Genomic DNA, 55,710 nt, shown 5'->3' on the forward strand with positions numbered 1-55,710 from the left:
CCGCGGCCGCGGTCCCGCGGGGTTCTGCGTCCGCGCCGGGGGGGGGGGGGGGCCCCCCCCCCCCCCCCCCCCCCCCGGGGCTCGGTGGCGGGGCGAGGTCTGGCGGTGCCGCCGTTCCGTAGACTTCTGCCGTGAACCTTCGACGTCTGGACCTGCGCTCCGCCGACCCCTCGACCCCGGCCGAGTACCGCCACGCGGTGCCGCGCGCGGAGGTCGATGTCGAGCATGCGCTGGCCGCCGTCGCACCGATCTGCGCCGACGTGCGCGAGCGCGGATCGGTCGCCGTCCTGGAAGCGGGCGAACGATTCGATCGCGTCCGCCCCGAGCGGCTCCGTGTCCCGGCCGAGGCGATGGAACGGGCGCTCGCGGAGCTCGATCCGCAGATCCGCGCGGGGCTGGAGGAGTCGATCACCCGGCTCCGCACGACGTGTGAGGCCGAGCTGGAGGAGTCCGTCACCACCGAGGTGGCACCGGGTGCCCGAGTCGAGCGCCGGATCGTGCCGATGCAGCGCGTCGGACTGTACGTTCCGGGTGGATTGGCGCCGCTGGTCAGCACGGTGATCATGAACGCGGTGCCCGCCCAGGTCGCCGGCGTTCCGGGCATCGCCCTGGCCAGCCCGCCGCAGGCCGACTTCGGCGGCCTGCCGCACCCCACGATCCTCGCCGCCTGCGCCCTGCTGGGCATCGACGAGGTCTATGCCGCCGGGGGAGCGCAGGCGCTCGCCATGTTCGCCTACGGCACCGAGGACTGCCCGAGCGTCGACCTCGTCACCGGACCGGGCAATATCTTCGTCGCCGCGGCGAAGCGCTATCTGCAGGGAACGGTGGCGATCGACTCCGAGGCCGGTCCCACCGAGATCGCGATCATCGCCGACGACTCCGCCGATGCCGCCTACGTCGCGGCGGATCTGATCAGCCAGGCCGAGCACGATCCGCTCGCCGCGAGCGTGCTGATCACCGACAGCGAGGCCCTCGCGGAGGCCGTCGACGCTGAGCTGACCCGACAGGTGCCGGAGGCCAAGCACCAGGAGCGGATCTCCACCGCTCTGGGGGGCCGCCAGTCGGCGACGGTGCTGGTACGCGATGTCGACCAGGCGATCGACGTCGCCAATGCCTATGCCGCTGAACACCTGGAGATCCAGACCCGCGACACTTCTGCCGTCGCGGCCCGTATCGTCAACGCCGGCGCCGTCTTCGTCGGCGACTTCACGCCGGTCTCGCTCGGCGACTACGCCGCCGGCTCGAACCACGTGCTGCCGACGGCGGGCTGCGCCTGCCACTCCTCGGGGCTCTCCGTGCGGGCCTTCTGCAAGAACATGCACGTCGTCACCTACTCCGCCGAGGCGCTCCACGAGGTGGGGGACAAGGTCGTCACCCTCGCCGAGGCCGAAGACCTGCCCTCGCACGGCGCCGCGGTCTCGATCCGGACGGAGCGCTGACATGCCCCTGCCCTCCTGGGTGCCGATCCGCGACGATCTGCGCCCCTACGAGCCTTACGGAGCTCCGCAGCTCGCCGATGTCATCATGCTCAACGTCAACGAGAACCCGTACGCGCCGAGCGCGGCGATCGCGGACGACATCGCAGCCGCGGTGCGTGAGGCCGTTCTCGGTCTGAATCGCTACCCCGACCGCGAAGCGACGGCGCTGCGCGAGGCGCTCGCGGACTACCTCGGTCACGGTCTCAGCGCCGAGCGGGTCTGGGCAGCGAACGGCTCCAATGAGGTCATGTTGCAGATCCTGCAGGCCTTCGGCGGACCCGGCCGCACCGCGGTGTCGTTCGCGCCGACGTACTCGATGTATCCGGAGTATGCGCGCGACACGCACACGCGCTGGGTCACCGCCCCGCGCGAGCAGGACTTCACCGTCGACCCCGATCGGGCGGTGGCCTTCGTCGAGGCCGAGCGTCCCGATGTCGTGCTGCTCACCTCGCCGAACAACCCGACCGGGACGGCGCTGCCGTTGTCGACCGTCGAGGCGGTGTTGGCCGTCGCTCCCGGTGTCGTCGTCGTCGACGAGGCGTACGCGGAGTTCCGCCGCGCGGGCACGCCGACGGCACTGGAGCTGCTGGCGGCCCATCCGCGTCTGATCGTCAGCCGCACGATGAGCAAGGCCTTCGCGCTCGCGGGCGGCCGGCTCGGCTACGCGGCCGCCGACACGGCGATCATCGACGCGTTGCGCATCGTCCGGCTGCCCTACCACCTGTCCGCCGTGACCCAGGCGACGGCGCTCGCGGCCCTGCGCCACCGCGACGAGCTGCTGGCCCAGGTCGACGCCCTGCGCGCCGCTCGCGACGAGCTGTCCGCGTGGCTGAGTGGCAGGGGACACGAGGTCGCCGAGTCCGATGCCAACTTCGTGCTGTTCGGGCGTTTCGCCGACCGGCACGCCGTATGGCAGGGTCTCGTGGACCGCGGCGTGCTGATCCGGGAGACTGGTCCCGAGGGTTGGCTGCGCGTCTCGGTCGGCACGCCCGAGGAGATGAACGCTTTCTACACCGCACTTTCGGAGGTCGATCCCCGGTGAGCAATCGCACCGCCACTATCGAGCGTCAGACATCGGAGAGTCGCGTCTCCGTGCAACTCGACCTCGACGGCACCGGCCGCGCCGACATCAGCACGGGCGTGGGCTTCTACGACCACATGCTGACCGCGCTGTCGCGGCACTCGCTGATCGACCTCACGGTCCGCACCGAGGGCGACTTGCACATCGATGCGCACCACACGGTCGAGGACACGGCGATCGTCATCGGCGACGCGCTCCGCGAGGCGTTGGGCGACAAGTCCGGTATCCGTCGCTACGGCAATGCCACGATCCCACTCGACGAGGCGCTCGCCGCCTGCGTCGTGGATGTGTCGGGCCGCCCGTACTTCGTGCACAGCGGGGAACCCGAGCGTCAGATCACCGCGGTGATCGGCGACCGGTACATCGGCTCGCTGACCGCACACGTCTTCGAGTCGATCGCGCACCACGCCGGCATCACCCTGCACATGACGCTGCTGGGTGGGCGCGATCCGCACCACATCGCCGAGGCCCAGTTCAAGGCCCTCGCGCGTGCCCTGCGCGAGGCGATCGCCCTCGACCCGCGCGAGACCGGCGTCCCCAGCACGAAGGGCGCCCTGTGAATCTCGATACGCCGCGCCCGCGGAGCGGACGGGGCTACTCGATCACCCAGAGGAACGCCGGAGGCGTGCTGTGACATCGGGAGGGCCGACCGTCGCGGTGCTCGACTACGGGTCGGGCAATCTGCGGTCGGCGGTCCGCGCAGTCGAGCGGGCGGGAGCCCAGGTCGAGCTGACCTCGGACCCGACCGTCGCCGAACAGGCCGACGGGTTGCTCGTTCCAGGTGTGGGGGCGTTCGCCGCGTGCATGGAGGGTTTCCGAGCGGTCGGCGGCGAGCGCATCATCGAACGCCGGCTGATCGCGGGACGTCCGGTGCTGGGCATCTGCGTGGGCATGCAGATCCTCTTCGCCGAGGGGATCGAGCACGGGGTACGCACCCGCGGCTGTGGGGAGTGGCCGGGAACGGTCGAGCGCCTTCAGGCCGAGATCGTGCCGCACATGGGCTGGAACACGGTGGAGCCCCCCGAGGGCTCGCGGATGTTCGCCGGCATCGAGAGCGAGCGGTTCTACTTCGTGCACTCCTACGGCGTGCGGCGGTGGGAGGCGACCGCGGACGGGCCCCTCGCGCCGCCGAGCGCCACCTGGACGTCCTATCCGCCGGATCGATTCGTGGCCGCGGTCGAGCACGGCCCGCTGTGGGCGACCCAGTTCCACCCGGAGAAGTCCGGCGACGCGGGCCGCAAGCTGCTCGAGAACTGGATCGCGACCTTCTGACCGCGCGCCGTCACGCCCGATAGCGCCCGGGGCGGTGGTTGAAGGCCAGCACGATGTTCAGGACCACCGCGCCCACCGCCGAGAGCGCGACATTGCCGACGGGCACCACCGCCAGGGCGGCGATCACCACAGCGGTGTCGAGCCCCATCTGCACATAGCCCGCGCGCAGCCCGAGGCGCTCCTGGGCGATCAGCGCCAGCACGTTGAATCCGCCGAGGCTCGCCCCGTGCCGGAACAGGATCAGCAGTCCGACCCCGGCGAGCAGGTTGCCGGCGATGGCCGCATAGGCCAGTCCGATCTCGGGCAGCGGCAGCAGGCGCGCGTGCATCTCCGCGAATCCCGATACGAGGGCGACCGCCGCGATGGACTTGGCGGTGAAGATCCATCCCTTCTTCCACGCGGCGAGGGCGAAGAAGGGCACGTTGACGAGCGCGTACACGATCGCGAAGGGCAGCGGTGTCGCATAGGTGACCAGCAGCGCCAGACCCGCGGTGCCACCCGTCACCGCCTCGGCGGTGTGCAGCAGGTGCAGCCCGAAGGCGGCCAGAAAGGTCCCGGTCAGCACGCCGAGGAGGTCCTCGACGGGCGTATGCGGCAGCGTCACGGCGCTGGGCTCGATCTCGTCGTGGGCGTTCTCGTGGCGCGGTGCCTTCACCGTTCCTCCTCGGGGCGACCGGCCTACTCTATGTCGCCGTCTCGTATCGCGGACAGTTACCCCTCCGGGCCCGACTTTTGACCACTTGTGGCCCTTCCTAGGCCGTTTGAAGGGCCACAAGTGGCCAAAAGTTGGCGGAGGCGGGTCAGGCGATACGATCGAGCGCGTGACTCTCGAACTTCTCCCCGCGGTCGATGTCGCCGACGGTCAGGCCGTCCGGCTGGTGCAAGGCGAGCTCGGCAGCGAGACCGCCTATGGCGCCCCCCTCGATGCGGCGCTGCAATGGCAGAACGACGGCGCCGAGTGGATCCACCTGGTCGATCTCGATGCCGCCTTCGGCAAGGGAGACAACCGCGAGCTGCTCGCGGAGGTCGTGGGGCGCCTCGACATCAAGGTCGAGCTCTCCGGGGGCATCCGCGACGACGCCTCCCTCGAAGCGGCCCTCGCCACGGGCTGCCGCCGAGTCAACCTCGGCACGGCCGCCTTGGAGAACCCCGACTGGTGCCGGAGCGCGATCGCCGAATACGGCGACCGGATCGCCGTCGGCCTCGACGTGCGGGGCACGCAGCTCGCCGCCCGCGGGTGGACGCGCGAGGGCGGGGACCTCTTCGAGGTCCTCGATCGGCTGGAGCAGGACGGCTGTGCCCGCTACGTCGTCACCGATGTCACCAAGGACGGCACGCTCCGCGGCCCCAACCTCGAGCTGCTGCAGCTGGTGTGCGAACGCACCGACAAGCCCGTCGTCGCCTCCGGCGGCGTCTCCAGCGTCGAGGATCTGCGCCAGATCGCCTCGCTTACGAATATCGGCGTCGAGGGAGCGATCGTCGGCAAGGCGCTCTACGCCGGCTCCTTCACGCTGCCCGAGGCGCTCGCCGCCGTCGCCGAGGCCTGACCGACCGAAGCCCCTCCCCTCAGCGGTAGACCCTCAACGTCATCCTCGACCGATGACGTTGAAGGTCTACCGCTCACCCGGGGGAAGGGTTGATGGTCTACCGCCCTTGCCCGAGGTCAGCAGCCGTCGCGCTGCAGGCTCGGGCGGCTGTCGCTGCCGGTGACCTCCATGAACGTGACCTCGGTGGTCTCCTCGATGGTGTCCAGCGGCGCGTCGAAGAGGATGCCGAGCCAATTGTCGCCATCGCTCAGGAAGAGCCCGGTCTGCCCGTAGCCGGCCTCACGCATCTCCGCGGTCTCGTACACGCCCCGGAAGTCCAGGAGGGTGTTGCCGATCCCGAGATCCTCGGCATTCGTCGGGCCGGCCGCGCTGACACCCATCGAGGCGATGCGGCCGTCGGCGACGTAGACATCGAAGGTGTCGTTCAAGGGCGGCTTCCAGTCGAGGCCCTGATCGGGCGCGTCCTCGCATCGCTCGGGTCCCTCGTCGACGAAGAGTCCCGTCGCGAGCGCCTCATCGATCGTCATCCCGACCCGCGCGTCACCGATCGATCCCGGAGCGATGAGCAGTTCGCTGGCCTCGGGCACGTCCTCGCTGGGCTCGGGCGAGGGCTCCTCGCTCGGCTCCGAGGTGGTGGGGGCGGGGGTGGTCGGCGTGGGATCGTCGTCCCCGCCGCCGTCGCCGCACGCCGCCAGGACCAGTGCCGCGGCCGCGAGGGCCATGACCTTCCTCATCGTTCCTCCTGCTCGCACCGATAGTCTCGGACTGTGAGCCTAGCCGTCCGCGTGATCCCCTGCCTGGACGTCGACGCCGGCCGCGTCGTCAAGGGCGTCAACTTCGTCGATCTGCGCGATGCGGGCGACCCGGTCGAGATGGCCCGGGTCTACGACGCCGAGGGCGCCGACGAGCTGACCTTCCTCGACATCACGGCATCGAGCTCGGACCGTTCCACCACCTACGACATCGTCGGTCAGACCGCCGAGCAGGTCTTCATCCCGCTCACCGTGGGCGGCGGGGTCCGCACCGCCGAGGACGTCGATCGCCTCCTGCGCGCGGGCGCCGACAAGGTCGGCATCAACACCGCCGCGATCGCCCGCCCCGAGGTCATCGCGGAGATCGCCCACCGCTTCGGGAATCAGGTGCTCGTGCTGAGCGTTGACGCCAGGCGTAGCCCTGACCAGCCCAGCGGCTACGAGGTGACCACACACGGTGGCCGCCGCTCAGCCGGTATCGACGCGGTGGAGTGGGTGCGCCGCGCGACCGACCTGGGGGCAGGGGAGATCTTGTTGAACTCGATGGATGCCGATGGCACCAAGCAGGGCTTCGACCTGGCGATGATCAAGGCGGCTCGCGAGGCCACGCACGTTCCGCTCATCGCCTCCGGCGGTGCCGGACGTGCTGAGCACTTCGCGCCCGCGGTCGACGCCGGTGCCGACGCGGTCCTCGCGGCCAGCGTCTTCCACTTCGGGGAGCTCACCGTCGGTCAGGTCAAGGAGGCGCTGCGCTCAGCGGGTCACGATGTCCGCTGATGCCTCGCTGGACTCCCTCGGCAGCGGTGACACCCGTCAGCTGACCCGCCGGGGCTTCGGCGTCATGGGCGTCGGCATCCGGCGCGAGCCGTGGATGTTCACGCTCGCCGTGATCCTCTCGCTGCTCTTCGGCGTCATGACGGTCGCGGACGCCTGGGTGCTGGGATGGGCCACCGACCACGTCATCACCCCGTCCTTCGCCGACGGCGAGGTGGCACGGGGAGCGCTCAACACCGGCATCGTCCTGTTCATCGCCGCGGCGCTGCTGCGGATGATCGGCGTCATCGGGCGCCGGCTCGCGGGCGGGGTCGTGTTCTACCGTCTCGTGCGCGACGACCGGCTGCGGGTCACGCGTCAGTACCTCCAGCTCCCACTGCGCTGGCATCACCGACATCCGGCGGGGCAGCTGCTCAGCAATGCCAATGCCGATGTCGAGGCGACGTGGAGCGTGTTCATGCCGCTGCCGATGGCGCTCGGCGTCATCGCGATGCTCCTCGCCGCGATCGGCACGATGGCGGCCGCCGATCCGGTGCTCACGCTCATCGGCCTGGTCGTCTTTCCGCTGCTGTTCGCCGTGAACGCGGTCTACCAGCGCTGGCAGGGGCCGCGACTCGCCCTCGCGCAGAGCCTGCGCGGGGATGTCTCGTCCGTCGCCCATGAGTCCTTCGACGGCGCCCTCGTGGTGAAGTCGCTGGGCCGCGAGGGCGACGAGACGGCTCGTTTCGCACGGATCAGCGAGCGGCTCCGCGACGCCAATGTCGCGGTCGGCCGGGTGCGCGCTGTGTTCGACCCGGTGATCGAGGCCTTGCCCAATCTCGGGGTCCTGCTGGTCATCGGCGTCGGAGCCCAGCGGATCGCCAGCGGTGCGGCGGCGCCCGGTGACGTGGTCCAGGTGGCTTTCCTGTTCACCGTCGTCGCGATGCCGGTGCGGTCCTTCGGCTGGGTGCTCGGGGAACTGCCGCGCGCCGTCATCGGCTGGCAGCGGGTGCGTCGCGTGTTGGACGATGACGACCACATGGCCTACGGCGAGCACGCCCTGCCCGGCAGCGGCGCGGTGCGCCTCGACGTGACCGGACTCGACTACGCCCATCCCGACGAGCCGGACACCGTGGTGCTACGCGATGTCGACTTCAGCGTGCCCGCGGGGCGGGTGGTGGCCGTGGTCGGAGCGACCGGCAGCGGCAAGAGCACGCTCGCCTCATTGGTCACCCGGCTCGTCGACGCCGATGCCGGCGCGGTGCGCTACGACGGAGTCGGGGTCCAGGAGTTCTCGCAGGCGGCGCTCACCGGCACGGCGGCCCTGGTGGCCCAGTCGACCTTCCTCTTCGATGACAGCGTGCGGGCCAATATCGTCCTCGATCGCGAGGTGCCCGAGGACCGGATCTGGTCGGTGCTCCGCGATGTCCAGGCCGATCGCTTCGTCTCCGAGCTCCCGCAGGGTCTCGACACGCAGTTGGGCGAGCGCGGCACGAGCTTGTCCGGCGGTCAGCGACAGCGCATCGCCCTGGCTCGCGCACTCGTACGCGAGCCGCGCCTGCTGGTCATGGACGACGCGACGAGCGCCCTGGATCCCGATGTCGAGCAGCGCATCCTGCGTGCCCTCGCCGAGCGCAGCGAGTCCGGATCCGGGCCGTCCGTGCTCGTCGTCGCCTACCGTAAGGCGACGATCGGCCTCGCCGACGAGGTCATCTTCCTCGCGGACGGCAAGATCGCCGACCGCGGAACCCATGCCGAGCTCCGCGAGCGCTCGCGCGCCTATCGCAACATCGTCGACGCCTACGACCAGGCACGTGAGGAGGTCGACCATGAGTGAGTCGCGCGAGGGCGGGCTGAAGGTCATCCGCCGTGGCCTGTCCATGTCGCCCTCGATCACCGACGGTCTGGGACTGACGATGGTGCTGGCTCTGATCAGCACCGCCGGGGGAGCGATCATCCCGCTCGTGGTCCGCCGGGCGATCGACGACGGCCTCGCCGGAGGCGGCGGCGTCGACACCGACGCGATCATCAGGTCCGTGAGCATCGCCGCCGTGGTGATCGTCGCGATCATGGTCACCGGCTGGTGGTCGAAGGTGCGGATTTTCACCTCGACCGAGCGCGGCCTCGCCGAGCTGCGGATCTCGGCCTTCCGGCACGTGCACGATCTCTCCACGCTCACGCAGAACACTCAGCGCCGTGGCGCGCTGGTGTCCCGAGTGACCTCCGATGTCGACCAGATCTCCCAGTTCCTGCAGTTCGCCGGCATGATGATGATCACCAGCGTCGGTCAGATGCTGGTCGCCCTCGTCGTCATGGCGGCGCTGTCCTGGCAGCTGACCCTCGTCGTGATGGTCGCCTTCGTGCCGCTGGTGCTCGCTCTGCGCTTCTTCGCCTCGGCGATGTCGCGCGCCTACGATCGCGTGCGTGCCAGCATCGCGGACATGCTCGCGGTTATCGCCGAGCCCGTCGTCGGCGCGGCCGTGGTGCGGTCCTACGGGGTCGAGGACCGCACCCAGGAGCGCATCGATGACGCGGTGCGGACCAACTACCGCAACAACGTCCGCGCTCAGACGATCACGGCGGGCACCTTCGGCTCGGCCATCATCGTCGGCGGCATCGCCAATGCCGCGGTGCTCGGCGTCGGGCTGTGGCTGGGCATGCTCGACCAGCTGACGATGGGCACGGTGGTGGCGTTCATCTTCCTGGTCGGCCTGTTCACCGGTCCCGCCCAGCAGGCCACGCAGGTCATCGCCGATGCGCAGAACGCGATCGCCTCGTGGCGTCGGGTGATCGAGCTGCTGGAGACCCCGGCCGATGTCGTCGATCCCGGATCGTCCGGCATCCGGCTCCCCGATGGCGAACTCGATGCCCGCTTCGAGCAGGTCGAGTTCGCCTACCCGGGTGGGCCTCCAGTGCTCCGTGACATCGAGGTCGCCATCCCCGCGCGGCAACGTGTCGCGGTGGTGGGGGAGACCGGATCGGGCAAGACCACGTTCGCCAAGCTGCTGACCAGGCTGATGGACCCCACTCACGGACAGGTGCTGCTCAGCGGGGTCGACATCAGCAAGGTCGGGTTCGCCGACCTGCGCCGTCACGTGCTGATGGTGCCGCAGGAGGGGTTCCTGTTCGATGCCACGCTCGGTGAGAACCTGCGTTACGGCCGGTTCGAGGCCGGCGACGAGGAGTTGGAGCAGGCGATCGCGGCCCTCGGCCTGGCCGATTGGTACGCGGGCCTGCCGCGTGGCCTCGACACCCCGGTGGGACAGCGCGGCGAGTCGTTGTCGGCGGGCGAGCGGCAGCTGGTCGCGCTCGTGCGCTCGGCTCTCGCCGACCCCGACCTGCTGGTGCTCGACGAGGCGACCAGCGCGGTCGACCCGCAGACCGAGCTCCGCGCCACGCGCGCGCTGGACCGGTTGCTCGCCGGACGCACGAGTGTGACGATCGCCCACCGGCTCTCGACGGCCGAGAACGCCGACCGGGTGCTGGTCTTCGACGGGGGACGACTCGTCGAGGACGGAACGCATCGCGAGCTGGTGTCCGCCGGGGGCGTGTACGCGCGTCTGCACGCGAGCTGGGTCGCTCAGGCCTCCCTCGACAGGTGACCGCTCGGCATCCGTCCCCGTCCGCGGCAGGGCGGTGAGTGGTCAACCTCCGTCGCCGGGGATCCCTGGTGGTCCGCGAGCCGTGAGGTGACGCAGGATGTGCTTCCACGGTTGCTAGCGCGACCGCGGAAGCACCTCCTTCGTCGGCACCGGCACCGGCACCGCCCGGCCGTCCGGCCGTCCGCGCAACGGACCAGGGGCCGTCGTCGACCGAGGGCGGAGTGGGTCAGGAGGAGGGTGGACAATGGATGCCGTGTCCTCGACCTCCCTCGACCCCCAGGTCTCCGCCCGGCTGAAGCGCGACGACAACGGCCTGGTGCCGGCCGTCGTCCAGGACGCCACCAGCCGTGCGGTGCTCATGCTCGGCTGGATGGACGACGAAGCCCTGCATCGAACGCTCACCACCGGGCGCTCCACCTTCTGGAGCCGCAGCCGCAAGGAGTACTGGGTCAAAGGTGAGACCTCCGGCCACACACAGACGGTGCGCGAGGTCCGGCTGGACTGCGACGGCGACACCCTGCTGATCGTCGTCGACCAGGTCGGACCCGCCTGTCACACCGGTGCCACGACCTGCTTCGACGCCGACCGGCTGCGATGAACCCCCGCCGTCTCTACGCACCCGTGGTCCTTGGCCTCGTCCTGGCCGGGGCCGGCGTCTTCGCCAGCCTCACGCGCACGTGGGGTGAGACGGTCGTGCGTGCCGAAGGGCTCCCCGAGGACCAGATCGCCGTGACCGGGTCGGAGGCGATGCCCGTCGTCTCGGCGCTCGGCATCGTCCTCCTGGCCTCCGGACTCGCGGTGCTCGCTGGTTCCCGCCGGGTGCGGCAGGTGCTCGGGGTGCTCGTTGCGCTCGTCGCGGCGGGATGTCTCGTCTGGGTGGTGGCCGGCTCGGGCGATGCCGTGAGCAGTGCGGTCTTGTCGGCGGTACGCGAATCGGCGTCGTTCACCGGCGACAACGCACCCGGTGATGTCGCGGTCTCGCCGTGGCGGTGGGCCACCGCGGCGGCACTGGCGCTCGCCTTTGCTTGCGGTGTGGTGACCGCGCGTTTCGCCGGGTCCTGGCCGACCATGTCATCGCGTTACGAGTCTCCCGCCGCTCGGGCTACCACGGAGGACGAGACGGACATGTGGAAGGCATTCGACGATGGCAGGGACCCGACCGAGTAGGCTGTGCCCGACGTCAGACCCCCATCTCGAGGAGCCAGCACATGTCGCACGGATCGTCGCCCGCCGCCTGGACCGCCGTCATCACGAGCCTCGTCGGTTTCACCGTGGGCGCGGTGGCCCTGATCCCCGAGCCGAACTGGACGATCTTCACGATCGGCTGCGTGCTCGCCGTCGGTGCCGCCCCGCTGGGCAAGATCATGTCGATGGCCGGTCTCGGCATCGACCGCCAGAAGCAGCACTGATGTCCGGGGGCCCGTCCGCGGCGCCCCCGCTCGCGCTCGCCCCGCTGGCCACCCGGGTCGGAGCGTGGATCCTCGATCTCGCGGTGGCCGTGCTGGCCGGTGCGATCGCCTGGTTGCCCGGTCTGTGGATCGTGGGAACGCGCGGCACCTGGGCCGAGCAGACGGACGGTACCGTCGCCCTGGAGTCCGCGCCCGCGATCGGGCTGCTGTTGCTGGGCGTCGGCGTGATCGTCCAGCTGCTCGTGTCGCTGTGGAACCAGGGCCTGCGACAAGGTCGCACCGGACGTTCGATCGCGAAGTCCAAGCTGGGGCTGGCCACGGTCGATCCGCGTAGCGGAGAGCCCATCGGGGCCGCACGCGGGGTCCTGCGGTGGCTGGCGGCGGGGATCCTCGGTTCCCTGTGCCTCCTCACCTATCTCTGGGCGATCATCGATCCTCGTCGCCGCACGTGGCACGACCTGATCGCCGGGTCCCTCGTCGTCCGCGGCTGACGCCCTTATCCCGACCCCAGCACCCGCTGAGTGTGGGGGTCCCGCCCTTTCCCCCGCTCGCTGACGCTCGCGGGAGGTACCCCCCTCCGCTCCGCGGAGTGCTTGGGGGAGCGTTCGGACGGCGGGATCCACGAGCTCACCGTCCAAATGTCACACTCAGCGGGTACTGGGCCGGGTACTAGAGTGAACGGCATGGCCACCGTGACGACGACGCAGCGCAGCCGGTGGCAGTTGGTGCGCGGTCCACTCCTCACCGGCGCCGTCGGGGCGGCCGCCATCGCCGTGCTCCACCTGCGCGATCCCCATCAGCAGGGCTCCTACGGCACCTGCCCCTTCCTCTTCTTGACCGGGATCCCGTGTCCGGGGTGCGGTGGCCTGCGAGCGATCAACCTCGCCACGGATGGTGAGTGGACCGCCGCGGTGTCGAGCAATGTCTTCGCGCTGGGGCTGGTGGCCGCGGCGATCCTCGCGTGGGGTGTATGGCTCGTGCGACGGGCCCGCGGGCGCGATGTCGCGCTGCTGCCCTCGACGGCCACCTGGGCCTGGGTCGTGTTGGGGATCGCCGTGGCGTTCTGGATCTTCCGGCTCACCCCGGCGGGAGCCTGGTTCGCGCCCTGAACATGGCGAGGCCGGGAGGACCGCCGTTCGGTCCTCCCGGCCTCGTGCGGTTGTCGTCAGTAGGTAGTGCTGGAGTTGAAGTCGAACGTGAGCACGCCGGTCGCGTAGAGCACCAGCGAGATCGCCGAGAGCACGATGCTGATGAGGCCGAGCCACCAGCCGGCGGTCGCCATGCCGCTACCGCCCTGGCCGGTCTGAGCGATCTCCTTGCGCGCCATCTGGGCGAGGATGAACGCGGGGATGCCCGCGAAGAGGCCGCAGCAGACGATCGAGACGATGCCCAGGATCATCGACCACAATGCCTTGGTGTTGTTGCCCTGGGGCGCTGCGTAGCCACCGGGAGCGTTGTAGCCTCCTCCCGGCGGTGGCGGTGGGTACCCGCCGGACGTGCCTTCGGTGGAACCGTAGGACGGCAGATCGGACGAGGGCTCGTTGGGGTTCTGGTCGCCGCCCGGCGGCGGGTACTGAGTGCTCATAGGACGAGCCTAGGGCGAAAGCGCCCCGCTGTCTGGTGTCGGGTGATCGCGCGTGGCGACGGGGCGCGCTGACCGGGCCGATCGCGCGGGTTTACCCTGGTGAGGACCGCCCCGGTGTCACCACGCGAAAGGAGGGGATGGACGTGACCGTACTGGACGACATCCTCGCCGGAGTCGCCATCGACCTGGAGGCCCGCCAGGCACAGGTCTCCATCGAGGAACTCAAGGAGCGTGCCGGACGCCAGAACCCGGCCCTCGACCCGATGCCCGCCTACCGCGCCGACGGAGTCTCGGTCATCGCCGAGGTCAAGCGAGCGAGCCCGAGCAAGGGCGATCTCGCCCCGATCGCCGATCCCGCCGCGCTCGCCGCGGACTATGCGCGCGGCGGTGCCCACACGATCAGCGTGCTCACCGAGGAGCGCCGGTTCAACGGCTCGATCGCCGACCTGAAGGCGGTCCGCGCGGCGGTGGACGTCCCCGTCCTGCGCAAGGACTTCATCACCACGTCCTATCAGCTGTGGGAGGCGCGCGCCGCCGGTGCCGATATGGCCCTGTTGATCGTGGCCGCACTCGAGCAGCCGGCACTGGAGAGCTTGATCGAGCGGGCGCGCTCGATCGGTCTCACCCCACTGGTGGAGGTGCACGACGAGGACGAGGTCAAACGAGCCGTCGCGGCCGATGCCGATCTGATCGGCGTCAACGCCCGCGATCTCAAGACCCTGGAGGTCGACCGCGGCACGTTCGAGCGGGTCGCTCCCAAGATCCCGGACTCCATCGTCAAGGTCGCCGAGTCCGGCGTCCGAGGCCCGCACGATGTCATCGAGTACGCGCGCTTCGGTGCCGATGTCGTGCTGGTGGGCGAGACGCTCGTGCGCGGAGAGAATCCGCGCCAGTCGGTCGCGGATCTCGTGGCCGCCGGCCAGCATCCGGCGCTGCAGCACCGATGGCACGTGTCCTGAGCTCTCCCGTCCCGCTCCACGTCGCACCGAAGGCACGCCCATGACCGTCTCGCCCCCTGCCCAACCCGACGCCCGAGGCCATTTCGGCCGTTTCGGCGGCCGCTTCATGCCCGAGGCGCTCATCGCCCCGCTCGACGAGATCACCGAGGCGTGGGAGGACGCGAAGGCCGACCCCACGTTCACGGCCGAGCTGGCGCGGATGCTGCGCGAGTACGCCAACGTTCCCAGCCCGCTGTACGAGGCACATCGATTCTCCGAGGCGGTCGGGGCGCGCATCCTGCTCAAGCGCGAGGACCTCAATCACACCGGCGCGCACAAGATCCGCAATGTCATCGGCCAGGCGCTGCTGGCCAAACGACTCGGCAAACCGCGGGCGATCGCCGAGACCGGCGCCGGCCAGCACGGGGTGGCCTCGGCGACCGCCTGCGCCTACCTCGACCTCGACTGCACCGTCTACATGGGCGAGGTCGACACCGAGCGCCAGGCGCTCAACGTCGCCCGCATGAGGATGCTGGGTGCCGAGGTGGTGCCGGTCACCACCGGCAGCCGCACCCTGAAGGATGCGATCAACGAGGCGCTGCGCGACTGGGTCAGCACGGTCGACACGACCCACTACCTCTTCGGCACTGCTGCCGGCCCGCATCCCTTCCCCGCGATGGTGCGTGATCTGACCCGCGGCATCGGCGACGAGGCCCGGGCACAGTCGCTGGAGCTGCTGGGTCGGTTGCCGGACGTCGCCGTCGCCTGCGTGGGCGGCGGATCCAATGCGATCGGCCTGTTCACCGGCTTCGTGGCCGATGAGCAGGTCCGCCTCGTCGGCATCGAGGCCGGGGGCGACGGCATCGAGACCGGACGTCACGCCGCCACCATCACCGGCGGCGATATCGGCGTGCTGCACGGGGCGCGCTCGTACCTGCTCCAGGACGAGGACGGCCAGACCCTCGACTCGCACTCCATCTCGGCCGGGCTGGACTACCCGGGCGTGGGCCCAGAACACGCGCATCTCGCCGCCACCGGGCGTGCCGAGTACCGACCGGCGACGGACGCGCAGGCGATGTCCGCATTCGAGCTGCTGTGCCGCACGGAGGGGATCATCCCGGCGATCGAGTCCGCCCATGCGCTCGCGGGGGCGATCGAGCTGGCCGAGGAGATGGGTTCTGATGCCACGATCCTGGTCAACCTCTCCGGCCGCGGCGACAAGGATGTCCACACCGCGGCGCAGTATTTCGGCCTCATCGAGGAGCCGGTCGTGCTCGACGAAGGGACCGAGGAGTGAGCTCGATCGACGCGCTGTTCGAGCGCACCCGCTCGGAGAACCGCGCGGCGCTCGTCGGCTACCTGCCCGCGGGGTTCCCCTCCAAAGACCTGTCGATCCGGGCGATCGAGACGATGGTCGACGCGGGTGTCGACCTGGTCGAGGTCGGGCTGCCCTATAGCGATCCGGTCATGGACGGCCCCACGATCCAGGCGGCAGCCGATGTCGCGCTCGCCGGGGGCACGCGCATCCGCGACGTGTTCGATGTCGTGAAGGCGAGTGCCGCCACCGGCGCGCCGACCGTGGTGATGACCTACTGGAACCCGGTCGAACGCTACGGCGTGGAACGCTTCGCCGCCGACCTCGCGGCGGCCGGGGGAGCGGGACTCATCACCCCCGACATGACTCCTGACGAGGCCGAGGAATGGATCACCGCCTCCACGGCGCATGAGCTGTCCCGGGTGTTCCTGGTCGCTCCGTCCTCGACCGACGAGCGGCTGGCCATGACGGCCGAGGCCGCGAGCGGGTTCGTGTACGCCACCGCGGTGATGGGCGTCACCGGGCAGCGCGAGCAGACCAGCAACCTGGCCCCGGAGTTGGTCGCCCGCCTGCGCGAGGTCACCGACAAGCCGGTCGGCGTCGGCCTGGGCGTCAGCAACGGCGCGCAGGCCCACGAGGTCGCGGCCTTCTCCGATGCGGTCATCGTGGGCTCGGCACTGGTGCGCTGTCTGCTCGACCACGACGAACCCGATGATGCCCTCGCCGCGCTGCGCGCGCTGGTGGCCGATCTGCGCGCGGGGGTGGAGCGATGATCATCGCCTCGATCCCGAGCCCCGCGGAGAACGTCTGGCACCTGGGCCCTCTGCCGATCCGGGCGTACGCCCTGGCGATCATCCTCGGCGCGGTCCTCGCGATCTGGATCGGTGAGCGGCGCTATCGGGCCAAGGGCGGCAAGCCCGGGACCATCGGCGATATCGCCATCTGGGCGGTGCCCTTCGGCATCATCGGCGGCCGGCTCTATCACGTGCTGACCGACCCACAGCTGTACTTCGGCGAGGGGCGCGATCCGCTCGACGCCTTCAAGATCTGGAACGGCGGGCTCGGCATCTGGGGTGCCATCGCCCTCGGCGCCCTGGGCGCCTGGATCGCCTGCCGTCGCTACAAGGTGGCGTTCTGGCCGGTGGCCGATGCGCTGGCGCCGGGCCTGCTGGTCGCCCAGGGAGTCGGGCGTCTCGGCAACTACGCCAATCAGGAGCTCTTCGGTCGCCCGACCGATCTGCCCTGGGGTCTGGAGATCGCGCCACAGTTCCGTCCCGAGGGGTATCTGGAGTTCGCGACCTTCCATCCGACCTTCCTCTACGAGCTGATCTGGAATCTGCTGGCCGCCGCTTTGATCGTGTGGCTCGATCGTCGTTATCGACTGACCCACGGACGTGCCTTCGCGCTCTACGTGATGCTGTACACGATGGGTCGCCTCGTCACCGAGGCTCTGCGGATCGACACCGTCAACCACATCGGCCCCTTCCGGTTGAACATCTGGACGACGATCCTGGTCTTCGCCGGCGGCCTGGTCCTGTTCCTGTGGGCCCGTCGGCGTGCCCAGGACTCGCCCGAGGCGCTCAGCACCGCTCCGTCCACTGCCGACGAGGTGGCCGACGACTCCTCGTCCGACCGGTGAATCCGGAAGCCCCGGAGGTCTTCGACGCGCCCCTCGAGGTGCAGCTGGCGGCCTTCGTCGATCAGCATCGGCAGATGCTCGCGGGATTGCTGGACGGAGTCGATGAGGGCGAGGCGCGCACCGCGCTGGTGCCCTCCAAGACGACCCTGCTCGGCCTCGTCAAGCATGCGATCTTCGTCGAGCGGGTCTGGTTCGAGGAGGCGATCACGGGCCGCTCCCGATCCGAGCTGGGGCTTCAGGCAGAACCCGATGAATCCTTCGACCTGTGCCCCGAGGACACGATCGTCTCGGTGGCGGAGGCGTACCGCGCGACCGTCGCGAGGTCACGCTCGGCCGTCGAGGGCCTGACGATGGACGATGTGCTCACCGGCAACCGGCGTGGGCCCTTGCCGTTGCGCTGGGTCTACCTGCATGTGTTGCGCGAGCTGGCCCAGCACTGCGGCCACGGCGACATCCTCAAGGAGCAGCTCATCGCTCGCCGTGTCCACTGAGGTCAGCGATCCCCAGGCCGACTCCTCCGTTCGTCGTCGTCAGGCGGGGGTGCTCTCGCTCTCCCAGGCGGCGACCCAGTAGCCGATGCCGAGGGGAGCGTCGTCGTAGGTCACCGCTCCTCGCCAGTCGAGGTCGGCGGCCGCGCTCGCGGCGTGCGCGAGGGTCGGCGCGCCCGAGCAGCCCAGATCGAGCGCGGACTCCGTGTCGAGGACGCGCAGAGCATCGGGATCGGCCGAAGCGAGGGCGCCGACGATCTCCGCTTGGCCCTTCGGACCTCGCGGATCGAAGCCCAGCGGGGACAGCTCGTTCACGCAGGCGTATCCGTCGGCCACGACCACGAGGGCCGGCGGTACGTCGGCCAGGGATGACACATAGCGGCGCGGACCGGACCATCCGGCATCGTCGAGCAACCAGGCGCCCAGGGCGTGCGCGAGGCCGAGTTCCTCGCGCGGGCCGCCGGCGCGGATGTCGAGTCCGAATCCGCGCAGGCTGCCGCCGGTCCGTTCGTCACCGTCGACATCCGATGCCGACCCATCGAGGACGACCACCTCGGCGGCTCCGTCGACGAGCCAGCCGACCGCAGCCCGGGCGGCATCGCGGGCGGAGGCCAGCAGGGGATCGTGGGAAACGGCCAGCAGCGGCGCACTTGGCACGAAGGCCCATCGGGTCGTCACGATCCCGAGCCTAACCAGCCGGCCACTCCGTCAGCGGTGAGTAGGCGTCCATTCACGCGGGGCCATGGACGCTGAGTCACCAGGCGGACGTCAGGACGGACGCTGACTCACCGCCCAGGAGGGGGTCAGGACCCCGAGCCGTCCTTCGGGTCGTTCTCGCCACCGTCATCGGTGGCCATGTCGTCGGCGGCCTGCTTCAGGCGGTCGGCCGCCTCGTCGATCTTGCCGGTGAACTTGCCGCCGGTCGCCTGGTCGGCGAGATCGCGCACCTTGTCCACGGCCGAATGGATATCGTCCTCGCGGCCCTGCATCGCCTCACCAGCACGCTCCTTGGCGTCCTGGGCCTTCTGGCTGAGATCCTCACCGGCCATCTTGCCTCGGCCGAGCATTTTGCTGAGAAAGCTCACGGTCTGTCTCCTCTGTGACCACGGACGTCTGCGATCTCACGGTACCTGCGAGACTGGCCGCGTGCCCGTTCAGCGTCAGGATCGAGTCGTCGTCGTGGTCGGACCGACCGCATCGGGCAAGTCGGCGCTCGCGGTGGCCGTGAGCCGGCGTCTCGGCGGCGAGGTCGTCAATGCCGACGCGGTCCAGCTCTTTCGCGGCATGGACATCGGCAGCGCCAAGGTCACCGAGGCCGAGCGCGCCGGCGTGCCGCACCACCTCCTCGATGTGCTGGACGTGCGAGAAGAGGCCAATGTCGCCGTGTTCCAGCGGTCCGCGCGACGTGCCATCGACGAGATCCGCGGTCGCGGAGCGCTGCCGGTCCTCGTCGGCGGCTCGTCACTGTATGTGCGCGCCGTGATCGACCCGCTCGACTTCCCGGGGACCGACGCGGACGTGCGGGCGCGCTGGGATCAGCGGTTGAGCGAGCTCGGCGCGGAGGCCCTCCACGCGGAGCTGCGACGCCGCGATCCCGCAGCCGCCGAGCAGATCCTGCCCACCAACGGCCGCCGCATCGTGCGGGCCCTCGAGGTCGGGGAGCTCACCGGCGCGCCCTTCAGGGCGACGATGCCGGACTTCACGTCGGTCTACGACGACCTCGTGATGATCGGACTCGACGTGCCGCGTCACGTGCTCGACGACCGGATCAGGCGCCGGGTCGACCAGATGTGGGACGACGGGCTCGTCGAGGAGGTCGAGAGGCTGCGAGCTGAGGGCATCGAGGAGGGGCTCACCGCCAGCAGGGCGCTGGGCTATCAGCAGCTGCTCGCCCACGGACGGGGGGAGATCGGCGAGGACGAGGCACATGAGCAGACGATCACCGGCACGCGCCGGTTCGCGCGTCGCCAGGACCGCATGTTCAGGAAGGACCCGCGGGTGCGGTGGCTGCCCTATGACGCCGCCGATCTGGTCGAGCGCGCCGTGGCCCTGGCGGAGGCACCGTAGACTGGACGTCTCATGACTTTCTCCTGGCAGAAGGGGCACGGTACGGAGAACGACTTCGTGCTGCTGCCCGACCACGACGGCACCGTCCACGGCGACCTCGATCCGAGCTTCGTGGCGGCCCTGTGTCATCGGCGCCGCGGGATCGGCGCCGATGGCGTGCTGCGCGTGATCCGATCGTCCGCGGCGGGAGTGACGTCCGAGGCCGAGTGGTTCATGGACTATCGCAATGCCGATGGATCGATCAGCGAGATGTGCGGCAACGGCGTGCGGGTCTTCGCCCGCCATCTGCTGGACGAGAAGCTGGTCGACACCGATCGCTTCGCGGTCGCCACGCGTGACGGCGACAAGCTGGTCTCCGTCGGCGCGGACGGGCAGATCGCCGTCGACATGGGCGCCTTCAGCATCGGCGGGTACAGCGAGGTCCGCACGAGCGAGGGCCTCGCCGTGACCGCGCGCGAGGTCCACACCGGGAATCCTCATGCCGTCGCCTTCGTCGACGATGTCGAGCAGGCGGGGACCCTGCTCACCGAGCCGCGCTTCGACCGGGAGGTCTATCCCGAGGGCGTCAACATCGAATTCGTCGCCCGTCGTGGCCCCGGACACGTGCGCATGCGGGTGCACGAGCGGGGCTCAGGGGAGACGCGCTCATGCGGCACCGGGGCCTGCGCCGTCGGGATCGCCACAGCGCTCGCCGACGGTGACACAGCGCGGCCGACCGAGTATCGGATCGACGTCCCAGGGGGCACGGTGCACGTGACACTGGACGAGAACGACCACGTGGTCCTCACCGGACCCGCCGAGATCGTGGCCCGCGGCGAGATGGAGTGGATGGCATGAGCGAGCGAAGCGAGCGAAAAGATGGGCTGCTCATGCCGGCATCGGCCTATGGTGGTCTTTTTCAGGCGGTGGTGGCATGAGCGAGCGGAACAACGGGCTGACTGAGCGGAACGAGGAGATCGTGGACTCCGGCTCGCTGGACCTGGAGGAGCGGTCCTCGCTGCGCCGCGTCGCGGGGCTCTCGACCGAGCTCACCGACATCTCCGAGGTCGAGTATCGGCAGCTGCGGCTCGAACGGGTCGTCCTCGTCGGCGTCTGGACCGATGGCACCGCGGCCGATGCCGAGAACTCGCTGGCGGAGTTGAAGCTGCTGGCCGAGACGGCGGGCTCGGAGGTCCTCGACGCGCTGGTGCAGCGACGTCAGCGTCCGGACCCCGCCACGTTCATCGGCAGCGGCAAGGTCGACGAGCTGCGCGAGGCGGTGGAGGCGACCGGCGCCGACACGGTCATCTGCGATGGCGAGCTCGCGCCCAGCCAGCTGCGCAATCTGGAGGATCGGGTCAAGGTCAAGGTGGTCGACCGGGTCGCCCTGATCCTCGACATCTTCGCGCAGCATGCGAAGAGCGCGGAGGGCAAGGCGCAGGTCGAGCTGGCGCAGTTGCAGTACCAGAGCCAGCGATTGCGCGGGTGGGGCGGCAATCTGTCCCGCCAGGCCGGTGGCCGTGCCGCCGGCGGTGAGGGCATCGGCGGTCGCGGACCGGGCGAGACCAAGATCGAGACCGATCGTCGGCGGATCCAGTCGCGCGCGGCCAAGCTGCGCCGCGAACTGGCCGAGCTGCGGACCACGCGCGACACCAAGCGCGCCAATCGCCAACGCCATCAGATCCCCTCGGTGGCGATCGCGGGGTACACGAATGCCGGCAAGTCGAGTCTGCTGAACCGGCTCACCCATGCCGGCGTGCTGGTCGAGGACGCCCTGTTCGCGACCCTCGATCCCACGACCCGGCGCACTCAGACCTCCGACGGCCGTGTGTACACGTTGTCGGACACCGTCGGCTTCGTCCGGCATCTGCCGCACCAACTCGTCGAAGCCTTCCGATCCACCCTCGAGGAGGTCGCCGATGCCGACCTGATCGTGCATGTCGTCGACGGCTCGCATCCCGACCCGCTCGGGCAGATCACCGCGGTGCGCGAGGTCTTCGCCGAGATCGGCGCCGAGGGAGTCCGCGAGGTCATCGTCGTCAACAAGACCGATGCCGCCGATCCCGCGGTGGTACGCGAGGTGCTCGCCCGTGAGCCGCACGCCGTGGTGGTCAGCGCCCGCACGGGCGAGGGGATCGACGAGCTGCTCGGACTCATCGAGAGCGAGCTGCCGCGGCCCGAGGTCGCGGTGGATCTCGTGCTGCCGTACGAGCGCGGCGACCTGCTCAATCGGATCCATGAGTCCGGTGAGATCGACGAGGTGGAGCACCGTTCCGACGGCACCCGGGTCGCCGCGCGCGTCGGGGCCGGTCTCGCGGCCGAGCTCGCTCCGTATCTCGTCGAGTAGATGATCGATGTGCGTGGACGGTTGCTGGGGCGACCACGCATGCACATCCTGTGTCGCGTCCGGTCCGACTGACGGCCCTCACCGTGGGCGGTGACGTACGCACCCCTCGCGCGCGTGGCAGGTGAGATAGGCACCCCTCATGCGGTCCGAGACGTGCGTAACCCACCTCTCCAGGAGCGCGTGACGCCCCACCGCCCGCCCCAGCGCGATCCGGAAGGGTGCCTGTGGACCGCGCCCGAGCCGCGCGCGATGACCCGGTAGCCTGCGGCCATGGCCTCTGACGTGCGCGATGTCCTGTCGGCCGCGGTGGACGCGGTGGGAGGCACCGAACGACCCGGCCAGATCGCGATGGCCGAGGCCGTCCAACAGGCCTTCGACACCGAGCAGCACCTGCTCGTCCAGGCCGGCACGGGCACCGGGAAATCGCTGGGATACCTCGTGCCCAGCCTGCTCCACGATCAGCGCGTGGTGATCGCCACGGCCACGCTCAACCTGCAGCATCAGTTGGTCGAGCGGGATATTCCCGCGCTCAAGGAGGCGGCCCGCGAGGTGCTGGACGATGTCCCGCACCACGCCGTGGTCAAGGGACGCGGCAATTACGCGTGCCTGCATCGCGTCCGCGAGGGCGCCCCGGACGACCAGGGCACGCTCGTCGAGGTGCCGGAGGGAACCCTGGGTGCCGAGGTCGTCGCCCTGCGTGAGTGGGCCGAGCAGCAGGCGGACGGCGGCCACGTGGGCGACCGAGACGCGGCGCCCTCGCACAACGAGCGGGCCTGGCGTCAGGTCAGCGTCACCGCGAGGGAGTGCCTGGGCGCCCAGCGCTGCCCCTACGCCCTCGAATGCTTCGCCGAGCGGGCGCGCGAGGACGCCCAGCAGGCACACATCGTGGTCACCAACCACGCGATGCTCGCCATCGACGCGATCGACGGCGTGCCGATGCTGCCGGAATTCGGCACGGTCGTGATCGACGAGGCACACGAGCTCGCCGCCCGGGTCACGCAGGCGGCCACCCAGGAACTGGACCCCGCCGGTATCGAGCGTGCGGCGCGCCGGGCCCGTCCGCACCTGACCGAGCCGGAGGCCGCCGACGATCTGAGCGATGCCGCCGATGCGCTGGCCGACACCCTCACCCATGTCTCACCCGGCCGCATCGAGGAGCCGCCCCAACCGCTGCGCGCCGCGCTCGACCTCGTCCGCGACACCGCCCGCGCCTGCTTCTCGGCTTTCGGCAAGGAGCGAGGCGGCGAGGAGCCCGATCCCGCGCGCCAGCAGGCGCGCAGTGCCGTCGACGAGCTGCGACAGGTAGCCGAGCGCATGGCACGCGGCAGCGACACAGATGTCCTGTGGCTCGGGGAGCTGCGCACCGGCCAGCAACTGCGGATCGCGCCGATCGACGTGTCCGGCGCGCTGCGCGACAAGCTCTTCGGGGAGAAGACCGTCGTCCTGACCAGTGCGACCCTCGCGCTCGGCGGATCCTTCGATCCGGTCGCGCGGTCCCTCGGGCTCTGGGAGGACGCGCAGTGGCGCGGACTGGACGTGGGCTCGCCCTTCGACTACGCCAAGCAGGGGATGCTCTACGTCGCTCGCCACCTGCCTGCCCCCGGCCGGGACGGTCTGGAGGAGGATCAGCTCGGCGAGATCACCGCTCTGGTCAAGGCGGCCGGTGGGCGCACGCTGGGATTGTTCTCCTCGCGTCGCGGTGCGGAGCGCGCCGCGGAGTACGTACGTATGGCACTGCCGGATATCGAGGTGCTGTGCCAGGGAGACGCGCAGCTTCCCGAGCTCGCGCGCCGTTTCGCCGAGGAGCCGAGCACGTGCCTGTTCGGCACGCTGAGCCTCTGGCAGGGAGTCGACCTTCCCGGTGACACCTGCACGCTCGTCATCATCGACCGCATCCCCTTCCCTCGCCCCGATGACCCTCTGATGAGTGCCCGCCAGCGTCTGGTCGAGAAGCGCGGCGGCAACGGCTTCATGCAGGTCGCCGCCCACCACGCGGCACTGCTGCTGGCGCAGGGAGCGGGCCGTCTCATCCGGCGCGCGGACGATCGCGGCGTGGTCGCGATGCTCGACCCCCGCATCGTCACGGCGCGCTACGGAGGCTTCCTCGCGGCGTCGATGCCGCCGCTGTGGCGCACCACCGACCGCGCCACCGTGATGGCGGCGCTGGGACGACTCGACGCAGCTGCCGTGGAGCGTGCCGCATCCTGAGCGACGGTCTCAGTACGCTGAGGTCATGGCGATCTTGGTGACCGGCGGAGCCGGCTACATCGGCGCGCACATCGTGCGTGCCTTCGACGAGGCAGGACTCGATTCGGTGGTGGTCGACGACCTGTCGAGCGGGCACCGCGAGTTCGTGCCCGATGATGTGCCCTTCATCGATCTCAACATCACCCGCACCAAGAAGCTCACCGAGGCGCTGCGCCGGTACGACATCGAGGCGGTCGTCCATCTCGCCGGTTTCAAGTACGCTGGTGTCTCGGTCGAGCGGCCTCTGCACACCTACCAGCAGAACGTGCAGGGCACGGTCAGCCTGCTGCGGGCGATGGCCGAGCACGGCATCGGCACGATCGTGTTCTCCTCCAGTGCGGCGGTCTACGGCACACCCGATATCGCTCTCGTGACCGAGGACACGCCGACGGCGCCCGAATCACCCTATGGCGAGAGCAAGCTCGTGGGGGAGTGGATCATCGCCGATCAGGCCCGGGCGACGGGTCTGCGGCACACCTCGCTGCGGTACTTCAACGTGGTGGGCTCGGGCACACCGGACCTGTACGACTCCAGCCCGCACAATCTGTTCCCGCTCGTCATCCGCGCGCTCAGCGAGGGTCACCGGCCGAAGATCTTCGGTGCGGACTACCCGACGCCGGACGGCACCTGCGTCAGGGACTACGTTCACGTCGCCGATCTCGCACAGGCGCACGTGGTGGCCGCCCAGAAGCTGCTGGCCGGCGAGTCGCTCGAGCCGGTCTACAACCTGGGCAGCGGCGACGGTGTCTCGGTACGACAGATCATGACCGCGGTGGCTCGCGCGACGGGTATCGACTTCGAGCCGCAGGTCGTCGATCGCCGTCCCGGGGACCCGGCGCGGATCGTGGCCTCGGGGGAGCGGGCCGCCCGCGACCTGCAGTGGGCCATGCGGCACACCCTGGACGAGATGGTGACGAGCGCCTGGCAGGCCGGCCGGGAGTGAGACCGCCCATCAATGGGCGGGTGAGTAGGCGTCCCCTCCTCGACCCCGCAAAACCCCACAGGCGGTCAGTAGGCGTCCGTCTGTCACCTGAGATGGACGCTGATGCACCGCCGTCTCGTGTGAACGGACGCCTACTCACCGCCCACGATGGGGAGGGGGTGCGGGGCGGTCAGACGCGGCGCAGGACCGCCGTGACCTTGCCGAGGATCGTGGCGTGGGTGCCGTCGATCGGCTCGTAGGCGTCGTTATGAGGCAGCAGCCAGACCTGGCCGTCCTTGCGCTGGAAGGTCTTGACCGTCGCCTCGCCGTCGATCTGCGCCGCCACGATCTCGCCGTTCTCCGCGACCGGCTGCTGGCGGATGACCACATAGTCGCCATCGCAGATGGCCGCATCGACCATCGAGTCGCCGCTGACCTCCAAGAGGAACAGGGTGCCGTCGCCCACCAGCGAGCTCGGCAGCGGCATGACCTCCTCGACCCGCTCCTCGGCGAGGATGGGACCGCCGGCGGCGATCCGTCCCACCACCGGCACGTAGGTGGCCGCCGGACGCTCGTTGCCGAGATCGGTGACATCAGCGAGATCCTCGGCGGTGCTGCCGAGCGAGCGGTGCACCTCCGGCAGATGGATCTCCAGCGCACGCGGGCGGTTGGGGTCGCGCTTGATATAACCCATCCGCTCGAGCATGCGCAACTGGTGGGAGACCGAGGACGTGCTCGCGAGGCCGACGGCAGCCCCGACCTCGCGCATGCTGGGCGGGTAGCCGCGATCGCGCAGGCTGTCGCGCAGGAACTCCAGCACCTTGCGCTGACGCGGGGTCAGCCCGCTCGCATCGGGAGGTCCGTCGGGCAGTTCGGTGACGTCATCGCTGCGCTCGCTCATGCCGCCACCGCCTCGAGGAGAAACAGGGTAGGCCGGTGCCGGCATGAGGTGACTGTCTTCGGTCGCTCGCTGCGCTCGCTCATGCCGCCACCGCCTCGAGGAGAAACAGGGTAGGCCGGTGCCGGCATGAGGTGACTGTCTTCGGTCGCTCGCTGCGCTCGCTCATGCCCTCACGGTAGCGGGATCGACCGTCCATATCAAACATCTGTTCGAATAGGTCAGTGCGTGTCGTGACGGCGGCCCTGGGTGTCGTCGATCACCTTGATGAAGGTGGTGATCTCGTCCTCGATCTGCAGCTGGGCACGTTCGGCATCGGTGCGGGACTGCGCGGTGTCCAGGTCCTCGGTGAGCGTGCGCTGGTTGACGACATTCTCCTCGACGGCCTGGAGCGCGGCACCGAACAGCACGGCGTAGAGGCCCACCCATAGCCACAACAGCAGGACCACCACGCCGGCGAGCGCACCGTAGGTCTCGCCGTAGCTGCCGAAGTTGTTGACGTACACCGAGAAGCCGACCGAGGCGATGATCCACAACCCGGCGGCGGCGAGTACCCCGCGTGTCACGAAGCGCTGTGGACTCGGGCGGTTGGGGGCGAGGCGATACATCATCGCGATGAGGGCGATCACGAGACCGATCAGGATGAGCCAGCGCGCCACCTCGGCCGCGATGCGCACGCCCGGCACGATGTCGATGATCGAGAACAGGGCGGGCGCCACGGCCACCAGTGCCACCGCGACGATCGCGAAGGCGATCGCCGCGGCCGTCATGCCGTAGGCGAGCGCCTTGCGCTTGACGAAGCTGCGGTCATCGCCCAGTCCGTACATGGTGTTGACGGCGGTGAGCAGATTGCTGACACCGCCGGATGCGCTGTAGAGCGCGATGGCCAGCGCGATCACGGTGGTGACACCGAGCGCCCCGGAGGACGTCTCGGCGACCTGCTGGATCTGGTCGGTGACGATCGACGCGGCATCCGCTGGCAGCACGTCCTGGATGCGGTCGACCTGACCGGCGATCGTCTGGGGGGAGGCGAACAGGGCGTACAGCGAGATGCCCGCGATCACCGCCGGGAACAGCGAGGTGAAGGTGTAGAAGGCGACTCCCGCGGCGAGGAGCGGCGCCTGATGGGAGGACGCCTGCTGCCAGGCGAGCTTCGCGGTGGCGATCGTCGAACGCATGTCCCGAAACTATCGGTGAAGGCCGTGCTCCGCCTGGTGGGGACGGGTGATGAGCCTCTCGTGGCGTAGCGTCACCGTATGGATGCCGTTCGCTTGCCCGATCTCGTCGACGACCACCTCGCCGAGGCGAGGCGCCACGATCACGGCCGCAGTGCCCAGGCGTTGCATCCGGGCCGCCAACATCAACTGCGGCAGACCCTCATCGCGATGGTCGAGGGCACCGCGCTTGGCGAGCATCAGGCTCCGGGGGAGGCGACCTTGCAGGTGTTGCGGGGCCGGGTGCGCCTCTCCAGCGCTGACTCGGCCACCGAGGCATCGGCGGGAGACCTGGTGATCATCCCGGCCGAGCGCCACGATCTTCACGCGCTCGAGGACGCCGCCGTCCTGCTCACCACGATCGTGCCGTTGACCACGATCGTGCCCGAGGACTCCTGAGCATGTGTGCCGTCGAAGAGACGTGAGCGAGCCGTGGACGGATCCGGCCGGGGCTCTCGATGCGGTGATCCTGGCCGGCGGCCGCGGCTCGCGGCTCGGCGGCCGTGACAAGGCCTCGATCGAGGTCGACGGAGAGTCGCTGCTGCGCCGGGCCGTGGACGGCGCCCGCTCGGCCGGATGCCGGGAGGTGGTCGTGGTCGGTCCGCCCCGGGCGGGGTGGGAGGAGATCGTCCAGGTGCGGGAGGAGCCCGCGTACGGCGGGCCCGTGGCGGCGCTGGCCGCAGCGCTCGGGCGGCTCCGGTCCGAGGGCGTGCTCCTGATGGCCGTGGACCTGCGGAACGCCGCCGGCGTGGCGCGGCTGCTCGCCTCGCTGCCGCGCCCGCGCACCGGTGTCGTGCTCGTCGACGGCTCGGGGGCCGATCAGTGGCTCGCCTCCCGCTGGCGCACGGAGGTGCTGCGCGGCTCGTTGACCGGGGATCACCGCGATCAGGCCCTGCGACGCGTCCTGGGGGCGTTCGAACCGGACCGGGTGGTGGTCGGCGATGATCTGGTGCGCGATATCGACACCCCCGCCGATCTCGAGGGCCCCTGACCGCTCGACGAGTGGTGCGACCGCGACCGCGAGTGGTGCATCTTCGCCCCTAATTCACTGAAAACCGGGCGGATATGCACCACTCGGCGCTCCGCCGGGGCGGGCGGCACGAGGATTTTCTCGATCAGATGTTCGATCGGTACTTGTTTTGTCAGTGGGCTCGCGTATAGTCGCTCATGTGTTCGATCGAACGGATGTTCGTCTCGAATGACATCGCCGAACGAGGTTCGGTCGGACACGCCAGACCTTGACCTCGGCTTCCCCACGGAGGACATCATGAGCGCTATCGCCTACCAGGACCTGACCCTGACCACCCCGCGTCCGCAGCGTCATCTGCGGGCGGTGCCGTCTCCGGTCGTACCCGACCGACCGGCACCGGTGCGGCTCACCCGTCGTGGTCGCGTGGTCGTGTTCGCCGCGGTGAGCCTGATCCTGGCGCTCGGAGCGGTCGTCATGGGTGCGTCTGTGGCCGCCACAAGCGATTCGGCTCCGATCGCGACCACCACGGTGCAGGTGCAGCCCGGGCAGACCCTGTGGCACATCGCGGCCGAGGCCAACCCGGGAGGCGACGTGCGGGCCACGGTCGATGAGATCGTGCGTCTCAACGCGCTCCCCAATGCCAGCGGCCTGCAGATGGGCACCTCGCTCGCCGTTCCGGTCTACGCGGACTGACGCGTCGGTGCCGAGCCCGCCGTCACGCCCCGGGGAAGGGCGGGCGGCGGGTTCGTCATAGTGAGCGGCGAGTCGCGTGGGTGGCCATATAGGCCTGCTCGGCCCCGGGCTCGGCGCGAGCGGAGCCCAACTGCCACTGACGCTGGGCCTCCTCGAAACGTCCGAGCCGTTCGAGCAGCTCGGCTCGCACCGCGTGCCACAGATGGGAGTCGGCCGGCAGGGTGTCGACGACCTCGAGCGCGATCGCGGGCCCCTCGACCTCTGCGAGCGCCACGGCCCGGTTGAGGTCGACCGACGGGCCCGGGGCGATGATGCGCAAGGTGTCGTAGTGCGCCAGGACGGCACGCCAGTCGGCCGGCATTCCGTCAGCCGTCGCGGCATGGAGGGCCTGGATCTCGGCCTCGACCGTGTACCGCGACAGCCTGGGGGAGCGCCGGCCCTGGCGAAGGAGGAACCCGGCCTCGGCGATCGTGTCGGACTCCCACAGTCCGCGGTCCTGATGCGGCAACGCGATGAGATCGCCGTGCAGTCCGATGCGCGCCCGGCGGCGGGAGCGGATGAAGAGCATCAGAGCCAGCAGGCCGCGGATGTCGTCGTGATCAGGTAGCTGCGACAGCAGGGAACGGGTCAGCCCGATGGCCTCCTCGGAGAGATCGTCACCGGTCAGCGTCGCACTGCGCGAGCCGACATAGCCCTCGTTGAAGATGAGATAGAGCACGGCGAGCACGGCATCCAGTCGGTCGTCGAGGTCCGCGACCGCCGGTGCGGCGAAGGAGATGTCGCCTCGGGTGATCGGACGCTTCGCCAGGTCGAGTCGGCGCCGCATCGTGGCGTCATCGACGCCGAAGGCGTGGGCGATCTCCGTGAGGGACAGGCCGGCACAGAAGCGCAGGACGAGGGCGACACGGGCCGGCAGGTGCAGCGCGGGGTGGCAGCAGGTGAACACCAGGGCCAGTCGATGATCTTCGGCGGTGTCCTCCGCCAGTGCTGCCAGCGCTCGAGGCCGGGGCGTATCGGCGCCGCGCAGTCGATCGAGCGCCGCCCGACGGGCGGTGGCAAGGACCCAGCGGTCCGGTTGCTCCGGGATGCCGTCGCGCTCCCACGTCTCGGAGGCCGCCGCGAAGGCCGCATCGGTGGTGGCCTCGACGATGTCCAGGTCGCCGCTGTCGTGCAGCACCGCGGCCGCTGCCACGGCGTGGGCGCCGCGGAACGTCCGGACGATCCGTCGTTCGGCGAGGGTGGTCATGCGATGGCGTCGACCTGGAGGGCGGGCTCGGGTGACGCGGTGCTCATGCGAGTCCTCTCGGTGCTTCGGGGGCGTGCCCGGGGTGGCGAGGTGGTCGACACGATCTTGGCCGACACGCCGGGGAGCCGCACGCCGAGGTGTGCTGACCTGCGCAAACGCAGACTGTCAGACCCGCCTGTCAGGCTGTTTGCATGAGCCCGTCGCGCGACGTAGGCTAAACACTAGATGTAGTACTTACACTCGTGTAGTTCTCCACATATAGACCCACAAGTCGATCGGCGTTTCCCACAGATCCGCCTGTTTTCCACACTCGTGTCCACCACGTCGTCCACAGTGAGAGGAGCCCTGCGATGCGTTGCCCGTTCTGCAAGAACGACGACACCCGGGTCCTGGACAGCCGTGTCTCCGATGATGGTGGCGCCATCCGCCGGCGCCGTGCCTGCTCGGCCTGCGACAAGCGCTTCACGACGATGGAGCAGATGCAGCTGACGGTGCGCAAGAAGTCCGGCGCCACCGAGCCCTTCGCCCGCGACAAAGCCGTCGCGGGGGTGGCCAAGGCCTGCAAGGGACGCCCGGTCTCCGCCGACGATCTGGCCTGTCTGGGCCAGCAGGTCGAGGATGCTCTCCGCGCCAGCGGCTCGGCCGAGATCCCGGCGCACGAGATCGGGCTCGCGGTCCTGGAGCCGTTACGGGCCCTCGACGAGGTGGCCTATCTGCGGTTCGCGAGCGTCTACAAGGCCTTCGACTCCGCCGACGACTTCGTCGCCGAGATCGCCACTCTGCTCGCGGCCGCCACCGACGGCGAGCTCGCCGAGGAGGCGGCCCGGTCGGCACCCGGCGTCGACCCCACGAACTGACACAACACCCACCACACCAGTTGAAGCATCACCAGTTGAAACAGGAGCGCAAGGCATGACGGAGACGGTCAGCAACAGCCGAGGATCCGCACGAGGCGGGTCCCGCAAGCAGGCCAGCAAGGGCCTGACGGTGCAGCGGGTCTACACCACCGAGGGCGTGCACCCCTATGACGAGGTCACCTGGGAGCGCCGCGATGTGGTGCAGACCAACTGGAAGACCGGCGAGAACGTCTTCGAGCAGCGGGGCGTGGAGTTCCCCGACTTCTGGAGTGTCAACGCCTCCACGATCGTCACCACCAAGTACTTCCGGGGCGCCGTGGGCACCGAGCAGCGTGAGTCCAGCCTCAAGCAGCTGCTCGACCGCGTCGTGCTCACCTATGCCAAGGCCGGCAAGGAGAACGGCTACTTCGCCTCCGATGCCGACGCCGAGGTCTTCGAGCACGAGCTCACGTACATGCTCCTGCACCAGATCTTCAGCTTCAACTCCCCGGTGTGGTTCAACGTGGGCACGTCCAGCCCGCAACAGGTCAGCGCCTGCTTCATCCTGGCCGTCGACGACTCGATGGACTCGATCCTCAACTGGTACCGCGAGGAGGGCCTGATCTTCAAGGGTGGATCCGGCGCCGGCCTCAACCTCTCGCGCATCCGCTCCAGCAAGGAGCTGCTGCGGTCCTCGGGCGGCACCGCCTCGGGTCCGGTCTCCTTCATGCGTGGCGCCGATGCCTCGGCCGGCACGATCAAGTCCGGTGGTGCAACGCGCCGCGCGGCCAAGATGGTCGTGCTGGACGTCGACCACCCCGACATCGTCGAGTTCGTCGAGACCAAGGAGCGCGAGGAGGAGAAGATCCGCGTGCTCCGCGACGCGGGCTTCGACATGGACCTCGGTGGCAGCGACATCACGAGCGTCCAGTACCAGAACGCCAACAACTCGGTGCGCGTGAGCGACGAGTACATGGAGGCCGTCGAGAACAGCACCGCCTTCGGACTGACCAGCCGCACCAGCGGCGACGTCATCGAGAGCATCGACGCGCGCGAGCTGTGGGAGAAGATCGCCAAGGCCGCGTGGGCCTGCGCCGACCCCGGCATCCAGTACGACTCCACGATCAACGACTGGCACACCACGCCGGAGTCCGGGCGCATCACCGCTTCCAACCCGTGCAGCGAGTACATGCACCTGGACAACTCCAGCTGCAACCTCGCGAGCCTGAACCTGCTGAAGTTCCTGAACGACGACGGTTCCTTCGCCACCGCGGAGTTCGTCAAGAGCGTCGAGTTGATCATCACCGCGATGGACATCTCAATCACCTTCGCGGACTTCCCGACCGAGGCCATCGGCGACACGACGCGCAAGTTCCGCCAGCTCGGCATCGGCTACGCCAACCTCGGCGCGCTGCTGATGGCCTCGGGCCTGGCCTACGACTCCGACGGTGGGCGCGCGCTCGCCGCGTCGATCACCTCGCTGATGACCGGCACCTCCTACCGCCGCAGCGCCGAGCTCGCGGGCATCGTCGGCCCCTACGAGGGCTACGCGGCCAACACCGAGCCGCACCAGCGCGTCATGCGCAAGCACCTCGCGGCCAATGACGACATCCGCACCAAGCACGCGATGGACATCGCCGTGCAGAAGGAAGCCACCAAGCAGTGGGCCGACAACCTCAAGATCGGTGAGAAGAGCGGCTGGCGTAACGCCCAGGCCTCGGTGCTCGCGCCCACCGGCACGATCGGCTTCATGATGGACTGCGACACGACGGGCATCGAGCCGGACTTCTCGCTGGTCAAGTTCAAGAAGCTCGTCGGTGGCGGCTCGTTGCAGGTCGTCAACCAGACCATCCCGGTCGCGCTCAAGCGTCTCGGCTACACCGGCGAGACGATCGAGGCGATCGTCGAGTACATCGCCGAGCACGGTCACGTCGTCGACGCTCCGGGCCTGCGCCCCGAGCACTACGAGGTGTTCGACTGCGCCGTCGGTGAGCGGGCCATCAAGCCGATGGGCCACGTGCGGATGATGGCAGCGGCTCAGCCGTTCCTGTCCGGCGCGATCAGCAAGACCGTCAACCTGCCCGAGACCGCGACCGTCGAGGACATCGCGGACATCTACTTCCAGGGCTGGAAGCTCGGTCTGAAGGCGCTGGCGGTCTACCGCGACAACTGCAAGGTCGGTCAGCCGCTGTCCAGCCAGAAGGCGCAGGACAAGGCGACGTCGGCGTCCGCGCAGACCGAGGTCGAGGTCAAGACCGTCGTGGTCGAGAAGCCGATCCGTCGTCGCCTGCCCAAGAAGCGTCAGTCGATCACGACGAGCTTCAGCGTCGGCGGCGCCGAGGGGTACATGACCTCCGGTGCCCACGAGAACGGTGACCTCGGGGAGCTGTTCCTCAAGCTCGGCAAGCAGGGTTCGACCCTCGCGGGTGTCATGGACGCGTTCAGCATCGCCGTGTCGATCGGCCTGCAGTACGGGGTTCCGCTGGAGACCTTCGTCAGCAAGTTCACGAACCTCAAGTTCGAGCCCGCCGGTCTGACCGACGACTCCGATGTCCGGATGGCGCAGTCGATCATGGACTACGTCTTCCGTCGTCTGGCGCTGGACTACCTGGACTTCGACACGCGTTCGGCGCTCGGCATCTACTCGGCCGATGAGCGTCAGCGCTACCTCGACACCGGCTCGTACGAGCCCGCTGAGGGAGACGGCAGCACGGCCGCGGAACTGGTCAACGAGGCCAGGCCCGCAGCCGAGGCCCAGGTGGCACAGGAGGTCACGGCCGAGTCCGATGTCGACAGCGCCTCCGCGCAGGTGCAGGTCGAGTCGGCCAAGCCGGCTCCGAGCTCGGCACATACCTCCGCCGAGCTCCTCGAGGAGATCACCGGCGGGGCGATCGACAGCCCGCTCTGCATGACCTGCGGCACCAAGATGCGGCCGGCCGGCTCCTGCCACGTGTGCGAGGGCTGCGGCAGCACCAGCGGCTGCAGCTGATCGCTCGCAGCAGAACCGCGAACGGGAACGGGAACGGGAACGGCCGGAGGGTACTCGCCCTCCGGCCGTTCCCGTTCCCGTTCGCGGTCAGTCGGCGCCGAGGGCGTGGGCGACGTGTGCGAGATGCGTCGCCATCGTCCGCCCGGTCTGCGCCGACCATTCGTGCCCTTCGTTGGTCTCGTGGTACTCCGGCCCGGGGCCGGGCCCACGGTTCCAGTAGGTCCAGGACTGGCCGGGGATCGTGAAGCCGATATCCACGAGGGCGCCGCTGATCCCGCTGATGACATGGTGGGCGCCGTCCTCATTGCCGGTGACCACCACGCCGGCGACCTTGCCGTAGGCGATCGGCTCACCGTCCGCTCCGGTCTCGGCGATCATCGCGTCGAGGCGCTCCAGCAGCTGCTGGGCATAGGACGAAGGCCTCCCGACCCACGTGGGGGTGGCCACGACCAGGATCTGGGCGTCCACGATGGCGTCGTGCACACGCGGCCACTCGTCCTCGCTCGACATTCGTGTCTCCACGCCGTGATCCAGGCGCAGGTCGGCCAGGCGGAACTCGGTGATCTCGACGCCCTGCTCACGCAGAGCGGAGGCGACGATCTCGGCCAGCTGGGCCGTGTTCGACGCTTCCGGCGAGGCTTTGAGCGTGCAGTTGACGAATACGGCTCTCATGGAGTCGACGTACCCCGTGCGGGCGGCGTTCACACCCGCGTCGGGAGCAGCTGACCCGGGTACGCACTCGACATGGAATCGAGGTGGCGCCACCGCTGGCAGATGTGGCTGCCCCGGCTGGCGATGGCGTTCAAGTCCGCGGCAGCGGCCTCACTGGCCTGGCTGATCGTGCTGCCCTTCGGGGCGGGGGGACCCGACTACGGCTATTACGCCCCGCTCGGCGCGGTGATCGCGGTGTCGGCTACCGTGGCGCGTTCCTCGCGGCGGTCGATCCAGACGGTGGCGGCGATCCTGGTCGGCAGCGCGCTCACCGCGGCGGCCGCGTGGATTCTGCCTGAGCCCGGGGTGGTCGTGCTGACGATCGTGATCGTCGTCGGCGTCCTCCTCTCCGCGGTGCCGTGGCTGGGCGCCGCCGGGCAGTGGGTGCCGCTCGCGTCCCTCTTCGTCCTCGTCGTCGATCAGGATGCGCGAGTCGACTACATCGCCTCCTACGCCGGTCTCACAGCGCTCGGAGCGCTGGTCGGCATCGCGATGAACGTCCTCTTCCCACCCTTGCCGCTGCGATCCCTGGGGCGCGCACTCGAGGACCTGCGGATCACCACGGCCGATCAACTCGAACGACTCTCCGATCGCCTGCGGACCGACCCCGGGGACGAGGAAAGCGCACCGCCGGAGGTCGCCTTGGACCCGCGTCGCCAGCACGCCCGGCAGCTGGTGACGGAGCTGAACGACGCCCGCCGGGGAAACTGGCGGGCGCGCCACTGGACCGGGGATACGGACCGGCAGAGGGAATACGCCGCCGAGCTGCAACGACTGTCGCTGCTCGTCGAGGACCTCCCGCTCGTGGTCGATGCGCGCCAGTACGAGGATCACTCGCGCCGCGCGCTCGGCCCCGCGCTGCGCCCCCTCGTCGCCGATGCGCTCGGTGACTGCGCCGAGCTGCTGAGATGTGCTGAGTCCCTGCAGGCCGATCCCACGATCCTGGCCGCCGCGGAACGTTCGGTCGCGCGCCTGGAGGAACGGACACTCGTCGCGGGGGACGACGCAGGCGATCTCTTCATCGCCGGGATGGTCGTGACGGTCTTGCGCGACATCGTACGGGCAGCCCGGGCGCATCTCGACGGCGCGAGTGTCCGTTCCTCCGATCAGCGAGGAGGGGGCTGACGCCAGCTCAACGCCCGGTGCGCCGCCCGGGCGTGTGCCTCGGTGAGACGGTCGTGCTGGCGCTCAGCGAGCTCGAGAAGCTCCTCGAGACGTGCCGTGTCGAGCCGCTCGTCACCCGCGGCGATCAGGGCCTGCCAGCCGGCGATCTTCCCGGCGACGGCATCGCGCATCGCCTCCAGATCGACGAGATCCGTCAGGGGCGTGCGGCGGGTGAGACTCCCGTTCGGCTTCAGCCTCCCGAGCCGCTCGCCCACCTGGGCGAGGGTCATTCCGACGGTCGGGATGGTGGTGTCGGTGCGGCGGGCGAATTCGCGCAGGTCGCGCTGTTCGGACTCCAGCTCGTCGCGCAGCTCGGTCATCATCGCCCGGGCCGCTGGATCGAGCTGCTGACGGCCGCGGGCGGCCAACTCGATCCCGGCGGCGGCGCCCACCAGATGTGTACGGAGATAGTGGCTCAGTGGATTCACGGGTGTCTCCTCTCGACTCCTGTGGTGTACCCCATGAGATGCCCGGTGAATGGGTCGGTGCCGAACTGGGTACGTCCCCCTCAACCTACGAGAGGAGTCGACGATGGACACGATCGACAGCACGAGCCCCGAGGGTGGTCGCCGATGAGGGCCGTCACCTGGCAGGGACGCCGCGATGTCCGCGTGGACGAGGTCCCCGATCCGACACTGCGTGGGGCGGGGGAGATCATCGTGCAGGTCACGACTACGGGCCTGTGCGGCTCGGACCTGCACCTGTACGAGGTTCTCGGCCCCTTCATGACACCGGGTGATGTCCTCGGCCACGAGACGATGGGCGTCGTCGTGGAGAAGAGCCCCGATGTGACCGGTGTCGAGCTCGGCGACCGGGTGGTGGTGCCCTTCCAGATCGCCTGCGGGCACTGTTTCATGTGCGAGCGGGGTCTGCAGACGCAGTGCGAGGTCACCCAGGTCCGCGAACAGGGCATGGGGGCGGCGCTCTTCGGGTACAGCCAGCTGTACGGCAGCGTGCCCGGCGGGCAAGCTGAGTACCTGCGCGTGCCACATGCCGACTACGGGCCGATCGTCGTCTCGGGCGATCTTGAGGACGAACGCTATGTGTACCTCTCCGATGTGATGCCCACCGCTTGGCAGGCGGTGCAGTACGCCGAGGTCGGCGCCGATCAGACGCTGGCCATCGTGGGCCTGGGACCGATCGGCGACATGGCGGCCCGGCTGGCGACCCAGGCGGGCATCCGGGTGATCGGCTTCGACCGTGTGCCCGAGCGGCTGGCTCGACTGCGGGACCGGGGGATCGAGGTGGCCGATATCGACCGCGCCGATCCTGTCGAGATCGTCCAGGCGGCCACGGGAGGCCGCGGCGCCGACGGTGTCATCGATGCCGTCGGCATGGAGGCGCACGGCTCCACGATCGCGGAGACCGCGCAGAAGCTCGTGGGATACCTGCCCGGCCCGGTGGCGCGCGCCGCCATGACCAGGGTCAGCGTGGACCGGATGGGCGCCCTCGATCTGTCTCTCTCGCTCGTGCGCCGCGGCGGCACGGTCTCGCTCTCAGGGGTCTACGCCGGCACGATGGATCCGATGTCGCTGCAGAGCATGTTCGATCGGCAACTGACGGTGCGGATGGGGCAGGCCAATGTCCGGCGCTGGGTGGACGACCTCCTGCCGCTGGCCGAGGACTCCGCCGATCCACTCGGGCTCGGTTCCTTCGCGACCCACCACCTCGACCTCGCGCAGGCGCCCCACGCGTACGACATCTTCCAGCGCAAGGCCGAGGGCGCGGTGAAGGTGTTGTTCCACCCCTTCGGTCAGTGAGCGAGCCCGGTGGGCCGGCACGGGTCGGCCCACCGGTGACCGATCGCGTCTCAGAGCGTGCCGTCCGGATGGAGTGGTGGCATTCCCGAGCCGTGTCCGGCACGTGCTCCCTCGAGCATCTCGGTGACGGCCTGGGCAGCACTGTGCCGTGGCTGCCAGTCGAGTTCCCGGCGCGCTCGCTCGCTGGACATCAGGGGGAGCGACATCAGGGCGTCGAAGAGGTCCCCGGGCGCACGCACGAGGCGGGCGCGCCAGGCGGCGTCGAGCAGGGCTCGGACCGGGCGAGGCGGGACCTCGACCGTGCGAGCGCCGAGGAGTCGCCCCAGGGTCCACCGGTCCACGACATCGTCCGCGGCGATATTGAAGGCGCCCCGGACGGGCCGCTCGACCGCTTCGGCATAGGCCTTGGCCAGGTCGCCGGCATGCACGGCCTGCAGACGCAGACCGCGAGGGACCGGCAGCGCCGGGATCCAGCGCGAGTCGAGGAGCCAAGGACGGACGAGCGGTCCGGCGAAGATGCGCCGCTGCTCGCTTCCGGCCGACCGCTGGAAGACGAAAGCAGGACGCAGTCGCACCACGCCCGTGTCGGGTCGCGCCTCCTCGAAGGCGTCCAGGACTCGCTCGGTATAGGCCTTCTCGCGAGCATAGGCGGCCGCGGAGGCGCCATCGGTCCGCCATCGCTCGTCGACGAGGTCATCACCTCGGTAGGGGGAGTAGGCGGCGACCGACGAGGCGACGACGACGCGTCCGATGCCCGCCCGCGCGACCGCCTCCAGCACCCGCCGGGTGCCGACCGCATTCGCGCTCCAGGTGATCTCGGGCCTATGGGTGGGCTGGAACATCCACGCCAGGTGGACGACGGCATCGGCTCCATCGAGGAGCGGAGCGAGATCGTCACGTGAGACATCCGCATCTCGCCATGTGACGGAGCCTCCCGCGGGAACGTCCGGGCGACGACGCGCGATACCGACGACATCGTGCCCGCGCGCGGCTAGCTCGCGGACGACCGCCGATCCGACATTCCCGGTGGCGCCGATGACGGCCGTCCTCATCGTGGCTTCCGTCCGAGGACCGCATCGTCGAAGCAGCGAGCTGCGGAGGTGGGCTGTGACAGATTCATGTCACGGTGGTGCCCCGTGCGGGCTCGGTGAATCGTCGAGCGGGACCGATCGCCCCCTCAACGGCGACGCGCCGGTCCGCGGGCCAGCACCTTATGGGTGCCATCGCACCACGGCGGCCGTGCGGTGCCACCACAGCGGCAGACGGCATTGAACGGCCGCTCGGTCTCTACCTCGTCACCCTCTTCGGTGCGGATCACATGGTGTCCCCGCAGGATCATCGGTCCGTTCGGACACAGCAGGATGTCCGGATCGTCGCCGTCAGGCCGCTGGGTCATCGCGTTCCTCCTGCTCGCCGATCATGTGGCGCGCATACCGGGCCTCCAGGTCCAGACAGGTCGCCGCGCCGAAGATCACCTGATCGCGCTGGTCCGGCTCTTCGTTCACGAGGACATCGGCGATGAGCCGGAGAGCGAGCTGCTCGTGGACGGCATCGGCCTCGACGTGCTCGTCGTAGTAGGCCGCCGCCTCCTCGGAAAGGCCCAGGCGGCGCAAGCCGCGCGCCATCGCCCGGGACGGCAGCGAGCTGGTGGCTTCGAAGGCGGCGAGATGTCCGATGGCGGCCGCCCGCAGCCGCCGGTGGAGCCCGAAGAGGGACATGGCGTTGTTCAGCTCCAGGATCTGCCAGGGCGTCTCGTCCACATACGCGCCGTACTCGCTGCGGAGGCCCACGGCCTCCAGCGCGCGGGCGAAGAGCTCATGGTGCAGGCGCCGGGGATCGCCATCCCCGTACTCGTCATACTGCAGAGCCGCCAATGGCGCCTTGGGTCGGGCCTCCAGCCGGGGGATCACCCAGGCCACCGGATCGGACTCCTTCAGGTGATAGATCGAGCGATGGCGCAGGAGCGTGTGTACCTGCTCGATGGTGGCCTGTCGCTGAACGAAACGGGCGAGTGAGGGCGACTCGTCCTGTTCGATGAGCCGCTCGATCGATGTGGAGACCGGATCGTCGCTCGCCGGCCATGAGACGCGGGCCCGTAGCCGGGCCTCGAAGTCGCGCTCCACGCGGGCCCGTGCCGCCAGCAGCACCGGATCCCATTCGGCGTCCTCGCGCGCATCGTCGAAACCGCGGTAGTGCAGCTCGTACAGCGTCCACAGCGCGAGCTGCTCATCATCGCGATGCTCGGCCTCGGGCGCATTCGTATCGGGATCATCGCCGCGGAGTGCGTCGACGACCCACCGGCTCAGCGCCCCGCGCGGTGTGGGGAGGAGCATGGCGCGCCGCCGTCGGGGAACAGTCGGAGGCCCCGGCCCTGGGACCGGGGCTGCGGGAGGACGATCGTACGTCGCATGCGGAGCGTGTACCCCGATCGGCCGCCGGTGAAACGATGGGTGCCTCGCGGTGTATCAATCGGCTCACGACGGGGTACGCGGGGGCTATGAGCGACCGCACCTCGATCGTGACCACCCTGCCCGAATCTCTTGCGCATGTAGCGAGACTACGACGTGACGGCTACCTTTTCTGGGCGAAACTGCGCCAACGCCAGGAGACCTCGGTCATCTCCACACGGTTGCTGCACGAGGACGTGACCGTCGTCCATGGCGCGGAGGCGGCAGAGTTCTTCTATGAGACCGATGCGACACGGCGCTCGTCCGCCTTGCCCATCGCACTGGTGGGTCCGTTATTCGGCGAGGGTCCCGTGCACATGCTGGACGGCTCCGCACACGCCCGCCGCAAACAGATGTTCAACGACATCCTCGACGCGAGCGCTGTCGCCGCGGTAGCGGACACGGTCGCCCGTCGCTGGACCGAGGAGTCCGTGCACTGGCGAGGCGAGCTCGACCTGGTCGAGCAGACGGCACCCCTGCTGCTGGAGTCAGCCTGTTCGTGGGTGGGCATTCCGCTGCCCTATGACGACCGTGGACGGCGGGCCCTCGACATGCTCGACATGGTCGACGGCTTCGGCGCCTTCACCGTCCGGCAAGCCAGGGCACGGCGTGCCCGGCGCCGGACCGATGCCTGGATCACCGCCCTCGTCGAGGAGGCACGTCGTTCTCACGCCCAGGGGCAGACTCCGCTCGAGATCATCGCCCGACACACGGACGAGGACGGCATGCTCCTGCCCGCGCACACCGCCGCGGTGGAGGTCATCAACCTGCTGCGGCCGATCGTGGCCATCAGTTGGCTCGTCGACGGCCTGATCCGAGCGTTCGACACCGTGCCCGCGTTGCGAGCTGAGATCCTCTCCGGCGAGGTCACGGCATTCGAGATGGCCCAGGAGGTGCGGCGCACCTACCCGTTCGTGCCGTTCCTCGCGACGCGTGCGGTCGAGGAACTGCGCTGGGAGGATGTCACGATCCCCGCCGGGACCCTGCTCGTGCTGGACGTGTGGGGCACGAATCATGACCCGCGCACCTGGCGCGATCCGGGGGTATTCGACCCGACCCGCTTCAGGGTCACGCCGGTGACGCCCTACAACCTGGTTCCCCAGGGAGGGGGAAGTCGCTACGAGGGGCACCGGTGTCCCGGCGAGGATGTGACGCTCGCCGTCCTCGCGGCCCTGGCGGGCCCCGTCGCGGCGCTGTCGGCGACCGTGCTCGGCCCGGCACTCGGCCTGCGGCGCATGCCGCCGCAACCGGCGTGTCGCGCCCAGGTCGATCCGGACACCGCGCCGGCCCGGGGCATCACGCCCGATCGCTGAGATCGGCGTCGGCCGAGCGCCGTGCGCAGCTGGCACAGCAGTAGACGACACCGGCTGCCTCGACTCCATGACCCAGGACCCGGCAGCCGCAGTGTCCGCACACGGGAGCCATCGCCGAGACGGCGCACTCGAAGCTGTCGAAGGTGCCGGTCTCCTCGCCGCGCCTGACCGTGAAGGTCCTGTCGTAGTCATTGCCGCAGGTGTCGCAGATGCCCATGGGGACCTCCCGTATCGATATCGTGTCGCCGGGGACGTACCCGCTCGGTCCTTCAGCCACACGTGCAGAGGGCATCGTCAGCCGTCCTCGCGATGCGCGGCGGGATAGAGGTCCCGTGAGACCTCGAGAGAGATCTCCCGCAGCTGGCGGATCGAGGGGAGGGTCTCGCCGACGCGCGTCCCGAAGGCCAGATAGCTCTCGGCCCGGTCATCGCGCAGGGCGAGGAACCTGACGCCGAGATAGGGGATCTGAGAGAACTGGTGCGAGACCAGGGCCACCCCACCCCCGCCCGCGACCAGGCTCATCAGCATCGGCGTGCTCGTGGCTGTGTGAGTGATACGGGGGGAGAAGCCGGCGGCCGCGCACGCCTGGAGGGTCGAGCTACTGATGCCCGCGCCCATCCCCGGGGCGTAGGTCACGAAGGGCTGGTCACGCAGCTCGCTGAGTAAAATCTCTGTTTCGGCGTGCTCGAAGAACTGCGGGACCACGGCCATCAGCGGGTCGGGGTGGAGCATGGTGAGAGCCACCTGTAGGGAGTCGATCGGCGGACGTAGATAGGCGACGTCGATGGTGCGTTGTTCGAGCTGTCTGACGGCCTCGTGCGAGTGCATCTCGTGGAGCTCCAGGTCGACCCGCGGATAGGCCTCACGGAACCGGCCGAGCACATGGGGCAGAACATCGAAGGCCGCCGGCTCGGCGTAGCCCACCCGGATCGAACCGACCCGTCCCAGGTGGGCGTCCCGGGCCAGATTCCGGGCGCGATCGGCCGAGGCGATGAGCGCCGACGCCTCGATGAGGAAGACCTCGCCGGCGGCCGTGAGGCTGATGCCGCGGCCGGTCCTCTCGAAGAGCTCGGCACCGAGACTCCGCTCCAGCGATCCGACCTGTCGCGACAGCGGAGGCTGGCTGATGTTGAGACGCTCGGCGGCGCGCCGGTAGCTGCCCTCCTCGGCCACGGCGACGAAGGAACGGAGCTGATGGAAGGTGAAATCTGATGCCATGATGGGTATCAGTCTTCCCTAAAGATGCATTGGACAGCAATTCTGCGTCGCACCTAAGGTCGAACCCACGTTCACGGCAGCGTGTCACAGATCTCACGGAGGAGACCCATGCACACGATCACCCTCGACGGAGTCGAGGTCGAGTTCCCCAAACCGGGCGACCCTACGACCACCGTGCACGCCCTCGCGGACCTGAACCTCCAAGTCCGCGACCAGGAGTTCATGTGCCTGCTCGGACCGAGCGGCTGCGGCAAGTCCACGGCGCTCAATCTCATCGCCGGGTTCACCCAGCCCACGTCCGGCAGCGTCACGGTCGACGGCGCTACGGTGCGGCGCCCCGGTCCCGAGCGTGGCGTGGTGTTCCAGGACGCCACGATCTTTCCGTGGATGACGGTGCGGGAGAACGTCGCCTTCGGGCCCAAGGTGAGCAAAGGTGCCGGTGGAGCGGAGCTCAAGGCGCTCGTCGACGAGTACATCGAGCGGGTCGGTCTGGGCGCCTTCGGCGATCATCTGCCGCACGAGCTGTCCGGCGGCATGCGCCAGCGCGTGGGCCTGGCCCGGGTGCTCATCAACGATCCGCCGATCCTCCTGATGGACGAGCCCTTCGGCGCTCTGGACGCGCAGACTCGCATCACGATGCAGGAGCTGCTGCTCGAGCTGTGGGAGAAGGACCGCAAGACGGTGCTCTTCGTGACCCATGACATCGACGAGGCCCTGATCCTGAGCGATCGCGTCGTCGTGATGAGTGCCCGGCCGGGTCGGATCCGCCACACCATCGACGTGGACCTGCCCCGCCCGCGCAGTCACGAGCTGATCACCGACCCCGCCTATGTGTCGCTGCGCCACGAGCTGTTCGAGGAGCTGCGCGACGAATCGCACCGAGCCGACCAGCTCGAGGGCCTCGTCGGCGGAAAGGCGGGTCACTGATGATGCGCGACTGGAAGACCCGGGCGGTCATCGCCATCGTCCTCATGGTGGCCGTAGTGGCCAGCGGGCGTCTCTACGGGGCGCAGAACTCGGCCACCGATGAGAACCGCATCCGCATCGGCTGGGTGGCCGCGGCCTCCTGGGTGCCCTGGGCGACCCTCGAACAGGAGCTCCCCGACGGCACCACGGTCGAGCTCGTGCCCTTCAAGAGCTCCAATGACGAGCTGACCGCGTTGTCCAATGGATCGATCGACATGGCCCCTGTGGGGTACAACAACGTCGCCGCGCTCCTCACCTCCGGTACCCCGCCAGTGACCTTCGTGTCCGGGATCAGCGGCAACGGATCGGTCTTCCTCGCGCGACCCGACAGCGGCATCCAGTCCTGGGAGGACCTGCGCGGCAAACGGATCGGCTCGGTACGTGGCTCGACGCAATACGTGAACCTCGCGACCGGCATGAAGGCGCACGGCCTGGACATCGAGACCGATGCCACCTACGTCAACATGCAGGCATTCCCGGACCTGAATCTGGCCCTCGAACGCGGGGACGTCGACGCGATCGTGACCTTCCCGCCCCTGTCGGGGGAGGCCGAGGAAGCCGGCTCGGGTGTGACGGTCGAGGAGATCCAGAGCGAGATCTACGACGGCTCCTTCTCGGTGGCCAGCGGCATCCTCGCCAACAACACCTTCCTGGAGCAGCGCCGTGAGGACGCCGAGACCGTGCTGGGCGCGTACTACCGGCAGATGGAGACCCTCCGCGCGGACCCGCAGCGATGGGAAGAGGAGTTCGCCGCGGTGACCGGCAGCAGTGGCGCCGGCATCGCCGACGCCCTGGAGCGCGAGTACATCCGTGCCGAGACGGTCATGCCGATGAGCGAGATCGTCAGCGTCCCCGCGGTGCTCTCCCAGATGGGCATCATCGACCAGGACACGGGCGACCAGCTCGCCGAACTCCTGGACTACTCGCTGCTCGAGTCGATCACCGACGAGTCGGCCGAGCAGCTCGGAAAGAACGAGTGAGGCGACCATGACGAACAGCATGACCTCGGCGCGTACCCGCTCCGCACGTCCGTCGATTCTGACCGGCCGGTGGCGCACCTCGGCGAGCGGTCTCGGCCTGGCCCTCGTGCTCCCGGTGATCATCGCGATCGCCTGGGAGATCGCAGGGCGGCAGAACTGGATCGCGAACGGGCTCTTCCCACCGCTCAGCTCCTGTGTCGCGGCGCTCGCGAACTGGGTCGCCGGCTGGCAGCTGCCGATCGACGGCTTCGTGGCCTCGAATGTCTACTCGGCCACCTGGCTGACCCATGTGGGCGCCTCGGTCGGACGCGTCCTGACCGGCTTCGTGCTCGGCGCGGTGCTGGCGATCACCTTCGGTGTCCTGGCCGGGGTCAGCTCCGTGGCGCGCCGGATGGTCGATCCCACCATCAACGCGATCCGTCCCATCTCGGTGACCGGCTGGGTGCCGCTGGCGCTCATCGTGTTCGGCATCGGCGACAAGCCGGCCGTTTTCCTGACGGCCCTTGCGACCTTCTTCCCGGTTTACGTCAACACCTTCGCGGGCGTGAGCCGGGTGGACGCCGGCTTGCTGCGGGCGAGCGCGATGCTCGGCGCCAGCCGGGCCCGCACCGTGCGCGACATCGTCCTCCCGGCGGCCTCGCCCAGCCTCGTGACCGGCCTGCGAGTGGCCTCGGGCATCGCCTGGACGACCGTGGTCGTCGCGGAGATCCTCGGAGCGAAGTCGGGCGTCGGTTATGTGCTGATCGACTCCTACAACCAATTCCGCTTCGACTACGTCATCGCCGCGATGGCCACGCTCGGCCTTCTCGGCTACGTCACCGACCGCCTCCTGCAATGGGTCTTCGCCGATGCCCTGCGCTGGTCCGATCGCTGACCGACCGCCCCACCTCACACAGGGAGACTGAATAGACATGGATCGACACGATGTCGACTGGAAGGGCTACTGGACGGCGGTCGTGACGCCGTTCACCGCGACGGGCGAGCTGGACGAGGGCGCCTTCGCGCGGATCGTCGAGATCGCCGTCGACGAGGGCGTGCACGGCATCCTGGTCAACGGGAGCACGGGCGAGTGGTTCAGCCAGACCACCGACGAGCGCCGTCGCCTCGCGGAGATCGCGGTCAAGGAGTCGGCCGGGCGTGTGCCGGTGGTCGTCGGGGTCACCTGCACCCGGGCCTCGGACACCGTCGAGCTCGCGCGGCACGCGGGCGACGCCGGTGCGTCCTCGATCATGGCCTCACCCCCGCCGATGGCGCGTCCGACGGCCGCCGAGCTGCACGCCTACTACTCGACGGTCTTCGCCGCGACGGATCTGCCGGGATGGTTGTACAACTTCCCGCAGGACAACGGCCATCTCATCGGCATCGACGAGATCGAGCGGCTGGCCGATCTGCCCAACGTGGTCGCCATCAAGCAGAGCGCCCCGGGCACGCAGACGCTGCTCGACACCATCGATCGCGTCGGCGATCGTCTCGTCGTCTTCGGCCACATGCTCGGACGACTCGGACTCGCGCTCATCTCCTCGGGGTACGGAGGCGACGGGCACTTCGGCAGCGGGTTGCTGCTCGGCCGCGACATGCCCGGCTTCTTCGAGCACGCGTGGGCGGGAGAGACGGTGCAGGCCGCGGCCATCGCCGACCGCTACGACGCCCTGATGGAGGTCATGCTCGGTGATCGCGTCGACGGCTACAACTGGGCCTTCGGCGGCATGCAACCCACCCTCAAGGCCGCCATGAACCTGCTCGGCCAGCCGGCGGGGTACCCGCGAGAGCCCAAGCTGCCGGTGGACGACCCGACGGCACTGTCGGCGATCGCCGACGCCCTGCGCGATGCCGGCCTGACGGTGACCGCTTCGTCGGCATGACCGCCGTCCCGCCGCGGGCGGTGCCGCGCCCCGAGGAGCTGCCCGGCCGTGTCACGCTCGCCCGGATGCGCGAACTGGCGCACGGGCGGCTCGACCCGTTGACCATCGAGTATCTGGAGACCGGCGCGGCCGATCAGCGCACGGTACTCGCGAACGAACGCGATTTCGGGCGCCATCGGATCGCTTCGCATGTGCTGCGCGACGTCTCGGCGGTCTCCACGGTCACCGAGATGCTCGGGCACGCCTTCGCGAGTCCGATCCTCGTAGCGCCCACGGGATCGCACGCGCTCTTCCACCCCGAAGGGGAGAAGGCGACGGCGCGGGGAGCCGCCGATGCCGGGTGCGGATACGTCATGAGCGGGTATTCCACCACCGATCCCGACGACCTGGAGGTCGACACGAGCTCGATGTGGCTCCAGGTCAACGTCCCGCCGGTGCGTGCGGTGCTCGATCGGATCGTCGAACGCGCCGGATGGCACGCGGCGCTCGTCGTGACGGTGGATACGCCGGTGGTCGGGGCTCGCGAGTCCCAGACCTGGGACGGCCTCACCCTGCCTCCGGGGCTCGGCTTCCCCTTGCTCGACGGCCTGGAGCTGCGTCCCGAGGCGGGCCGCGGCATCTATCGCACGGGACTCGACGCGTCCTTCGGCCTCGACGACCTCGCCAGGATCGTCGAGGAGTCCTCGGTGCCGGTCGTGGTCAAGGGGATCGTGCGGGGCGACGACGCCCGGGCGGCGGTCGACGCGGGGGCGTCGGCCGTCATCGTCTCCAACCACGGAGGGCGGAACCTGGACTCGGGTCTGTCCACGGTCCGTGCCCTGCCGGGAGTCGTGGAAGGAGTGGCCGGGAGGGTGCCGATCCTCCTCGACGGCGGGATCCGCCGCGGCACCGATGTGCTCATCGCGCTCGCGCTCGGTGCATCAGCCGTCCTCGTCGGACGTCCGATCCTGTGGGGCCTGACCGTCGCGGGGTCCTCCGGGGTCCGCGCGGTCCTCGACATCCTGGGCCGCGAGCTGGCGATGGCGATGGCGCTGTGCGGGGTGAACACTGTGATCGATATCGATACCGACCTCCTCTCGACGGACGGCTGAAGGGAATCTCGACGATGTGGCAGTTGCAACAACCCGGGCCGGCGGCCTTCGACCGGATGTCGGTGCCGGCGCCGACAGCCGAGGACCTCGGCGAGGACGAGGTGCTGCTGCGCTTCGCCTGCGGAGCGATCTGCGGGAGCGATATCCCGAAGTTCCTGGGACACCTCGACCCGGACAACCCGTACACGGGCATGCCCGGCGTGCCGCTGCACGAGCTCGTCGCGCGGGTCGAGGCGAGCACCAGCGCTCGTTTCGCGCCGGGGGATCGCGTCGTGGGGATCGTGGCCCGGTCGCGCGGCCTCGCCGAATATGTCGTGAATCCCGCACGCTTCGTGCACCGTCTCGACGACCGGTTGAGCGATGTCGAGGCCACGGTCGTGCAGCCGGTCTCCACGGTGCTCAGCGCATTCGGGAATGTCGGCGACGTGGCGGGACGGTCGGTGGCCGTGCTCGGACTCGGCCCGCTCGGGATCCTCTTCGCTCAGATCGCGAAGGCCAGGGGAGCTCGTCACGTCACCGGCGTGGACCGTGTCGACCGGTCCGATGTGGGTGCGGCCTTCGGGATCGACGAGGTCGTCACCGGCGAGGTGCGGGCGTGGGCTTCCTCGCTGAGCGAGGATGAGCGGCCCGAGCTGGTGATCGATGCCATCGGTCACCGCCAGGAGATCGTCGCCGATGCCGTGACGGCTGCCGGGTTCGGCGGGGAGATCCTGGTCTTCGGTCTGCCGGAGGATCACTATGTGTTCCCGATGCGCACCTTCTTCCGCAAGAGCCTGACGCTGTGGGCCGGGGCGACCCAGGACTGGGAGCGCTACCTCGCGGAGGCGGAGCGCCACGTGCTCGCGCACGAGGTGCTCCGGACCGGCTACATCACGGAGGTCTATCCGGTCGCCGACGCCGCCGAGGCGTACCGTCGCTATGCCACGCCGGCGCCGGGACGTCTGAAGATCGCCCTCGTGCCCTGACCTGTCCGTGTGATCCCGGACGACGGAGACCGCCTAAGGTGAGCGTATGACCAAGGCTGTCGTCGTCGGGAGCGGTCCCAACGGGCTCGCGGCCGCCGTGACCCTCGCGGACGCGGGCGTCGACGTGACCGTGCTGGAGGCGTCCGACGTGCCCGGCGGCGGCACGCGCACCGTGGAGGCGACGCTCCCCGGGCTCCTGCACGACGAGTGCTCCGGCTTTCACCCGCTGGCGCTCGACACCGCCTTCACCCGCCGCTTCGACCTCACTGCTCACGGGCTCGAGTGGGCCTGGCCCGAGGTGCAGTACGCCCATCCGCTGGACGCGGGCCGGGGCGCGGCAGTGTGGCGCTCGGTCGGGGAGACCGCCACCGCTCTGGGATCCGACGCCCGCTCCTACACGCGGATGTTCGGCCCGCTGACGCGACTCTTCGACGACATCTCCACGGAGTTCCTCCAGCCCGTCGTGCATGCGCCTCGGCATCCGCTGGCGCTCGGGCGGTTCGGCCTCTACGCGACGGCACCGGCCACGTGGGTGGCGCGACGGTTCGGCACCGAGGAGGCCAGAGCACTATGGGGCGGCGTCGCTGCGCACGCCTTCCGACCGTTGGGATCGCCGATGTCATCCGCGATCGGCACGGCCCTCGGCACCGCCGCCCACCGCTTCGGCTGGCCCGTGGCGGTCGGCGGGTCGGCGTCCATCGCCGCGGCGATGATCGCGCTGTTGGAGGCCCACGGCGGCAGGGTGGACACGGGAGTCGAGGTCGCCTCCATGGCCGAGCTCGGCGAGTACGACCTGCGGATGCTCGACACCTCCCCGGCCGGGGCGGCCGCCCTCCTGAACGGAACCCAGCGACCCGGTGTGGCTCGCGCCTACCGGCGATTCCGGCACGGGCCGGCGGCCTATCAGGTGGCGTTCGCGGTCGAGGGAGGCATTCCCTGGGCCTACGACCCGGCGTCGCGCGCCGGGACGGTGCACCTCTCCGGTTCGTTGGAGGAGACCGTCGAGGCCGAGCGGGCGGTCTGGAGGGGACACGTGCCCGATCGCCCCTTCGTCCTGCTGGGGCAGCAATACCTGGCCGACCCCTCCCGGTCGGTCGGCGACGTGCATCCGGTCGACTGCTACGCCCACGTGCCGCTCGGCTACGACGGAGACGCCACTGAGCGGATCGTCGCTCAGATCGAGCGGTTCGCTCCAGGATTCCGCGACCGGATCGTGGCCAGCGCGGTGCGCCCGTCACAGCGGATCGCCGCCGACAACCGGAACTTCACCGGCGGCGACATCCTGACGGGCGCCAACACGCCGCGCCAGCTCGTGTTCCGCCCGCGGATGACGCTCCATCCGTACGACGCTGGAGCGCCAGGAACGTACCTGTGCTCGGCGGCCACCCCTCCAGGTGCCGGAGCGCATGGCATGGCGGGCCACCTCGCGGCGAGAAGGGCACTGACGGTGCTCGGACGCTGAGCCTCCCGCATCGCGCCGCCGCTCGGCTTGCGGCTCGTCTCGCTGACGCGAGCATGGAAGGATGTCGGGTTCGACCGCTCCAGGAACCCCCAGAGGCGCGCTCCTGGACCGAAACTGGAACGAGCTGCTGCAGGAGCTGCGCGTCGCGCAGACCGGTGTGCAGATCCTCACCGCGTTCCTGCTGACGGTGCCGTTCTCGGCAGCCTTCGAGACGCTGACCCACGAGCGTCGGATCGTCTACGTCGGGGTGCTGGTCTCGGCGATGACCTCGATGCTGCTGCTGATGACGCCGGTCGCACTGCACCGCCGGCTCTTCCACCGCGGCGAACGGCCATGGCTCGTGGCCGCGGCGAACCGGCTCTCGCTCGTCGGGTTGGGACTGCTCGCCGTCGCCAACGTGGGTGCCGCGTGGCTCGTCGTCGACGTGGTGCTGGGGACGGCCGAAGCCTTCGTGGTCGCCGGATTGATGGGCCTGCTCGCCCTCGTCCTGTGGTGGGCGATGCCGATGCTCACCAGACGCTCGCATCGAGAGTGAGGCCGCTCGGCTTGCGCGCCGGGCCGAGCGGGTGAGCATGGAGGACATGGACGAGATCGTCATCATCGGTGCGGGATTGTCGGCAGCCAAGGCCGCGGAGTCGTTGCGCGAGGAGGGCTTCGTCGGGGAACTGACGATGGTCGGCGAGGAGCGTCATCGTCCCTACGAGCGGCCGCCGTTGTCCAAGGAGTTCCTCACCGGTCAGAGCGCGATCGACAACGCCTTCGTGTTCGGCGCCGACTGGTTCGTCGAGCACGACGTACGACTGCGCAGCGGCGCGCCCGCACGCCGCCTCGACCTCGAGGCCTCGCGCATCGGGCTCGACACCGGTGAGACGCTCGGCTTCGACGCCCTCGTGCTGGCCACAGGAGCCACGCCGCGAGTGCTCGACATCCCAGGGAGCGAGCGAGCCCACTATCTGCGGACCATCGAGGACGCCGAACGGGTCAAGCGCTCGTTCGAGGACGCCCGAAGCCTGGTGACGATCGGCGGTGGGTGGATCGGCTTGGAGGTCGCCGCCGCCGCACGGGGTGCCGGTCTCGATGTCACCGTGGTCGAGGCGGGGGAGCTGCCATTGCAGCACGCGCTGGGAGAGCGGCTGGCGCGGCATGTGAGCGAGCTGCACCTCTCACACGGGGTGGGCCTGCGGACCCGGACCGAGGTCGAGGAGGTGCTGTACGACGGCGGCCGGACCCGCGGCGTGCGGACGGCAGATGAGACGATCCCGGCTGACATCGTCGTGGTCGCCGCCGGTGCCGTGCCGAATACCGGCCTGGCGGAGGGCGCGGGCCTGCGCGTCGACGACGGTGTGCTGGCGGATGAGCGGCTGCGGACCAGCGATGCTCGGGTCTTCGCGATCGGTGATCTCGCCAATGCCCACAACACGCTGCTGGGGACGCGGCTGCGGGTGGAGCACTGGGACAATGCGCAGCGCCAGGGCGAACTGGTCGGCAAGACCGTCCTCGGCGGGTCGGCGGTCTACGACTGGGCGCCGTACTTCTTCACCGATCAGTTCGAGTTCTCGATGGAGTACGTCGGCCACGGCTCACCCGAGGACCAGGTCGAGATCCGCGGCGACCTCGACGCCCAGGAGTTCATCGCCTACTGGCTCGACGCCGACGACCGGCTGACCGCCGCGATGAATGTCGGCATCTGGGACGTCAACGACACGCTGCGGTCGATGATCGGCACGAGGATCGACCGATCGACCCTCACCGACCTGCGCTGAACATCGGCCGGCTCCGTGATCTATCGGACATGCCCTCGGCCTGCGCCGGGGCGGGGTCGGTGATGGACTGAGAGCAGAACCTCTCGAAGGGAGTCTCCATGCCGACCGTGGCCGAACAACTCATCGACACCCTGTACGCCGCGGGGGTCCGACACATCTACGGACTCGTCGGGGACAGCCTCAACCCGATCACGGATGCCATCCGCGATCACGAGGACATGGAGTGGGTGCACTGCCACAACGAGGAGGCGGCGGCCTTCGCAGCCGCAGCCGAAGCACAGCTCACTGGACGCCTGGCCGTCTGCGCCGGGTCCTGCGGGCCGGGCAACACCCACCTCATCCAGGGGCTGTTCGACGCACATCGCACCGGTGCGCCGGTGCTGGCGCTCGCCTCGCACATCCCGTCCGCCCAGATCGGGACCAGCTACTTCCAGGAGACCCACCCCGAGCGCCTCTTCGTCGAGTGCAGCCACTGGTGCGAGATGATCAACGGCCCCGAGCAGATGCCCCGCGGTCTGCGGATCGCTATGCAGGCGGCGGTGGGGCAGCGCGGGGTCGCGGTGCTGGTGCTGCCGGGCGATGTGAGTTCACAGGACGCCGCGCATCCGACGGCGATCAGCGACGACCCCGTCCCGCCGTCGACCGTACTGCCTGATCCCGCTCGGGTCGATCGCCTCGCCGATCTGATCGACGAGGCCGAGAAGATCGCCATCTTCGCCGGTGCCGGTGTCGCCGGTAGCCGTGACACTGTCGTGTCCTTCGCCGAACTCGTCAAGGCACCGATCGGTCACTCCCTCGCCGGCAAGGAGTGGATCCAGTACGACAATCCCTTCGATGTCGGCATGAGCGGGCTGCTCGGTTACGGGGCCTGCCATGAGGCGCTGCACGAGGCGGACCTCGTTCTGCTGTTGGGCACGGATTTCCCCTATGACGACTTCCTGCCGCAGAAGAACACCGTGCAGATCGACATCGCCCCCGAACGCCTCGGCCGCCGCAGCGTGCTGGAGCTCGGGATCGTCGGCGACGTGGGGGAGACGTTGCGTGCGGTGATGGGCAAGATCACGCCCAAGAGTGATGAGAGCTTCCTCGACGACATGCTGCGACGACACGAGAAGGCGCTGACCCGCGTGGTCGACGCCTACACGAAGAAGGCCGAGAAGCTCGTGCCGATCCACCCCGAGTACGTCGCCTCCGTGCTCGACGAGGTCGCGGCCGATGACGCGATCTTCACCGTCGACACCGGCATGTGCAATGTGTGGGCGGCGCGGTACATCACGCCCAACGGCCGTCGACGGGTCATCGGCTCGTTCCGTCACGGCACCATGGCCAATGCGCTGCCGCACGCCATCGGGGCCCAGACCGCCTACCCGGACCGGCAGGTCGTGTCGATGTCGGGTGACGGCGGTCTGTCGATGCTGTTGGGCGAGCTGCTGACCGCGCGCGAACACGATCTGCCGGTGAAGGTCGTGCTCTTCAACAACGGTTCCCTCGGCATGGTGCGCCTGGAGATGCTCGTGGCTGGTTATCCGTATTTCGGCACCGATCACCCCTCGCCGGATTTCGCCACGATCGCTAAGGGTGCCGGGATCGCGTCCTGGACGGTCGAGAAGCCCGACGAGGTCCGTGGCGCGCTCACCGACGCCTTCGCCCACGATGGTCCGAGTCTCGTCGATATCCGCACCGACCCCAACGCTCTGTCGCTGCCACCGTCGATCACCGGCGGTCAGGTCAAGGGCTTCGCCCTCGCCGCGACGCGGACCGTGCTGGACGGGGGAGTGGGCCGGATGATCGACCTCGCCCGCAGCAACCTGCGCAACATCCCGAGATAACCCCCACCCGTGGCGGTAGCTGGTCAACCCTTCCCTCGGGTAGGGAGGTAGGTCATCAACCTTTCCCTCTGGGTGGCGGTAGCTGGTCAACGTTATTCGTGCCTGGTGGGGTTGAGGACGTACCGCCACCGCCGCACGGGACGCTACCGCCACCGGGCGAGGGGATCGGGTCCACGGGCTGCTGCCGGGGTGGCCACGAAATGACACGATAGAGGCATGAGCGCCACGCACCCTCGGGCCGGACAGCCCGCCCGCCCCGAGGACCTCATCGATCTGTCGCATCTGGTGACCGCCTACTACACGCGACGCCCCGATCCGGATGACCCGGCACAGCAGGTGGTGTTCGGCACCAGCGGGCATCGTGGCAGCAGCCTCGACAGCGCCTTCAACGACGCGCACATCGCGGCGATCACCCAGGCGATCTGCGAGTACCGGGCACAGCAGGGATACGACGGGCCGCTCTTCCTCGGGCGCGACACCCACGCTTTGTCCGAGCCCGCGTGGACGACGGCGATCGAGGTCCTGGTGGCCAATGACGTCACGGTGCTCGTCGACGCCGAGGACGGCTACACGCCGACGCCCGCGGTGTCCCACGCCATCCTGCGCGCCAACCGGGGAGGCGGCACCGCCGACGGCATCGTGGTGACGCCGTCGCACAACCCGCCCCGCGACGGAGGCTTCAAGTACAACCCGCCACACGGTGGCCCGGCCGGGTCGGACGCGACGGGATGGATCGCCCGTCGGGCCAACGAGCTCGTCGCCGGAGACCTCACCGGGGTGCGGCGCGTGCCCTTCGAGGCGGCACGGGCCGCCTGCGAGAGCTATGACTTCCTCGGCACCTATGTCGACGACCTCCCCTCGGTGATCGATCTGGAGGCCATCGCCCGAGCCGATGTGCATATCGGCGCCGATCCGCTCGGGGGCGCGAGCGTGGCCTACTGGCAGCGCATCGCCGAGACGCACGGACTACGACTCGAGGTCGTCAACCCCCGGGTCGACGGCACGTTCGGATTCATGACCCTCGACCGCGACGGCAAGATCCGCATGGACTGCTCCAGTCCCGCCGCGATGGCCTCGCTCGTGCGGCAGCGCGACAGCTTCGACCTGGCCACCGGCAACGACGCCGATGCCGACCGGCACGGCATCGTGACCCCCGATGCCGGGCTGATGAATCCCAACCACTACCTGGCCGTCGCGATCGAGTACCTGTTCGGGGGCGCCCGTCCCGGATGGCCCGGGGGCACCGCGATCGGCAAGACCCTCGTGTCCTCGTCGATGATCGACCGGGTCGCCACGGCGGTCGGCCGACGGGTCGAGGAGGTGCCGGTCGGGTTCAAGTGGTTCGTCGACGGCTTGGTCGACGGCAGCCTCGGCTTCGGGGGCGAGGAGTCCGCCGGCGCTTCGTTCCTCCGTCGCGACGGCAGCGTGTGGACGACCGACAAGGACGGCATCATCGCCTGCCTGCTGGCCGCGGAGATCCTCGCGGTCACCGGTCGCACGCCCAGCGAGCATTACGCGGAGCTGACGCGCCGCCATGGCGACCCGGCCTATGCCCGGCTCGACGCCCCGGCCTCCCGGGAGCAGAAGGCGCGGCTCGGCCGCCTCGCCGCCTCGGATGTGACGGCCACCGAGCTGGCGGGGGAGAGGATCACCGGCGTGCTCACCGAGGCGCCCGGCAACGGCGCGGCGATCGGCGGCGTCAAGGTGACCACGGATTCGGCGTGGTTCGCCGCGCGGCCGTCGGGGACCGAGGACGTCTACAAGATCTACGCCGAGTCCTTCCGCGGCGCCGAGCACCTCGCCCAGGTGCAGCAGGAGGCGCAGGCGCTGGTCGACGGCGTCCTCGGCTGATCATCGCCTCAGGCCGCCTTTCGCCGGGTTCTGGCCCCTCGTAGCGGCGTGTCGAGGGCCC

Annotated in this window: 57 protein-coding genes; 42 read left to right on the forward strand and 15 right to left on the reverse strand. The window is 69.5% G+C overall.

Annotated elements, in window-relative coordinates:
• Window positions 1–131 precede the first annotated feature (131 nt).
• From hisD to hisH, 4 genes are all read left to right on the forward strand, one after another.
• Entirely contained in the window at window positions 132–1,439 is a 1,308-nt protein-coding gene (gene hisD, locus FNM00_RS09205; protein ID WP_185973069.1) for a histidinol dehydrogenase, read from the forward strand.
• A gap of 1 nt (window position 1,440) precedes the next feature.
• Window positions 1,441–2,520: a histidinol-phosphate transaminase gene (locus FNM00_RS09210; protein ID WP_221933658.1), complete on the forward strand. Its 1,080-nt coding sequence runs from the start codon at window positions 1,441–1,443 to the stop codon at window positions 2,518–2,520.
• Window positions 2,517–3,119 (forward strand): imidazoleglycerol-phosphate dehydratase HisB, encoded by a 603-nt coding sequence (gene hisB / locus FNM00_RS09215; protein WP_221933659.1) that lies wholly within the window; start codon window positions 2,517–2,519, stop codon window positions 3,117–3,119. Before FNM00_RS09210 ends, hisB begins: the two co-directional genes overlap by 4 nt.
• Window positions 3,120–3,189: 70 nt before the next feature.
• The gene (gene hisH, locus FNM00_RS09220) at window positions 3,190–3,831 is read left to right on the forward strand and encodes an imidazole glycerol phosphate synthase subunit HisH (protein WP_143913151.1); all 642 of its coding nucleotides are present in this window, start codon (window positions 3,190–3,192) and stop codon (window positions 3,829–3,831) included.
• Between the two features lie 10 nt (window positions 3,832–3,841).
• Here the strand turns inward: hisH and FNM00_RS09225 are convergent, their stop codons facing one another.
• Window positions 3,842–4,486: a YitT family protein gene (locus FNM00_RS09225; RefSeq protein WP_143913152.1), complete on the reverse strand. Its 645-nt coding sequence runs from the start codon at window positions 4,484–4,486 to the stop codon at window positions 3,842–3,844.
• 166 nt (window positions 4,487–4,652) lie between these two features.
• Here FNM00_RS09225 and priA point away from each other — a divergent pair, with 166 nt between their 5' ends.
• Entirely contained in the window at window positions 4,653–5,378 is a 726-nt protein-coding gene (priA, locus tag FNM00_RS09230) for a bifunctional 1-(5-phosphoribosyl)-5-((5-phosphoribosylamino)methylideneamino)imidazole-4-carboxamide isomerase/phosphoribosylanthranilate isomerase PriA (RefSeq protein WP_143913153.1), read from the forward strand.
• 116 nt (window positions 5,379–5,494) lie between these two features.
• Here the strand turns inward: priA and FNM00_RS09235 are convergent, their stop codons facing one another.
• Entirely contained in the window at window positions 5,495–6,112 is a 618-nt protein-coding gene (locus FNM00_RS09235) for a hypothetical protein (protein ID WP_143913154.1), read from the reverse strand.
• A 33-nt stretch (window positions 6,113–6,145) separates the two neighbouring features.
• Between FNM00_RS09235 and hisF the strand changes: the two genes are divergently transcribed.
• The 8 genes from hisF (at window position 6,146) to FNM00_RS09275 (ending at window position 13,003) form a co-directional block, all read left to right on the forward strand.
• Entirely contained in the window at window positions 6,146–6,907 is a 762-nt protein-coding gene (gene hisF, locus FNM00_RS09240) for an imidazole glycerol phosphate synthase subunit HisF (protein WP_143913155.1), read from the forward strand.
• Complete coding sequence (locus tag FNM00_RS09245) at window positions 6,897–8,720, forward strand: ABC transporter ATP-binding protein (RefSeq protein WP_143913156.1); 1,824 nt, start codon at window positions 6,897–6,899, stop codon at window positions 8,718–8,720. Before hisF ends, FNM00_RS09245 begins: the two co-directional genes overlap by 11 nt.
• Entirely contained in the window at window positions 8,713–10,485 is a 1,773-nt protein-coding gene (locus FNM00_RS09250; RefSeq protein WP_143913157.1) for an ABC transporter ATP-binding protein, read from the forward strand. Before FNM00_RS09245 ends, FNM00_RS09250 begins: the two co-directional genes overlap by 8 nt.
• Window positions 10,486–10,738: 253 nt before the next feature.
• Entirely contained in the window at window positions 10,739–11,083 is a 345-nt protein-coding gene (gene hisI / locus FNM00_RS09255) for a phosphoribosyl-AMP cyclohydrolase (protein WP_425456805.1), read from the forward strand.
• The gene (locus tag FNM00_RS09260) at window positions 11,080–11,652 is read left to right on the forward strand and encodes a Trp biosynthesis-associated membrane protein (RefSeq protein WP_143913159.1); all 573 of its coding nucleotides are present in this window, start codon (window positions 11,080–11,082) and stop codon (window positions 11,650–11,652) included. Before hisI ends, FNM00_RS09260 begins: the two co-directional genes overlap by 4 nt.
• A 41-nt stretch (window positions 11,653–11,693) precedes the next feature.
• On the forward strand, window positions 11,694–11,894 hold the full coding sequence (locus FNM00_RS09265) for an HGxxPAAW family protein (protein ID WP_087623686.1): 201 nt from the start codon (window positions 11,694–11,696) through the stop codon (window positions 11,892–11,894).
• Window positions 11,894–12,385 carry an RDD family protein gene (locus tag FNM00_RS09270; RefSeq protein WP_143913160.1) on the forward strand — a complete coding sequence of 164 codons (492 nt, stop codon included), beginning with the start codon at window positions 11,894–11,896 and terminating at the stop codon, window positions 12,383–12,385. The genes FNM00_RS09265 and FNM00_RS09270 overlap by 1 nt, the downstream gene beginning before the upstream one ends.
• Before the next feature lie 192 nt (window positions 12,386–12,577).
• A complete protein-coding gene (locus FNM00_RS09275; protein WP_185973070.1) occupies window positions 12,578–13,003 on the forward strand; it encodes a DUF2752 domain-containing protein in 426 nt (141 codons plus the stop codon).
• Window positions 13,004–13,059: 56 nt separating this feature from the next.
• Here FNM00_RS09275 and FNM00_RS18825 read toward each other — a convergent pair whose 3' ends face one another.
• Window positions 13,060–13,479: a DUF4190 domain-containing protein gene (locus FNM00_RS18825; protein ID WP_185973071.1), complete on the reverse strand. Its 420-nt coding sequence runs from the start codon at window positions 13,477–13,479 to the stop codon at window positions 13,060–13,062.
• 143 nt (window positions 13,480–13,622) lie between these two features.
• Here FNM00_RS18825 and trpC point away from each other — a divergent pair, with 143 nt between their 5' ends.
• From trpC to FNM00_RS09305, 5 genes are read left to right on the forward strand one after another with little or no spacing between them, the layout of a single operon-like run.
• Entirely contained in the window at window positions 13,623–14,438 is an 816-nt protein-coding gene (gene trpC, locus FNM00_RS09285; protein ID WP_143913162.1) for an indole-3-glycerol phosphate synthase TrpC, read from the forward strand.
• A gap of 40 nt (window positions 14,439–14,478) precedes the next feature.
• Window positions 14,479–15,714, forward strand: a complete 1,236-nt coding sequence (gene trpB, locus FNM00_RS09290; RefSeq protein WP_143913163.1) for a tryptophan synthase subunit beta — start codon at window positions 14,479–14,481, stop codon at window positions 15,712–15,714.
• Window positions 15,711–16,505, forward strand: coding sequence for a tryptophan synthase subunit alpha (gene trpA, locus FNM00_RS09295; RefSeq protein WP_143913164.1), 795 nt, complete (start codon window positions 15,711–15,713; stop codon window positions 16,503–16,505). Before trpB ends, trpA begins: the two co-directional genes overlap by 4 nt.
• Entirely contained in the window at window positions 16,502–17,371 is an 870-nt protein-coding gene (gene lgt, locus FNM00_RS09300; RefSeq protein ID WP_143913165.1) for a prolipoprotein diacylglyceryl transferase, read from the forward strand. The genes trpA and lgt overlap by 4 nt, the downstream gene beginning before the upstream one ends.
• Window positions 17,368–17,862, forward strand: a complete 495-nt coding sequence (locus tag FNM00_RS09305; protein ID WP_246065135.1) for a DinB family protein — start codon at window positions 17,368–17,370, stop codon at window positions 17,860–17,862. The genes lgt and FNM00_RS09305 overlap by 4 nt, the downstream gene beginning before the upstream one ends.
• A 39-nt stretch (window positions 17,863–17,901) precedes the next feature.
• On the opposite strand, the gene FNM00_RS09310 is transcribed toward FNM00_RS09305, so the two are convergent.
• Window positions 17,902–18,537, reverse strand: coding sequence for a class III extradiol ring-cleavage dioxygenase family protein (locus tag FNM00_RS09310; RefSeq protein ID WP_143913166.1), 636 nt, complete (start codon window positions 18,535–18,537; stop codon window positions 17,902–17,904).
• Between the two features lie 125 nt (window positions 18,538–18,662).
• The gene (locus tag FNM00_RS09315; protein ID WP_143913167.1) at window positions 18,663–18,944 is read right to left on the reverse strand and encodes an antitoxin; all 282 of its coding nucleotides are present in this window, start codon (window positions 18,942–18,944) and stop codon (window positions 18,663–18,665) included.
• A gap of 61 nt (window positions 18,945–19,005) precedes the next feature.
• Between FNM00_RS09315 and miaA the strand changes: the two genes are divergently transcribed.
• The 5 genes from miaA (at window position 19,006) to galE (ending at window position 25,442) form a co-directional block, all read left to right on the forward strand.
• Window positions 19,006–19,926, forward strand: a complete 921-nt coding sequence (gene miaA, locus FNM00_RS09320; protein ID WP_185973072.1) for a tRNA (adenosine(37)-N6)-dimethylallyltransferase MiaA — start codon at window positions 19,006–19,008, stop codon at window positions 19,924–19,926.
• 12 nt (window positions 19,927–19,938) lie between these two features.
• Window positions 19,939–20,763: a diaminopimelate epimerase gene (gene dapF / locus FNM00_RS09325; protein ID WP_143913168.1), complete on the forward strand. Its 825-nt coding sequence runs from the start codon at window positions 19,939–19,941 to the stop codon at window positions 20,761–20,763.
• A gap of 76 nt (window positions 20,764–20,839) precedes the next feature.
• Window positions 20,840–22,252, forward strand: a complete 1,413-nt coding sequence (gene hflX, locus FNM00_RS09330; protein WP_143913169.1) for a GTPase HflX — start codon at window positions 20,840–20,842, stop codon at window positions 22,250–22,252.
• A 270-nt stretch (window positions 22,253–22,522) separates the two neighbouring features.
• Entirely contained in the window at window positions 22,523–24,460 is a 1,938-nt protein-coding gene (locus tag FNM00_RS09335; protein ID WP_143913170.1) for an ATP-dependent DNA helicase, read from the forward strand.
• Between the two features lie 25 nt (window positions 24,461–24,485).
• A complete protein-coding gene (galE, locus tag FNM00_RS09340) occupies window positions 24,486–25,442 on the forward strand; it encodes a UDP-glucose 4-epimerase GalE (protein WP_143913171.1) in 957 nt (318 codons plus the stop codon).
• A gap of 169 nt (window positions 25,443–25,611) precedes the next feature.
• Here galE and lexA read toward each other — a convergent pair whose 3' ends face one another.
• Together lexA and FNM00_RS09350 are read right to left on the reverse strand one after the other, a co-directional pair.
• Window positions 25,612–26,322: a transcriptional repressor LexA gene (gene lexA / locus FNM00_RS09345; RefSeq protein ID WP_143913172.1), complete on the reverse strand. Its 711-nt coding sequence runs from the start codon at window positions 26,320–26,322 to the stop codon at window positions 25,612–25,614.
• A 218-nt stretch (window positions 26,323–26,540) separates the two neighbouring features.
• Window positions 26,541–27,497: a YihY/virulence factor BrkB family protein gene (locus FNM00_RS09350; protein ID WP_143913173.1), complete on the reverse strand. Its 957-nt coding sequence runs from the start codon at window positions 27,495–27,497 to the stop codon at window positions 26,541–26,543.
• 78 nt (window positions 27,498–27,575) lie between these two features.
• On the opposite strand from FNM00_RS09350, the gene FNM00_RS09355 reads away from it, so the two are divergent.
• From FNM00_RS09355 to FNM00_RS09365, 3 genes are all read left to right on the forward strand, one after another.
• Window positions 27,576–27,932, forward strand: a complete 357-nt coding sequence (locus tag FNM00_RS09355; RefSeq protein ID WP_143913174.1) for a cupin domain-containing protein — start codon at window positions 27,576–27,578, stop codon at window positions 27,930–27,932.
• A gap of 22 nt (window positions 27,933–27,954) precedes the next feature.
• Complete coding sequence (gene mobA, locus FNM00_RS09360) at window positions 27,955–28,524, forward strand: molybdenum cofactor guanylyltransferase (RefSeq protein ID WP_185973073.1); 570 nt, start codon at window positions 27,955–27,957, stop codon at window positions 28,522–28,524.
• Between the two features lie 276 nt (window positions 28,525–28,800).
• The gene (locus tag FNM00_RS09365) at window positions 28,801–29,196 is read left to right on the forward strand and encodes a LysM peptidoglycan-binding domain-containing protein (protein WP_185973074.1); all 396 of its coding nucleotides are present in this window, start codon (window positions 28,801–28,803) and stop codon (window positions 29,194–29,196) included.
• A gap of 55 nt (window positions 29,197–29,251) precedes the next feature.
• Here the strand turns inward: FNM00_RS09365 and FNM00_RS09370 are convergent, their stop codons facing one another.
• Window positions 29,252–30,442 carry an RNA polymerase sigma factor gene (locus FNM00_RS09370; protein ID WP_143913177.1) on the reverse strand — a complete coding sequence of 397 codons (1,191 nt, stop codon included), beginning with the start codon at window positions 30,440–30,442 and terminating at the stop codon, window positions 29,252–29,254.
• A gap of 350 nt (window positions 30,443–30,792) precedes the next feature.
• Between FNM00_RS09370 and nrdR the strand changes: the two genes are divergently transcribed.
• Both nrdR and FNM00_RS09380 read left to right on the forward strand, forming a co-directional pair.
• Window positions 30,793–31,299 (forward strand): transcriptional regulator NrdR, encoded by a 507-nt coding sequence (gene nrdR, locus FNM00_RS09375; RefSeq protein ID WP_143913178.1) that lies wholly within the window; start codon window positions 30,793–30,795, stop codon window positions 31,297–31,299.
• 55 nt (window positions 31,300–31,354) lie between these two features.
• A complete protein-coding gene (locus tag FNM00_RS09380) occupies window positions 31,355–34,267 on the forward strand; it encodes a vitamin B12-dependent ribonucleotide reductase (protein ID WP_143913179.1) in 2,913 nt (970 codons plus the stop codon).
• A gap of 87 nt (window positions 34,268–34,354) precedes the next feature.
• Here the strand turns inward: FNM00_RS09380 and FNM00_RS09385 are convergent, their stop codons facing one another.
• Window positions 34,355–34,939, reverse strand: coding sequence for a flavodoxin family protein (locus FNM00_RS09385; RefSeq protein WP_143913180.1), 585 nt, complete (start codon window positions 34,937–34,939; stop codon window positions 34,355–34,357).
• A gap of 72 nt (window positions 34,940–35,011) precedes the next feature.
• Here FNM00_RS09385 and FNM00_RS09390 point away from each other — a divergent pair, with 72 nt between their 5' ends.
• Window positions 35,012–36,103: an FUSC family protein gene (locus FNM00_RS09390; protein ID WP_143913181.1), complete on the forward strand. Its 1,092-nt coding sequence runs from the start codon at window positions 35,012–35,014 to the stop codon at window positions 36,101–36,103.
• Here FNM00_RS09390 and FNM00_RS09395 read toward each other — a convergent pair.
• The gene (locus FNM00_RS09395) at window positions 36,085–36,570 is read right to left on the reverse strand and encodes a hypothetical protein (RefSeq protein ID WP_143913182.1); all 486 of its coding nucleotides are present in this window, start codon (window positions 36,568–36,570) and stop codon (window positions 36,085–36,087) included. The genes FNM00_RS09390 and FNM00_RS09395 overlap by 19 nt on opposite strands.
• Before the next feature lie 144 nt (window positions 36,571–36,714).
• Between FNM00_RS09395 and FNM00_RS09400 the strand changes: the two genes are divergently transcribed.
• A complete protein-coding gene (locus FNM00_RS09400) occupies window positions 36,715–37,902 on the forward strand; it encodes an alcohol dehydrogenase catalytic domain-containing protein (RefSeq protein WP_143913183.1) in 1,188 nt (395 codons plus the stop codon).
• A gap of 50 nt (window positions 37,903–37,952) precedes the next feature.
• On the opposite strand, the gene FNM00_RS09405 is transcribed toward FNM00_RS09400, so the two are convergent.
• From FNM00_RS09405 to FNM00_RS09415, 3 genes are all read right to left on the reverse strand, one after another.
• Entirely contained in the window at window positions 37,953–38,954 is a 1,002-nt protein-coding gene (locus FNM00_RS09405) for an NAD-dependent epimerase/dehydratase family protein (protein WP_143913184.1), read from the reverse strand.
• 125 nt (window positions 38,955–39,079) lie between these two features.
• Entirely contained in the window at window positions 39,080–39,298 is a 219-nt protein-coding gene (locus FNM00_RS09410; protein ID WP_143913185.1) for a CDGSH iron-sulfur domain-containing protein, read from the reverse strand.
• Window positions 39,282–40,235, reverse strand: a complete 954-nt coding sequence (locus tag FNM00_RS09415; protein ID WP_143913186.1) for an iron-containing redox enzyme family protein — start codon at window positions 40,233–40,235, stop codon at window positions 39,282–39,284. Before FNM00_RS09415 ends, FNM00_RS09410 begins: the two co-directional genes overlap by 17 nt.
• Window positions 40,236–40,399: 164 nt before the next feature.
• Between FNM00_RS09415 and FNM00_RS09420 the strand changes: the two genes are divergently transcribed.
• Complete coding sequence (locus FNM00_RS09420) at window positions 40,400–41,662, forward strand: cytochrome P450 (RefSeq protein ID WP_185973075.1); 1,263 nt, start codon at window positions 40,400–40,402, stop codon at window positions 41,660–41,662.
• Here the strand turns inward: FNM00_RS09420 and FNM00_RS09425 are convergent.
• Window positions 41,646–41,954, reverse strand: coding sequence for a hypothetical protein (locus tag FNM00_RS09425; protein WP_246065136.1), 309 nt, complete (start codon window positions 41,952–41,954; stop codon window positions 41,646–41,648). The two genes, FNM00_RS09420 and FNM00_RS09425, sit on opposite strands and share 17 nt — an antisense overlap.
• 2 nt (window positions 41,955–41,956) lie before the next feature.
• Window positions 41,957–42,880 carry a LysR family transcriptional regulator gene (locus FNM00_RS09430; protein WP_143913188.1) on the reverse strand — a complete coding sequence of 308 codons (924 nt, stop codon included), beginning with the start codon at window positions 42,878–42,880 and terminating at the stop codon, window positions 41,957–41,959.
• A 108-nt stretch (window positions 42,881–42,988) separates the two neighbouring features.
• On the opposite strand from FNM00_RS09430, the gene FNM00_RS09435 reads away from it, so the two are divergent.
• The 11 genes from FNM00_RS09435 to pgm all read left to right on the forward strand — a co-directional run bounded on the left by FNM00_RS09435 (window position 42,989) and on the right by pgm (window position 55,649).
• Window positions 42,989–43,807, forward strand: coding sequence for an ABC transporter ATP-binding protein (locus FNM00_RS09435; RefSeq protein WP_143913189.1), 819 nt, complete (start codon window positions 42,989–42,991; stop codon window positions 43,805–43,807).
• Window positions 43,807–44,826 (forward strand): ABC transporter substrate-binding protein, encoded by a 1,020-nt coding sequence (locus FNM00_RS09440; protein WP_143913190.1) that lies wholly within the window; start codon window positions 43,807–43,809, stop codon window positions 44,824–44,826. Before FNM00_RS09435 ends, FNM00_RS09440 begins: the two co-directional genes overlap by 1 nt.
• A 7-nt stretch (window positions 44,827–44,833) precedes the next feature.
• On the forward strand, window positions 44,834–45,700 hold the full coding sequence (locus tag FNM00_RS09445; protein WP_143913191.1) for an ABC transporter permease: 867 nt from the start codon (window positions 44,834–44,836) through the stop codon (window positions 45,698–45,700).
• A gap of 37 nt (window positions 45,701–45,737) precedes the next feature.
• On the forward strand, window positions 45,738–46,688 hold the full coding sequence (locus tag FNM00_RS09450; RefSeq protein ID WP_143913192.1) for a dihydrodipicolinate synthase family protein: 951 nt from the start codon (window positions 45,738–45,740) through the stop codon (window positions 46,686–46,688).
• Complete coding sequence (locus FNM00_RS09455; RefSeq protein WP_143913193.1) at window positions 46,685–47,779, forward strand: alpha-hydroxy acid oxidase; 1,095 nt, start codon at window positions 46,685–46,687, stop codon at window positions 47,777–47,779. The genes FNM00_RS09450 and FNM00_RS09455 overlap by 4 nt, the downstream gene beginning before the upstream one ends.
• A gap of 14 nt (window positions 47,780–47,793) precedes the next feature.
• Window positions 47,794–48,744 (forward strand): zinc-dependent alcohol dehydrogenase, encoded by a 951-nt coding sequence (locus FNM00_RS09460; protein ID WP_143913194.1) that lies wholly within the window; start codon window positions 47,794–47,796, stop codon window positions 48,742–48,744.
• A gap of 46 nt (window positions 48,745–48,790) precedes the next feature.
• The gene (locus FNM00_RS09465) at window positions 48,791–50,206 is read left to right on the forward strand and encodes a phytoene desaturase family protein (RefSeq protein ID WP_143913195.1); all 1,416 of its coding nucleotides are present in this window, start codon (window positions 48,791–48,793) and stop codon (window positions 50,204–50,206) included.
• Between the two features lie 61 nt (window positions 50,207–50,267).
• Window positions 50,268–50,741: a DUF6328 family protein gene (locus tag FNM00_RS09470; protein WP_143913196.1), complete on the forward strand. Its 474-nt coding sequence runs from the start codon at window positions 50,268–50,270 to the stop codon at window positions 50,739–50,741.
• 46 nt (window positions 50,742–50,787) lie between these two features.
• Window positions 50,788–51,969, forward strand: a complete 1,182-nt coding sequence (locus FNM00_RS09475) for an NAD(P)/FAD-dependent oxidoreductase (protein WP_143913197.1) — start codon at window positions 50,788–50,790, stop codon at window positions 51,967–51,969.
• A gap of 98 nt (window positions 51,970–52,067) precedes the next feature.
• The gene (locus tag FNM00_RS09480; RefSeq protein WP_143913198.1) at window positions 52,068–53,798 is read left to right on the forward strand and encodes a pyruvate dehydrogenase; all 1,731 of its coding nucleotides are present in this window, start codon (window positions 52,068–52,070) and stop codon (window positions 53,796–53,798) included.
• Between the two features lie 216 nt (window positions 53,799–54,014).
• Complete coding sequence (pgm, locus tag FNM00_RS09485) at window positions 54,015–55,649, forward strand: phosphoglucomutase (alpha-D-glucose-1,6-bisphosphate-dependent) (RefSeq protein WP_143913199.1); 1,635 nt, start codon at window positions 54,015–54,017, stop codon at window positions 55,647–55,649.
• Window positions 55,650–55,710: the final 61 nt, after the last annotated feature.

This window comes from Aeromicrobium piscarium, assembly GCF_007421815.1.
GTDB classification, from domain to species: domain Bacteria; phylum Actinomycetota; class Actinomycetes; order Propionibacteriales; family Nocardioidaceae; genus Aeromicrobium; species Aeromicrobium piscarium.

Excerpts from the sequence above, each read along its gene's own strand:
- nrdR (WP_143913178.1), top strand. The coding sequence starts at position 30,793 with ATGCGTTGCCCGTTCTGCAAGAACGACGACACCCGGGTCCTGGACAGC.
- FNM00_RS09250 (WP_143913157.1), top strand. The coding sequence starts at position 8,713 with ATGAGTGAGTCGCGCGAGGGCGGGCTGAAGGTCATCCGCCGTGGCCTG.
- FNM00_RS09415 (WP_143913186.1), bottom strand. The coding sequence starts at position 40,235 with ATGCTCCTCCCCACACCGCGCGGGGCGCTGAGCCGGTGGGTCGTCGAC.
- FNM00_RS09365 (WP_185973074.1), top strand. The coding sequence starts at position 28,801 with ATGAGCGCTATCGCCTACCAGGACCTGACCCTGACCACCCCGCGTCCG.
- FNM00_RS09400 (WP_143913183.1), top strand. The coding sequence starts at position 36,715 with ATGAGGGCCGTCACCTGGCAGGGACGCCGCGATGTCCGCGTGGACGAG.
- FNM00_RS09425 (WP_246065136.1), bottom strand. The coding sequence starts at position 41,954 with ATGCCCTCTGCACGTGTGGCTGAAGGACCGAGCGGGTACGTCCCCGGC.
- FNM00_RS09390 (WP_143913181.1), top strand. The coding sequence starts at position 35,012 with ATGGAATCGAGGTGGCGCCACCGCTGGCAGATGTGGCTGCCCCGGCTG.
- lexA (WP_143913172.1), bottom strand. The coding sequence starts at position 26,322 with ATGAGCGAGCGCAGCGATGACGTCACCGAACTGCCCGACGGACCTCCC.
- FNM00_RS09385 (WP_143913180.1), bottom strand. The coding sequence starts at position 34,939 with ATGAGAGCCGTATTCGTCAACTGCACGCTCAAAGCCTCGCCGGAAGCG.
- dapF (WP_143913168.1), top strand. The coding sequence starts at position 19,939 with ATGACTTTCTCCTGGCAGAAGGGGCACGGTACGGAGAACGACTTCGTG.
- galE (WP_143913171.1), top strand. The coding sequence starts at position 24,486 with ATGGCGATCTTGGTGACCGGCGGAGCCGGCTACATCGGCGCGCACATC.
- FNM00_RS09350 (WP_143913173.1), bottom strand. The coding sequence starts at position 27,497 with ATGCGTTCGACGATCGCCACCGCGAAGCTCGCCTGGCAGCAGGCGTCC.
- FNM00_RS09355 (WP_143913174.1), top strand. The coding sequence starts at position 27,576 with ATGGATGCCGTTCGCTTGCCCGATCTCGTCGACGACCACCTCGCCGAG.
- FNM00_RS09460 (WP_143913194.1), top strand. The coding sequence starts at position 47,794 with ATGTGGCAGTTGCAACAACCCGGGCCGGCGGCCTTCGACCGGATGTCG.
- lgt (WP_143913165.1), top strand. The coding sequence starts at position 16,502 with ATGATCATCGCCTCGATCCCGAGCCCCGCGGAGAACGTCTGGCACCTG.
- FNM00_RS09455 (WP_143913193.1), top strand. The coding sequence starts at position 46,685 with ATGACCGCCGTCCCGCCGCGGGCGGTGCCGCGCCCCGAGGAGCTGCCC.
- FNM00_RS09370 (WP_143913177.1), bottom strand. The coding sequence starts at position 30,442 with ATGACCACCCTCGCCGAACGACGGATCGTCCGGACGTTCCGCGGCGCC.
- trpB (WP_143913163.1), top strand. The coding sequence starts at position 14,479 with ATGACCGTCTCGCCCCCTGCCCAACCCGACGCCCGAGGCCATTTCGGC.
- FNM00_RS09445 (WP_143913191.1), top strand. The coding sequence starts at position 44,834 with ATGACGAACAGCATGACCTCGGCGCGTACCCGCTCCGCACGTCCGTCG.
- FNM00_RS09260 (WP_143913159.1), top strand. The coding sequence starts at position 11,080 with ATGAACCCCCGCCGTCTCTACGCACCCGTGGTCCTTGGCCTCGTCCTG.
- FNM00_RS09245 (WP_143913156.1), top strand. The coding sequence starts at position 6,897 with ATGTCCGCTGATGCCTCGCTGGACTCCCTCGGCAGCGGTGACACCCGT.
- FNM00_RS09465 (WP_143913195.1), top strand. The coding sequence starts at position 48,791 with ATGACCAAGGCTGTCGTCGTCGGGAGCGGTCCCAACGGGCTCGCGGCC.
- hflX (WP_143913169.1), top strand. The coding sequence starts at position 20,840 with ATGAGCGAGCGGAACAACGGGCTGACTGAGCGGAACGAGGAGATCGTG.
- FNM00_RS09470 (WP_143913196.1), top strand. The coding sequence starts at position 50,268 with ATGTCGGGTTCGACCGCTCCAGGAACCCCCAGAGGCGCGCTCCTGGAC.
- FNM00_RS09480 (WP_143913198.1), top strand. The coding sequence starts at position 52,068 with ATGCCGACCGTGGCCGAACAACTCATCGACACCCTGTACGCCGCGGGG.
- FNM00_RS09235 (WP_143913154.1), bottom strand. The coding sequence starts at position 6,112 with ATGAGGAAGGTCATGGCCCTCGCGGCCGCGGCACTGGTCCTGGCGGCG.
- FNM00_RS09405 (WP_143913184.1), bottom strand. The coding sequence starts at position 38,954 with ATGAGGACGGCCGTCATCGGCGCCACCGGGAATGTCGGATCGGCGGTC.
- FNM00_RS09420 (WP_185973075.1), top strand. The coding sequence starts at position 40,400 with ATGAGCGACCGCACCTCGATCGTGACCACCCTGCCCGAATCTCTTGCG.
- FNM00_RS09380 (WP_143913179.1), top strand. The coding sequence starts at position 31,355 with ATGACGGAGACGGTCAGCAACAGCCGAGGATCCGCACGAGGCGGGTCC.
- FNM00_RS09275 (WP_185973070.1), top strand. The coding sequence starts at position 12,578 with ATGGCCACCGTGACGACGACGCAGCGCAGCCGGTGGCAGTTGGTGCGC.
- FNM00_RS09450 (WP_143913192.1), top strand. The coding sequence starts at position 45,738 with ATGGATCGACACGATGTCGACTGGAAGGGCTACTGGACGGCGGTCGTG.
- FNM00_RS09270 (WP_143913160.1), top strand. The coding sequence starts at position 11,894 with ATGTCCGGGGGCCCGTCCGCGGCGCCCCCGCTCGCGCTCGCCCCGCTG.
- pgm (WP_143913199.1), top strand. The coding sequence starts at position 54,015 with ATGAGCGCCACGCACCCTCGGGCCGGACAGCCCGCCCGCCCCGAGGAC.
- FNM00_RS09210 (WP_221933658.1), top strand. The coding sequence starts at position 1,441 with ATGCCCCTGCCCTCCTGGGTGCCGATCCGCGACGATCTGCGCCCCTAC.
- FNM00_RS09440 (WP_143913190.1), top strand. The coding sequence starts at position 43,807 with ATGATGCGCGACTGGAAGACCCGGGCGGTCATCGCCATCGTCCTCATG.
- FNM00_RS09430 (WP_143913188.1), bottom strand. The coding sequence starts at position 42,880 with ATGGCATCAGATTTCACCTTCCATCAGCTCCGTTCCTTCGTCGCCGTG.
- FNM00_RS09410 (WP_143913185.1), bottom strand. The coding sequence starts at position 39,298 with ATGACCCAGCGGCCTGACGGCGACGATCCGGACATCCTGCTGTGTCCG.
- FNM00_RS09435 (WP_143913189.1), top strand. The coding sequence starts at position 42,989 with ATGCACACGATCACCCTCGACGGAGTCGAGGTCGAGTTCCCCAAACCG.
- FNM00_RS18825 (WP_185973071.1), bottom strand. The coding sequence starts at position 13,479 with ATGAGCACTCAGTACCCGCCGCCGGGCGGCGACCAGAACCCCAACGAG.
- FNM00_RS09475 (WP_143913197.1), top strand. The coding sequence starts at position 50,788 with ATGGACGAGATCGTCATCATCGGTGCGGGATTGTCGGCAGCCAAGGCC.
- FNM00_RS09265 (WP_087623686.1), top strand. The coding sequence starts at position 11,694 with ATGTCGCACGGATCGTCGCCCGCCGCCTGGACCGCCGTCATCACGAGC.
- FNM00_RS09335 (WP_143913170.1), top strand. The coding sequence starts at position 22,523 with ATGGCCTCTGACGTGCGCGATGTCCTGTCGGCCGCGGTGGACGCGGTG.